Below are 56,442 nucleotides of genomic sequence, written 5' to 3' on the forward strand. Positions count from 1 at the left end.
CAATCTCAGCCGACCAGATTTCCGGCGCATTGGCGAGGCGCTTCACAGCAGCGCTATAGCTGCCCTTGTTATACAAGGCAATGCCGTCACTCAAGGCCGCAGGTGGCGCCGGCGGCTCAGGCGCCACCACTGTTGCAACCGCCGCTGCCGCACCTGGCGTCGCCGCCGGCGCTGCGCTTTTCTGCGCCGTATCCATGTTGTCGCAACCGGCCAGCACCAGCAGCGCGGCCATCATGGCGACGCTGCCGATACGGTAAAAAGGTGTATTCAAAGATATGGTCATTCAACGCTCTTGACGAAATTGTTAGTGAGAAGAAAAATCGTAGTCGATACTACGCGATTTTTTCTGATTGACGTCAATTTCAAAGACACGGTCAGGGAAACTGGGGTTAACCAGCTTGATCTGGTGCTTGCCTTCCGCCAGGACCAGTTTCTTCAATGGCGGACTGGCGCCCTTCAGGTTGCCATCGACCACGACATTACCCCAGGGCTTGATCGTCAGCGTCACTACGCCGGTGGTTTCAAGCGCTTTCACCTCGACCGGCTTCACTTCGGCAGGCCCTGCCTCCGCCGTTTTCATCTCCGTACCTTTCGCCTCTGCCGGCTTGGCCGGCACATCGGCCAGGCCCTTTCCTTGCAATTCCGCCAGCCGGGCGCGGGCCGCTTCCGCGTGCTTGCTGCCCGGATATTTCTGCAGGAAAGCGGTAACCTGCTGCGGCGTGACGTTTTTCAGCTCCTTCAAGGTTTCCCAGCTGATGGTTTCTTCGTCGAGGACTTGCTCCCCGGCCGCCGCGCTGCTCGGCGCCGGCTTCGGTACGGCAGTTGCCGGCAGCGCCAGCGTGCGGGACGCAACCAGAGGCGCCTCAGGCATCTGCGGGTGCGCCGGCTTAAGCCACCAATAGGCGCCGGCCACCACCACGCAAACCGCACCGGCAATCCATAAGGACGGCGCGCGCAACGGCCGTTCCATCACGTTGACGGCTGGCTTCACCGCATGGCCATCTGCCATGTACTTGCCGGGGACAACGTCCGAGACGATTTTCGCTTTGCGTTTGCCGGGGCCGGATATGGCGGGCGGCAAGGCGTCATTGTCGGGCATCGGCATCGGCACCGACAGTTCCAGGTCGAGCAGCTTGCGGAATTCCTCGATCGATTGCGGCCGCTCGTCCGGCTTGACCGCCAGCCCCTTGTCGATCGCCGCCAGGAACTCCTTGCTGAAACCGGCGTGCTGGCCGCTTTGCAGAATTTCGATCGGGTCCTTGATCATGCGCGCCACGGAAGTCGGCGGCGCGATCTTGACGATGGCGAAATAGATCACCGCCGACAGCGAATAGATATCGGTCCATGGCCCTTGCTTCATCATGGCGTCATCGGCGTACTGCTCGATCGGCGCATAGCCCGGCTTCAGGATCACCGTCAGCGAATGCGTCATGTCGCCGATAATCTGGCGCGCCGCGCCGAAATCCAGCAGCACCGCTTCACCGCTTTTCTGGATCATGATGTTGTCTGGCGAAATATCGCGATGCAGGATCTGCACCCGGTACATGGCTGCCAGCGCTTCCAGCATCGGCTTCAGCATGCTTTTCAGCCAGGCTTCTGTAATCTGCGCTGGCGAGTTCTGCACCACGCTCTTGAGCGTGCGGCCTTCGTAGTAACGCATCGCCATGTAAGCGGTATTGTTCTGTTCCCAGAAACGGTACACCTTGATCAGCGCCGGATGGTCGAACTGCGCCAGCAGGCGCGCTTCCTTGATGAAGCTCTTGAGGCCGATGGTAAAGGTTTCGCGATGACGCTGCGAGCGCACGATCACTTTCTTGTCCGGTCCGCGCCCGGCGAATGCCCCCGGCATGTATTCCTTGATGGCGACCATGCGCCGCAGCGAGCGGTCAAAGGCAAAGTAGACAATCCCGAAGCCGCCTTCACCGATCACGCCGATGATTTCAAAGTCGGCCAGGCGCGTGCCTTTCGGCAGGCAGTTCTCTGCAGCCGTTGCCGATGGTTCTTGCGGGTCAACCGATTTGGCGTTTTGCATGTTCAGTTGGATGCGACGTTAGTCATATTATTCGGCGTGTTACCACACGTCTCTATTTGCTAGTTACCGCTTGCGGCTTGTGGATCGCTGACGTAAATCGTGAACGCCGTGCAGTTATCCAGCGGTACGCTGGAAGCTCGGCCATTCTGTTCTACAACCGCGTGCATGATGGTGAGCCAGTCCTGGGCAGAACCGGCCTGGGTCGCCGCCCGCACCATTTCCGCTTCGCTGATCCACTCCCAGAAACCATCGGTGCAGATCAGGAAGGCATCGCCGTCTTGTATCTGGACCGCATGCCGGGTGACTTCCGCCGGCGCGCTGCCTTCCACGCCGGCAGCCGCGCTCAGGATGCTGCGGCGCGGATGGCGGCGCAGCTGTTCAGGCGAGCAATGGCCGGCATCGACGAATTGCTGGATCAGGCTGTGATCCTTGGTGTAGCTCAGCAGCCGGCCGTGGCGGAACTGGTAGATCCGGGTGTCGCCCATGTGCGCCCACAGGGCGCAGCGGTTCTTTTGGTCGATCAGCAGCGTCGCCACTGTCGCACTCATGTCTTTCAGACGCGGAATCTGCGCCTGCCGCCGGTACAGTTGCGCGACGGCGTGATCGACATAGGATTGCAGCGCGCGCGGTCCGAAGGAGGCTTCTTCGACAAACATTTCCATGATCGAATGCACCACCACATTCGAAGCAATTTCGCCACCGTATTCGCCGCCGACGCCGTCGGAAACGATGATGCAGGTGAGGTCGTCCTGCTGCGCGCTACCCCAGGAATCCTGGTTGACTTGCCGCCCGCCCGCATGACTCAGCTGCGCCAGGCTCAACACCACCGGTACCGCAGTGTCGCTGAGCAGCGACGATTCAGGCATGCTGAATGACTTTCTTCATTTTCTCGATTTTTCGTTCATAGGCTTGTAAAAACGACTTGCCGAACAAGGTCTGGAAATCGTCCTGCGCCGATTCCACGATGATGCGCTGATAGCGCACGACATAGGCGTCCCATAGCTTGGCTTTGCGCGTTCCCGGCAACAGCGCATCCAGCACGCCGCCTTTTTTCGAGCGCTTCTCCATGACTTCCGGATTGAAGCGTTGCAATACCTCGTTCATGCTGGCGCGCACGCCGGCCACCACGCCGAGCTGATGCACATGCAAATCTTCGTAAGCATCCTGCATGGCTTCGGTGGCGCTCATGAAACCCGGCATTTTCTTGCGCAGCATCTGGATCAGCACGGTCTGGCTGTCCGGGAAAAATTTCAGCGGATTGTTGTTCCTCACCACCACCTTGGTGACATCGGCATGGGCTTCGCGCTTTACCAGCGCCCGCGACGCATTCAAATCGATCGTGCCCTGCACGGCAATCGCCAGCAACTTGCCGACTGTTTCCATAAATTCCGGCGTCAGATTCGGCGCCAGTGTGTCAGGAGGCAGGCCGGCGCCTTTCATGAATGCCTGCACCAGCGCATCGCTGGATGCGGCCGGCTCTGTATGCGGCTGGCTGTCATCGGCTTGATTCGACGCGGAAAGCGCATGGCTGGCCGGCGCCTGGTTAGCCAGGTTTGCCGAGCGCGCTACCGCAGCCGCAGCAGCGGGGGAAGTCGGCAACGCCGCATTGGCGGTGGCCGCCAGCTCCAGGTTCAGCTGCGCCAGCGCCGCCATACGCGTCTCGGATACGCTAAGCAATGGCTTGCCGGCATTGACTCGGCGCACCGGATTGGTCGAGCTCATGTCGAGATTATCTTTCATTAAATTGAGCTGGGCTTCAGCACGCAGCAAGTACAGTCCAATCTGCAATTCATCGCCGATCTGCAAATCGTATTCACATTCGGCATCGATCTCGCGGCCGTTCAGCAAGATCGGATTGGCGCGGCTGAGGTTGGTGATGGTCTGGCGGATGCCATCGCTTTTGATTTCGGCCTGCGTGCGCGACACCAGATTGCGCGGATCCGCCAGCACGAAGTAATTCTCGTCGCTGCGGCCCAGGGTTTTCGGCTCACGGCCGAACACCGCCGACAACGGCAACTCGGGGGCGACGTTGTTGTAAGAAATAACACTAATTTTGATCATCGATATGTTCCAGGCTTGATTTTGCTGACACAGTGCAAACACGCGGAATTTTGCGCAAATGTTGTGTGTCCATCGTTGTTTGCTTGGCAGCAAGTTCCATGCCCAAGAAATGCGGCGGAAAATCGACCTGAGAAGCCCGAAAAACCTGGTAATTGACGGGATTCCCACCTGCAAAACTGCCCTCTCTTGTCAACCTTGGTGACGTTTTGTGTCAGCTGTTAGTCCGTTGTAAAAAAGGTTTCGCGTTTGGCGGCATGCAAACCGTAGCGGAAACGGCAGCGCCGAATCCGACCCGGCGTTACCGTATCCTGTCGCCGGCCGGCAATCCGGCATTGAGCAGTCTCTCCGCCACGCGGCTGACGACCGGTGGCAGTTAAGCCTTCGGCGCGCGCAACATGGTCTTGATGCCACGGATCGCCTGTCGGATACGGGCTTCGTTTTCAATCAAGGCAAAGCGTACATACTCGTCGCCGTACTCACCGAAACCGATGCCAGGCGAGACGCACACCTTGGCTTTTTCCAGCAACTGCTTGGCAAACTCCAGCGATCCCAGATGCCGGTACGGCTCCGGTATGCGCGCCCAGATGTACATCGAAGCCTTGGGAATATCGACCATCCATCCGGCTTCGTGCAAGCCCTTGGCCAGCACATCGCGCCGGCTCTGGTACTTGGCGCAAATATCCTTGACGCATTGCTGGTCGCCTTCCAGCGCCGCGATCGCCGCCACCTGCACCGGCGTGAAACTGCCGTAGTCGTGATAGCTCTTGATGCGCGCCAGCGCCGCCACCAGCTCCTTGTTGCCGACCATGAAACCGATGCGCCAGCCAGCCATGTTGTAGCTCTTCGACAGCGTGAAAAACTCCACTGCGACATCACGCGCGCCAGGTACTTGCATGATCGACGGCGCTTGCCAGCCGTCGAAAACGATGTCGGCATACGCCAGATCGTGCACCACCAGAATGTTGTGCTCTTTCGCCAGCTTGACCACGCGCTCGAAAAATTCCAGCTCGACGCATTGCGCGGTCGGGTTGGAGGGGAAACCCAGCACCATCATTTTCGGCTTCGGATAACTTTCGCGTATCGCCCGTTCCAGCTCGGCGAAGAAATCGACGCCCGGGCTCATCCGCACCGAGCGGATATCGGCGCCGGCAATCACCGCGCCGTAGATGTGGATCGGGTAGCTCGGGTTCGGCACCAGCACCGTATCGCCGCGGTCCAGGGTCGCCAGCATCAGGTGCGCCAGGCCTTCCTTGGAACCGATGGTGACGATTGCCTCGGTATCCGGATTAAACTCGACGTCGTAGCGTTTCTTGTACCAGTGAGCGATCGCGCGCCGCAACCTGGGAATCCCCTTGGAAGCCGAATAGCCGTGGGTGTCAGGACGTTGCGACACCTCGATCAGTTTTTCGACAATGTGCGGCGGCGTGGCGCCGTCCGGATTGCCCATCGACATATCGACGATATCTTCGCCACGGCGGCGCGCCGCCATCTTCAGTTCGGCGGTGATGTTAAAAACGTAGGGGGGCAGACGTTCGATGCGCGCAAATTTGCGCGGAGTTTGGGATTCAGACATGTTTTCTTTCACGTTAGCGCCCGGAACCGTCCGAGCGACGTTGGAACTTTGTGTGCCCTAAGGCATGCTCCGGAAATGATTCTATTGGACATCCGGCGACTACGCAATACCGTAATACTGAATCTGTGAAAAACTAACACGACCCCGGTTGATCCGGGCGGCAAGCCATTTGCCGCGCGACAAAAAGATCAAACGCCTTGAGCAAGGGCCGATATTTTTCCTGGTCATTTTCCAACAACATCAATGCATGGCAAGTCGCCTCCAGCGTAGAAAGCTGGCCCGGCACATGGGCCTTGCGGATCAGATATTGCGAGGCCGGCATGTCTCGCAACGCCAGCCGCGGCAGTTGCTGCAACAGCGGATTGAGGTACAGCATTTTCCGGCTTTTGCGCCAGGTGCCATCCAGGACAACCAGGCGCAATCCTGCGAGCTGACGCAGCAACGCAGCGTCCAGGACCGGTAACGTCGACAGCTTGAGACCCTCATCTTCAGGACTGTCCGGATAAAGCAGGACCGATAATTTTCCGCCCTGCGCGAGCCGCTGCCGCAACAGCGGTTCGGCAAACACCTCACCGACCATCACCTCGCTATGCGGCAGACTCAGATTGAGCAGGCGCACGCTGCCTTTTGCCTGATGCACTTCCAGCGGGTGCTGCAGGATCAGCACTTCCACCGCATGCGGCGTAGGCGTAATGAAGCCGCAGATGCAGGTCCGCTGCGGGCGTTGGCATCTGGGACAAATGAGGCGTTTGATAGAATCGGTCATGGCGTGAAAAAACGGTTCCAGCCGTCATTCTAACCACCGCTTGCCATTCGCGAATCACTTCCCTCAACACATGAGATTTGCGGAAACCATCTCTAGCAAGAAATTCGGCCGTAGATACGCCTGATAGCAAACGGTGAACTCGCTGCGTCTGCGTTGGCGCTAGGGTTTCGGCTTTACAGCTTTAATTCGCGCCGATGCTTTTTTAGGAGCCACATCGACCGGCACAATAACCGACGCCGCCGGCGTCATGTTTTCCTGCAAATCGCACACCTCGTCATGCAGCCAGCAACGCAAGGCTTGCAGCGGCGCCCAGTTGCGCAGGGCGGGCGGGTACACCAGGAAGTAAGAAGCGTAATCGGCATGCGGCGCCAGCCGCTGTTCAGACAGCTGCACCAGGAGGCCGTCACGCAAGGCGTCGGCCACCATGAATTCACGCCCTAGCGCAATGCCCAAGCCTTGTTCGGCCGCTTGCAGCATCAGGCCGGCGTCGTTGAAGGTGGCGACCGGATTGCTGCGCAACGCCAGTCCGGCTTCGCTGAACCACTGGTCCCAGGATTCTGCACTGCCCAGCAGCGGCTCGTCCGCCAACGCAGCAGCGCTGCCGCCTTGCAAGCGACGCGCCGTCCCGGGAGACGCCACCACCACCAGCGGACTGTCGATCAGGCGTTCGTCGCTCAAGCCTGGCCAACCGCCTTTGCCTTGGCGCAGGGCCGCGTGAAAACCGTCGCGCTGCAAATCCATCACGTGTTGCGAAGAATGCAGTTCCAGCGCGATATCGGGATGACGCTCGCGCCAGCGCTGCATGCGCGGCAACAGCCAGCGTTGCAGAAAAGAGGGCATCACGGTCAGCCGCAAGCGCTGCGAGGTGCCAATCGCAGTGGCGGCGGCGGCCTGCACCCCGGCATCGAGCTGGGCCAGCGCCGACTCGACGCTACACAGGAAGGCGTGGCCAGCTTCGTTAAGGACGATGCGGCGGCCGCGCCGCTCGAACAGCGCGAAACCAAGCTGCTGTTCCAGCACGCCGATCTGCTGGCTGACGGCGCTGTGGGTCAGGTGCATTTCGACGGCGGTGGCGCGCAGATTCTGTAGCCGGGCGGCGCTGCGGAAGACTGGCAGGGTATGGAGTGGGAGTCGGCTCATGGTGGTAAGCATAGCTGACCAAGATGGTTAGAACAAGTCGTTTCCCTAAGTACGTTTGGTTGGCTATTCTTACCAGTATCGAAATTGCTTTTGGAAAACCCGTCAATTCACCTGTGAGCCTGCCATGAACTGCGCATCGACATCTTGCCAAACTGCCACTGCATTACCTGGTCCGTCCCTCGTCGCACTGACGCGCTCGCAGCGAGTGTCGGGCCCGCGGTTACACAACCTGCTGCCAACCCTGTCGTCATTCTTGCGGCTGCTTGCCGGCTGGTGCGCCCAGCGGCTGGAAACGCCGGCCGCCCGGCCACTGACCAGCCTGCATGAACTTAGCGATCATGTGCTGCGCGATATCGGTTATCTCGATTCAATGCCGCTACGCGAAGATACACGCCGGACTAACGACTATTGAGCGCGGCAAATCCGCGTGCTCCCTGCATGCCGCCGGTATGTACCGCAAGCACACGTTCTTCCTCGTTGAATACATGCGCTTGCTGCAGCTTTCTGAGTGCGTGGAATAACTTGCCGGTGTAGACCGGTTCTATGGGCACATCCAGTTGTTGCGTGAAATCGCGGCAGAATTGCAGCAATTCGGGCGGCGCCTTGCCGTAGCCGCCGTGATGGGCATCGGTAATCAGCTGGTAATTCCGGTAGTCGGGATAACCGGCTTGCTGCAATAGATCCGCAATCTCCTGCTGCAGATACTCGGCATTTTTCAGCACGGCGACGCCGATCACACGGCTGCGGCCACGCAAACCCGCCAATATTCCGGCAAGCGTGGCGCCGGTTCCGCAGGCGACCATGATGACTTCGGGAATGGATTGCAGCGCAGTTTCGATTTCATCCACCAGCTCCGCCACGCCACGCAACGCCGCCGGCGAACTGCCGCCTTCCGGCAGCCAGACCTGGCTGCCATCCGCGCCATCGACATGCTGCCGCCAGGCTTGCGCATCCTCACGCAACTGGCGATAGTCCTCGCGCGATACGAACCGGATCTGCATGCCCAGACGGCGGCAATCATCCAGCGTGGCGCTGCTCACGCCGGATGCGCCGCGCACCAGTCCGGTGCTCTGCCAGCCGTTCATGGCGGCGACGTTAGCCAGCGCATGCAAATGGTTCGACCAGGGGCCGCCCATGGTCACCAGGCTTGGATGTTGTTCTTGCAGCGCCAGCAGCGGATATTTGAGCTTGCGGAATTTATTCCCCGAGACCTCGCCATGTAGCAGATCGTCGCGCTTCACCCACACCTTGCGGCCGAGGAAAGCTGTGCTTTCAATGAGCTGGCAGGGCGAGGGCAAGGGTGAATTGGGGAATTGCATCCGGCAAGACAAGCCGGTCAGATGCGTTCGACGCTGCGCGCCACATCGGCGATGATTTCGTAGGAATGCAGGCGCGCCTTGTGCTCGAACACATCGGAGACAATCATCAATTCATCGGCGCCGGTCAGCAGCAGGAAGCGTTCGATTCCCTCACGCACGGTCTCGGGCGAACCGATGATCGAGTGCGCCAGCATGTGCGAAGCCTGGGCCTTTTCCAGCGGCGACCAGTAGGTTTCGATATCGTCGATGGGCGGCTTGCTGAGGCCGCGCACGCCGCGGTGCATGTCGGTAAACGACATTTGCTGGGTGGTGGCCAGGCGGCGCGCTTCGGCGTCGGTATCGGCGGCGATGATGTTGACCCCGACCATGGCATGCGACTTGGACTCCTGTTTGGAAGGCTTGAAGCGCGCGCGATACATCTGCAGCGCCATTTCCAGCGAATTCGGCGCGAAATGCGAAGCGAAGGCATACGGCAAGCCAAGCTCGGCCGCCAGTTGCGCGCCGAAAGTGCTCGATCCCAGTATCCACAACGGTACATTGGTGCCGTGGCCGGGCACGGCGACGATGCGCTGGCCGGTCTCGGCCGGCGCCAGGAAAGCCTGCAGTTCCAGCACGTCTTGCGGAAACGATTCGGCGCTGGCCGGATCGCGCCGCAACGCGCGGGTGGTGACCTGGTCGGTGCCGGGCGCACGGCCCAGGCCTAGATCGATGCGTCCCGGGAACAGCGAAGCCAGCGTGCCGAACTGCTCGGCAATCACCAGCGGCGAATGATTGGGCAGCATGACGCCACCGGCGCCGACGCGGATGCTGCTGGTGCCGGCCGCCACATGGCAGATCGCCACGGCGGTGGCGGCGCTGGCGATACCGCGCATATTGTGATGCTCGGCCATCCAGAAGCGGCGATAGTTCCAGCCTTCGGCATGCAGCGCCAGATCGCGTGCATGATCGAGGGCGACGCGGGCATCGCTGCCTTCCCGGATGCGGACCAGGTCCAGAATAGAAATTGGGATCACAGGTACTTCCTTGTTCGACTGTTTGTGCGGCTTTCGAGTATAGCCGCAGCGCTTCAAGCTTGCTGGCGACGAGCCCTTTTGACGGCTGCGGATTCCCTTGGAGTAAACTTGATGGTCTAATAGCGCCATTCCCGCAGAGGCCGCGCCTATAGCAGCTTTAATGGCAACTTTAATGGCAACTTTGCGCAGCACGCCCGACAGGGCCAACCAACCACTAATCGCCATGAAAATCTTATACCTCGACTATAACGGCGTTTTGCACGACTCCCAGGTCATCCGCAATCGCAAGCGCGGCTTGTACATCGCCACGCCGGACCGCGACTTCTTCGAATGGATGCCGATCCTGGAAGAATTGCTGGCGCCGCATCCCGACATCAAGATCGTCTTGTCCACCAGCTGGGTGCGGGCACTCGGCTTCGACGACACGCGGCAAGAGCTCAGCGAGACCTTGCGCGAACGCGTGATCGGCTCGACTTTCCATCATCCCAAGCTGACGCCGGCGGAATTCGACACCATGCCGCGCGGCATGCAGGTCTGGCGCGATGTCGAACGGCGCAAGCCGACCAGCTGGCTGGCGCTGGACGACGATGCGTTCGGCTGGCCGGCCGCCTGCCGCGACCATCTGGTCGAAACCAAGGGCAATCTGGGACTGACCGAACCGGCAGTGCAAGATACCTTGCGCAAGATGCTGGCCGCGCTGTGACACTAATGTGGTTTCGGCCGGACTGAACGCGGCCGCTCCACTGACAGAAAGAGGGAATGCCGATGCCGCGCAATGTGCACTTGTTGATCATCGATCCGCAAAATGATTTTTGCGATTTGCCGGACGACTATCTGCCCGGCGGCGCGGGGGCAGCGAGGCCGTCGTTAGCCGTGTCCGGGGCCCATGCCGACATGCTGCGTGTGGCGGAAATCATCAAGGTCGGCGGCGACGTCATCGGCAATATCAGCGTCACGCTCGATTCCCACCATCGGCTCGATATCGCCCATCCGGGTTTTTGGCTCGGTGCGGCGAACGCCGAAGTGACTCCCTTTACGCAGATCTCTGCCGCAGATGTGCGCGCCGGCAGGTATCTGCCGCGGATCCCGCAGGCGCTGCCAAGGGTGCTGGATTATCTCGACCAGCTGGAAGCCGCGGGCCGTTACCAGCTCATGGTGTGGCCGGTGCATTGCGAGATCGGCTCCTGGGGTCAGAACGTGCATGCCGATGTCAGGCATGCCTATAACCGCTGGGAAGAAAGCACGCTGCGCAGCGTCAACCTGATCAGCAAGGGCGCCAATCCCTGGACCGAACACTATTCCGCAGTGCAGGCGGAAGTACCGGACCCGGACGATGCGGCCACCATGTCCAATCGCGATTTTCTCGACAACCTGGCGCGGGCGGATTGCATCTATATCGCCGGCGAAGCTTCCAGCCATTGCGTCAAGGCCACCACGGAACATATCGCCGCGGATTTCGGCGCCGCAAACATGGCAAAGCTGGTGTTGATTACCGATTGCATGAGCCCGGTGAGCGGCTTTGAACGGCAAGCCGGGGATTTCATCGCCGCCATGCTGGCGATGGGCGCGCGCAGCGCCAGCGCGAGGCAGGTCATGGCGGAACTGAAGCGCGGCAATTAATCGACGCCACATAAAATAATAGCCCCTTGAAGTTATTCAAGGGGCTGGCACTCAGTCGAGCTGAATGACGACTGTTACATTATTTCTTCTTCTTGTTCACTGCATCTTTGAATGCTTTACCAGCTGTGAATTTCACAGTCTTGGCTGCAGCGATCTTGATTGCTTCGCCGGTACGCGGGTTGCGACCGACGCGAGCGGCACGCTTACCGGAAGAGAACGAACCAAATCCAATCAATTGAACAGTACTGCCTTTGGTAACAGCCTTGATCACGTTGTCCACGACAGACTCCAACGCGCGCTGTGCAGCGGCCTTCGAGATTTCGCAGTCGGTAGCAATGGCGTCGATCAATTCGGTTTTGTTCATTTCGTTAAATCCTCAAAAAAAGTGGTGAGTTGCAAATTCTAGCACCGTATTTGCTTGGAATCGGCGATGTAGACTACCGCAATCGCGGGTTTCAGACAAATTGCTTTTAAAATCCCGTTTGCAGCGGGGTGTATCTTTAGCATAAAAAATCGGTTTTGCGACAAAAAAAGGGAGTTCTCATGCTGAAAATTTTGGGAAAAGCGTCATCCATCAATGTCCGCAAAGTGTTATGGGCGTGTGCTGAGCTGGGTCTGCCGTTCGATCGGGAGGACTGGGGCAGCGGCTTTCGCGCCACCGATACGGCTGCATATCTGGCCTTGAATCCGAACGCTATGGTGCCGGTGATCCGGGACGGCGATTTCGTTTTATGGGAATCCAACGCTATCATCCGCTACCTGGCCGCGACCTACGGCGACGGCCGGTTGCTGCCGGCGACGCCGCGCGAGCGGGCCAGGATCGAGCAATGGATGGACTGGCAGGCGACCGAGCTGAACAATTCCTGGCGCTACGCCTTTGTGGCGCTGGTGCGGAAAAATCCCGAGTATAACGATGCCGCCGCGCTGGCGGCATCGGTGGCCGGCTGGACCAGGCACATCGGCATTCTTGAGCGGCAGCTGGAGACTACAAAGGCCTATGTAGCCGGCGACAGCTTCTCGCTGGCCGACATCCCGCTCGGCCTGTCGGTCAACCGCTGGCTGATGACGCCGCTGCAGCACGCGGAATATCCTGCCGTCGCCGCCTATTTCGAAAGGCTCAGCCAGCGCCCTGGATTTCTGCAGCATGGCCGCAACGGCCTGCCGTGACGCTCGTATCGATACTTGTATGTCGATGCTTATATCGAGGTTTATATTGAATTAATGTCGACAGTTTCCAGCACCTGCCTCGGACCGCCATGGCGCGCCAGCTTGATCATCGCCCGGCCGATTTGCTCGGTGCTGGTAACGTACTTGGGGAAGACCCGCTTCAGCAATGGCAGCAGGGGCCAGGCCAGCGAATAGAACAGGCGGTAGGAACGGGTCTTGGAGACCACGCCATGCATCGGCTGAATGACACCCGGGCGGAACATGAACGCCGCCCTGACCGGCAACCGCAGCAAGGCATTCTCGGTACGTCCCTTGACCCTGGCCCACATGCTGCTGCCGTGTTCGCTGGAATCGGTGCCCGCGCCGGATACGTAAGTCAGGGTCATGGCCGGATTGCACGCCGCCAGCGTCTTCGCGATCGCCAGCGTGAGGTTGTAAGTCAGCTTGCTATAACGCGCTTCCGACATGCCGGCCGAGGAAACGCCGAGACAGAAAAAGCAAGCGTCGTATCCTTGCAAGGCGTCGGCATGGCTAGCCAGCACGGCCAGATCGGGCAAGATGATTTCGCTTAACTTCGCGTGCACATTTGCAATCGGCGCCCGGCCGATCACCAGCACTTTTTCGATGCCCGCATCGAGCAGGCACTCGCGCAGTACGCCTTGGCCAACCATACCGCTGGCGCCAAACAGTATGACTTTCATTGTGTATTCCGATCTCGATAGCCGGGTATCCGGAGATTATTACACTGCACAGTGTAGTTTCTATTTTTGAAAAAGTATACTGTATGGTGTAAAATTAAACACTCCCTCATTCAGAAACACCACTCAGAAACAACATCATGGCCACAGTGCAACGCCTCACCGACCGCAAACGCGAGGCCATCATCCAGGCGGCAATCGCCGAATTCCGCAGCAACGGCTTCGAGATCACCAGCATGGACAAGATCGCCGCCCGGGCCGAAGTCTCCAAGCGCACGGTCTACAACCACTTCCCCGGCAAGGAAGAATTGTTCGCCGAAATCCTGACCCAGCTATGGGAATCCAGCGCCGATCAGATGGCGCTCAGCTATCGCGCCGACCGGCCGCTGCGCGAACAGCTGTACGAGCTGATGCAATCCAAGATGCGCATGCTGAGCGATAACAATTTTCTCAATCTGGCGCGGGTAGCGATTGCCGCCGCCATCCACTCGCCGGCGCGCACCCAAGACATGATCACCCGGATAAGCCAGCGGGAAGAAGGCGTCAATATCTGGATCAGCGCAGCCCAGGCTGACGGCAGGCTGAAAGCCGTCGATCCGGCTTTCGCGGCGCATCAGCTACAGAGCTTGTTGAAAACCTTTGCGTTCTGGCCGCAAGTCACGATGGACCAGCAGCCGCTGCCGGAGGCGATGCAGCAGCAGGTGCTGGATTCGGCGGTGGATATGTTTTTGGGGTATTACCAGGTTGCCGCAAAACACTAAGGGCAGGAGAGGATCGCAGCCTGGCTGAGATGCCAGGCCGCAGGGCGGTTTTATCAGAAATGCCGCTTGATCACTTCACCAAATGCATCCGCCGCCGAGTTGCCTTTGAGCATCAGTTCGGTGATTTCCGCAGAATGTTCGCCGATGCCGTCCGGCATGATCTGACGGTTGCTTCTGAAATATTCATAGCGCGCGGCGTCGATCAGATCCTTGGCTTTCGCTGCCACCGAACCACCGCGCGGGCTGCCGCTGCCGGCGCTACGCGTGCTGCTGCTGCGCGTGCCGCTGGTGGAGCGGAAACCGCCGGCGGCGATCGCTGCCTTGATCTGTTCCAGGGAAAATACCGGCGTGCTGTTGACGCCGACAAATTCGTCTTCCTTCGGGTGCAGCAAATGATTGTTGCCGTCGAAGGCCATCTTCTTTTCGGAACTGTTGGTGAGCTGATAATACGGTCGCGGGCCCGGGCTGGTCAGTCCGAACTGTACGCGGTCGCCGTACACTTCCATCTTGCCCATGACATCTTTCAGATAGTCGGTTGTCAGGGAATCCATCTTGCCGGTCCAGCGCTTGGTTCTTGTCGTGTTCAAAATGCGTTACTTCCAATATTGATGGCCGCATCCGCCTGTCGCCTCCGGGGAGATGCTTGCGGTTGCAACCGATTGTGAATCAGGTTCAAGATGCATTATCCCCCGACATGAATTCCCGGGAACCAATCGCAGCAAAATATATTATTGCTTGCAGATCACTTTTTAATGCAAGCCATGCCTGCCAGCGTGCTGTGCACCGCCTCATCCCAGCCGGTGTGGGGCTCAGCGCCCAACAGTTTGAGCAAGCGCCGGTTATCCATCCGCAAAGGCTGACGCCACAAGTAACCGACCTCGCGCAACTCACGCATCACAGGTAAGAAAGGCGCGGCCAACGGCAGCAGCCACCAAGGGAAACTCTTCACTTTCAACGCCGCCTGTCCCGTGACGCGGCCGATGGCAGCCACCATTTGCGTGCCGTCGGCGTCCCAGTGACCGTTCATGTGAAAGCTGTCGAATGCGGCGAGGGCCTCTTCGCGTTCGATCAGTTGCACCATGGTTTCGGCCACGTCCGGCAGATAAGCCCACTGATGGCCGATGCCGCGCTTGCCCGGATAAGTGACCGCGGTCACCGGCTGGCCCGGCTTCAGCATGCCTTGCGAAAACCAGGAATTGGCCATGTGCGGCCCGAAGAAATCGCCGGCGCGCACCACCAGCGTGCGCACGCCGCTCTGCGCCGCAGTGCGCAGCCGTTGTTCAAGCCGGACCCGGATCGCGCCTTTGCGGGTACTCGGATTTTGCGGCGAAGTCTCTTGCAAATCGGGAAAGGCGTCGGCGCCGTAGTTATACACAGTGCCGGGCAACACGATGCGGGCGCCGGAAATCCGTGCCGCTGCAATGCTGTTTTCTATCATCGGCATGACCAGTTCGGCCCAGTTGCGGTAGCCCGGCGGATTGACCGCATGGACGATGATCGCGGCGCCATCGGCGGCGGCGATCACGTCCGCCTCCTGCATGGCGTCGCCCTGGCGCCAGGCGATGCCACTGTTGCGCCCGCTGGCGCGTTCGGCGGCGACCATCTGGTCGGCGCGCCGGTGCAGGGCGCGCACTTGCCAGCCGCGCTGCAGCAGTTTTTGCGCCATGGCGTTGCCGATGCCGCCGGTGGCGCCGAGGACCAGGGCTATTTTTTTTTGATGCTGCGATTGATGCTGCGATTGATGCTGTGATTGATGCTGTATTTGTTGTTCCACGGTGAATCTCCTTGAAAAAGAATGTAGGAGTCCAGAGTAACAGCGCCGACATTAGTTTAAAATTGGCTATCTCAACATAGCTACTATACATATTTGTATGACTATACAAGAGCCCGGATGGGATCTGTACCGCGCTTTCCTGGCCGTGCTGGAGGAAGGCTCTTTATCCGGTGGCGCCCGCAGCCTGGGGCTGACTCAGCCCACCATCGGCCGCCAGATAGAAGCGCTGGAGCAAGCACTGGGCGTGAAATTGTTCACCCGTTCGCAAACCGGACTGACGCCGACCGATACCGCGCTGGCCTTGCGTCCGTTTGCCGAAAACCTGCGGATCACCGCCAATGCGCTGCGGCGCGCATCGACCGCCGCCAGCCATCGCGGCACGGTGCGCATCACGGCCTCCGACGTGGTCGGCGCCGAAATCCTGCCGCCGATCCTGACCGCCTTGCGCGAAGCCCATCCGGACATCATCGTCGAACTGGTGTTGTCGAACCGCAGCCAGGACCTGTTGCAGCGCGACGCCGACATCGCGGTGCGCATGGTGCAACCCAGCCAGGCGGCTCTGATCGCGCGCAAGGTCGGCGTCATTCCGCTCGGCCTGTTTGCCCACCGCCGCTACCTGGAGCAGGCCGGCAGGCCGGCCGGCGTCGCCGATCTCAAACAACATGCGCTGATCGGCTTCGACCAGGAAACCAGTTACATCCGCAACATGCAAAAGCACGGCCTGCCGCTGTCGCGCGACATGTTTTCGCTACGCACCGACAACCAGCTGGCGCAACTGGCGGCGATCCGCGCCGGCTACGGCATCGGCATGTGCCAGACGCCGCTGGCGATGCATAGCCCCGATTTGCAGCCGGTGCTGGCCCGCGTCGTCAAGAGCGAACTGCCAACCTGGATCGTGATGCATGAGGATTTGCGTTCCAGCGCGCGCTGCCGGATTGCCTTTGATGCGCTGGTTGCCGGGGTTTCCAGTTATATTGCTTCAACTAATCCAGCCATCGCACAATTGTCATGACACTTCGCATCAGTCCGCTGCTACAGGACGCGCTACCCGAACTGCAGGACCTGTGGGATTTCCAATCGCGCCCATACAGCGGCAGCCCGCTGTCACATGATTTGGTGGCGCTCGCTCGCGCGCATGGACAGAATGTCGCCATCGCCTGGCGCGGTGAGCGGCCTGTGGGATGCGTGGGCTGGGTTACCCTGGGCATCGCCGAGGACGGCTGCGGCTACGGTTCGCCGCTCGTCGCTGCCGATCTGGAAGCGGCATCCGCATTGATAGACATTGTCAGCGAAAGAGTGCGCGCAGCCGGTGCGCAGCGGCTGCGGATCAGCTTGCGCGCGGGCGAAACAGCCAAGCGCGACGGCTTGCGCCAGGCCGGATTCCAACCCTTGTTTGAATTCGTCAATTTTTCGCGGGGCTTGCCGTTCAGCGCCGCGCCAGCGTTGCCCGACGGGTTGCGGCGGATTCGCCTCGACGATATCGACTGGGGCGAACTGCACCGCTGCTTTGCCGAATCGTTTTCAGGCGTGCCGAACTCGCCGATTCCCGATATGGAAAACATGCGTGAAGAATGGGTTGCGGCGGATCAGGATGCCAGCGTGGTGCTGGCGGACGACAGCGGCCGATACCAGGCTTTCATACTGATTGACGGCCGCACCGTCGAAGCCGTCGGCGTGCGCGACCAATGGCGCAGCAAAGGACTGGCCGAAACACTGTATCAGTTGGCGGCGCATGCGCTGGCGTCAAAACAAGTCATCGAAATGCGCGCGCTGGTCGCCGCTACCAACGCCGCATCCATGCGCCTGCATCTAAAGCTCGGCTTTACAGAGTATGCACCCCGGTGGATCGTGCATGAGCTCCGCTTGGAATGAGCGGAAGGGAGAGGTTGTTGTCAGGGAGGACAGGGAAAGACAAGCAGGGTCATGCGGGAAACCGAGAGACTGGCGTCAGGCTACAGCGGCAGAAATTCAGAATGACCGCGCCGCACAACGCCCGAGACATGTGCGGCGCATAGCGTCAGGAAAGCACAGCGGTGGCGGCTTCCGCCGTTTGCGGTTTGCCGCTTTCCGGCGTGATGGCCGAACGCAGCATCGCCGATGCCGCATCGAGCCGGCATGGCTTGCCAAACAGGCGGGCGGAAATCAAGCCGCTTTGCAGCGCGCCCAATATGGTCATGGCATAGACCGGAGGCGTGGCCGGCAGCTTCACGCCTTTTTCAGCCACGGCGCGTTCCAGGCGCTGGGTGATCCAGGCTTCATGCATGCTGTAAAAAGTCTGCAAGGCGGTCAATACGTTTTGCGGCAGGCTGGTGGCTTCGGCGGCCAGCATGCCGCACAGGCAGACGCGGCCGGTGCCGAGATTCTTGCGCCACAGCGCCAGGTATTTTTCGACCTGCTCCTTAAGCGGGCCATTGATATCCATCTCGCGCATCAGGTCGCCGATATTGGTCGCGTAGGCTTGCACCGCAGCCAGCGCCAGGTCTTCCTTGGTCGGAAAATAGTAATGGATGCTGGAGGTCTTGACGCCGACCAGCTCGGCCAGGTCGCGATAGCTGAAACCGTTGTAGCCGCGCGTGCCCAGCAGGACCAGCGTGTGCTCCAGCAGTTGTTCACGCACGGGAGAGACGGTTTTCATGATTTTGTTACCTATAAAGAGATAGGGACACCGGCATACGGTGAACTAATTTCAGACGGCGCCGGAGGCTGTCATCCCCAAACCCCGCCATGCTACGTCTTTTATCCCCAAGCCGGCAAGAAACAATTGGCTCAGGCGTGGAAGTTAAAAAATAAGTCAAAATCACAAAGACGCTACGCTCATATATTATCTACTGAAAGGTAGACAATCAAGAACATTCTGCATTTTGTCGCGTATCAGATAATTATTTTAAATTATAAGCAAATAATGTTTGACTACCTATCAGTAGATAACTATTATTGATCTCACAGTAGTTGCAGACACGTTGATTCAAGCCGCATACGACCCAGATTTTCTCCTTGGCAATATCAGGACTGGATCACGCAACGTGCCCGGGCTAAGGGATGGAAGTGGGAGTGCAGAAGGCGTCGTGCAGTCAAGACGCTTTTTATTTCCACCATCTGTCTATCTATCGATAGATTTAATCCATTCAAGCCCAGCACCGACGGTGGAGCAGAAATCGCCTCCGTCAGTACATGCGATGGTTGACCGCTGTATTTGACACTTTGTTATCAACTCGAAAATTAAGAAAGAACTATCATGAAAACCAATCTGATCGCCGCTCTGGCACTGACAGCAATTGTTTCCGCTCCTGTATTTGCAGCCGATAACGTCACTCCGCTCACACGCGCCCAAGTCCAGTCCGAACTGGCGAGGGCACGTGCTGCTGGTGAACTCGATTTCGCCGGTTCGAACTATCCGACTTTCCTGCCGGCCCGCGCACAAAGCAACGTGCCAAGCAAGACCCGTGCTGAAGTACAAGCAGACCTGGCAAAAGCCCGCGCTGCCGGAGAACTCGATTTCGCCGGTTCGCAATATCCGGTTTTCGTCGCCACCACCGGATCCACCAAGACTCGTGCTGAAGTCAAGGCAGAACTGGCGCAAGCACGTGCATCCGGCCAGCTGGTTTTCTCCAACGGCCAATATCCGCTTGAAGCATATTCCGGCAACTAATCGTTCGCATCCCGTTCCCGCCAGCACGGGGGATTGGCTGCAAATGACAAAACCCGCGCCTCGTGACGAGTGCGCGGGTTTTTATTTTCTGCTTCAGGTAAACAACAGGAATCTCAGTTGAGCTTCCTGAAGAAATCGGATAACTGAGAAAGGTCCGAGAAGGCGACATTGAAGCGAAACCAGGCGTACTCCGGTGGCGATACGTGGAAAAATTCTCCGGGTGCCAGCCAGATACCTTGCGCCAGCGCCTGATCGGCGATTTCCTTGGCGCTCAACGCGCCATGCGGCATCCTCGCCCAGTAAAACATGCCGCCCCGCAGCGGCCCGAAGGACTGCAAGCCAACATCTTCCAGCCGGGCGCTGACTTGCGCTTGCGCGGTCAGCAGCGTGCCGGCCAGGCGCTCGACGTGGCGCCGGTGATGGCCCTCGGTCAAGGCGTTGTAGACCAGGCGTTCGGTGATTTCAGAGTTGGTCAGCGTCAGGACCATTTTCGTGCGCGCAAACTCCTTCGCAAGATCGCTCTGGCAGACGATGAAACCGAGCCGCAGCGACGGCGCAATGGTTTTGGAGAAGCCGCTGACATAGATCACGCGCCGCAAGCCATCCAACGCCGCCAGCATCGGATCGGTGGCTTGCGCCAGTTCGCGGTAAAGATCGTCTTCCACCACCCAGAAGCCATGGCGTTCGGCGGCTTGCAGCACGCGCATCGCGCAGGCCGGGGTGTAGGTGGTGCCGGTGGGGTTTTGCAGGACCGGATTGGTGAAGAAAATCTTCGGCTTGTGCTGCCGCGCCAGCTGTTCCAGCGCTTCCAGGTCGACGCCGCTCACCGTGCGCGGTACGCCGACTACATTGATGGCGGCCAACCGCAGCATGGCAATCAGGTTGCAGTAGCCAGGCTCTTCGATAAATACCGTATCGCCCGGTTTGACCAGGGTGCGCATGATCAGGTCCAGCGCTTGCGTTACGCCGTGGGTAGTGACGACCTGGTCCGGTGCGATATCGAGCGACCAGTTGGCGAAAGACTTGGCGATGGTTTGCCGCAACGGTCCGTAGCCGAACGGGTGGCCATAGCCGACTTGCTGCGCCCCGGGCGAACGGATGATGCGCCGCTCCGCCGCATGCAAACCCTCGCCGTCCAGCATGCTGCTCGGTAGCCAGCCGCAGCCGGCCTTGATCGGCACCCGTTCATCGGCAAACACTTCAGAAAACAGCCAGGCCGAATCGATCACCGGATTGGGCCGGATCGCCGGCATGCCGCTGGTCTCGGCGACGTCGCGCTTGGCGATGAAAAAACCGGAACCGCGCCGGGCGTGCAGCATGCCGCCGGCCACCAGCCGTTCATAGGCTTCGACGATGGTCGAGTTGCTGACGCCTTGCTCCAGCGCGAACTGGCGGATCGATGGCAGCCGTTCACCGGGCCGTAATCTGCCGCTATCGATCAGCCGGCTCAATGCGGCGACCACCTGCGCCACCAGGCCAAGCTCGGATTGACGTTCCAGCGGCAAGGGTAACGGCAGGGTCTTTGGCGTAGCTGTCATGACGTCCTCAAGTGTGTTCAGTACAGATTGTTATTCATAACAATACACTTTTAGCATTTTGTATGAAGTGTATCTATTAATACGGATTGTAACTGCAATAATCGGCAACATCATCAACCACCGCGACCAAGCCTACCGTGAACCCACGTCAATCGGACCAAGACCTGTCGGCATTCTGGATGCCATTCACCGCCAACCGCCAGTTCAAGGAGGCGCCGCGCATGTTCGTCTCAGCCAAGGGCATGTATTACCAGACCGACGATGGCCGCCAGATACTGGACGGCACCGCCGGCTTGTGGTGCGTGAACGCGGGCCATTGCCGCGACGAGATTACCGCCGCCGTGACGCGCCAGATCGGCAGCATGGATTACGCGCCCTCGTTCCAGATGGGCCATCCGCTGGCGTTCGAGGCGGCGCGCAAAGTAGCGGCGTTGATGCCGGAAGGCCTGGACCGGATTTTCTTCGCCAATTCCGGTTCGGAAGCGGTCGACAGCGCACTCAAGATTGCGCTGGCTTATCACCGCGCGCGCGGTGAAGGCCAGCGCACCCGCTTCATCGGCCGCGAGCGCGGCTATCACGGCGTCGGCTTCGGCGGCATCTCGGTGGGTGGCATCCTCAATAACCGCAAGGCCTTCTCCGGCAACCTGATGCCGAACGTCGATCATTTACCGCACACCCTGAACATTGCCGAGGCCGCCTTCAGCAACGGCCAGCCGACCTGGGGCGCGCATCTGGCGGATGAACTGGAACGGCTGGTGACCTTGCACGACGCCTCCACCATCGCCGCCGTCATCGTCGAACCGCTGGCCGGTTCCACCGGCGTACTGGTGCCGCCGGTCGGCTACCTGGAACGCTTGCGCGCGCTATGCAGCAAGCACGGCATCCTGCTGATTTTCGATGAGGTGATCACCGGCTTCGGCCGCTTGGGCGCGGCCACTGCCGCCGAATATTTCAAGGTAACGCCGGACCTGATCACGCTCGCCAAGGGCATCAACAATGCCGCGATTCCGATGGGCGCGGTAGCGGTCAAGCGCGAGATCCACGATACGGTGGTGCAAGCCACGGCCGTGGGCGGCATCGAACTGATGCACGGCTACACTTACTCTGCCCATCCGTTAGCTGCCGCCGCGGCCATCGCCGCCATCGACCTGTACCAGAGCGAGCGCCTGTTCGAACGGGCCCGCGAACTGACGCCGCTGTTTGGCAAAGCAGCGCACAGCGTGGCCGGCGCGCCGCACGTCAAGGACATCCGCAATCTCGGCCTAGTCGCCGGCATCGAACTGGAACCGCGGCCGCAGGCGCCAGGCGCGCGCGCTTACGAGGTGTTCCGCAAGTGCTATGAAAAGGGTGTAATGGTGCGCTATACCGGCGACATCCTGGCCTTCTCGCCGCCGCTGATCGTGCAACCTGCGGAAATCGAGCGCATGTTCAGCACGGTGCGCGAGGTGCTGAACGAAATCAGCTAAACGAGCAAATAAGCGAGCCGCCGCAAACTAACTCCGGTCCGGCTTAAGCAGCGGACCGGCAGCAGTATCTTCCACCAGAAAGCCCTGTTCCTTGATCGCCAGACGCAAGCGATCCGCTTCCTGCCATTGCTTCAGTTCGCGCGCCGTCTGGCGCCGCCGGGCCATGTCCGCAACTTCCTCCGGTATCCGGTAACTGCCGGGACGCCAGTTATCCAGATCCAGCCCCAGCAATTCATCCATCGCGCGCAAGGTGGCTTTGCCGGCCGCCGCGCTGCTGTCGCTGCGCACCAGCTCCCACGCCAGCGCCAGCGCGCGCGGAAAATTAAGGTCGTTATTGATCTCGCCGCGGAAGCGGCTCATCCATGCTGCATCGACCGTTCCGCCGTCGGGCCAGCGATGGTAAGCCTCGCGCAAGCGCTGCAAACCGGTCGCCGCCGCCTGCAAGCCATCCCAGCTGAATTCCAGCTGGCTGCGATAGTGCGCCATCAGGCACAGGTAGCGGTACGCCAGCGGATCGATGCCTTGGTCAAGCAACGACTGCAAACGCAGGAAATCACCACCGGATTTGGACATTTTCTCGCTGCCGGTTTGCAGGAAATAACCATGCATCCAGAAGTTCGCCAGCCGGGTGCCGTGGCAGGCCTGGGTCTGGGCGATCTCGTTACTGTGATGGACCGCGATGTGGTCTTCGCCGCCGCAATGGATATCGAACCAGGCGCCGAGATGGGCGGCCGACATTGCCGAGCACTCGATGTGCCAACCGGGGAAGCCGCGGCCCCACGGGCTGTCCCATTCCATCTGGCGTTGCGTATCCGGCGGGCTGAATTTCCAGAGGGCGAAATCGGTGCTGCAGCGCTTGTCGCCGACGGCCACGCGTGCGCCGGCCTGCAAGGCATTGCGGTCGAGCCGCGCCATGTAGCCATAGTCATCCTGCTTGCTGGTATCGAAGTAGATGCCGTCGGCGGTGGCGTAGGTATAGCCTTTCTGTTCCAGCGTCTGGATAAAGCCGATCTGTTCGGGCAGGTAGTCGGTGGCGCGGCACCAGATGGCCGGCTCCAGCAAATTGAGCGCGCGAAAATCCGCCATGAAGGCGGCGCTATAGAATTCGGCGATATCCCAGGCGCTCTTGCCGCTGCGGCGGCTGCCTTTTTCCATTTTGTCTTCGCCGTCGTCGGCGTCCGACACCAGATGACCGACATCGGTGATGTTGACCACGTGCTGCACCTGGTAGCCGTTGAACTGCAGCGCGCGCCGCAGCAGGTCCTCGAATATATAGGTGCGCAAGTTGCCGATGTGGGCGTAATCGTAGACAGTCGGGCCGCAGCAGTACAAGCCTGCATGGCCAGGAGTAATGCTTGCGAAACGCCGGACGCGACGTTCCCAGCTATCGTATAGGTGGAGTTCCATGTCTCTCTTTTAAAAATTATGCCGACAATTAATGTGGCGGTGTGCGGACCACGCTGCTTGTATTTAAGCTTAATGTTCCAGCTTGATATTTCAGGCTTGTTGCATAGACGACGTGCGACAACAACGTGCGCAGACGAGAGAGAGGGGGCAAGTGATGGATTGCTTGAGCATCGCTTATACTAACTTGCGGCGCTTTGCATGGTCAAGCCTCAGGGCGGCGTCGATGACATCAACACTCCGGAGCAGATAATGGACGAACAACGCATCAAGCAACGCAAGCTGGGATCGGCCGGCCTGACGGTTTCGGCAATGGGCCTGGGCTGCATGGGAATGAGCACCGCCTACGGCGCCGCCGATGAAAGCGAATCCATCGCCACCTTGCATCAGGCACTCGACCTCGGCATCAATTTCTTCGACACCGCCGAGCAGTACGGTCCCTATACCAACGAAGCGCTGCTGGGACGGGTCTTCAAGGGACGCCGCCATGAAGTGGTGCTGGCGACCAAATTCGGCTTCAAGATAGAAGACGGCGTCACCACCGGCATCACCAGCGAACCGGGCCATATCCGGCGCGCAGTGGAAGCCTCATTGCGCCGCCTCGATACCGACTACATCGATTTGCTGTACCAGCACCGGGTCGACCCGGCGGTGCCGATCGAGGAAGTGGTGGGCGTCATGGCCGAGCTGGTGCGCGAAGGAAAAGTGCGCTACCTGGGGCTGTCGGAAGCCGGCGTCGCGAATATCCGCAAAGCGCACGCTGTGCATCCGATCAGCGCGCTGCAAAGCGAATACTCGCTGTGGGAACGTAACCTTGAAGCCGATATCTTGCCGGTCTTGCGCGAGCTCGGTATCGGCCTGGTGCCGTTCAGTCCGCTCGGCCGCGGCTTCCTGAGCGGCACGGCGCAACGCGCGGAAACCTATCCCGCCAGCGATTTCCGCCATCTCGATCCTCGTCTGCAGGGCGAGAATTTCGACGCCAACATGCGGGCGGCAAAAGTCGTCGCCGACATCGCCGCCGCCAAGGGCGCCACTGCCGGCCAGGTGGCGCTGGCCTGGGTGCTGCAGCAGGGCGACGACATCGTGCCGATCCCCGGCACCAAGCGCCGCGCTTACCTGGAACGGAATGTCGGCGCGGTCGACGTTACGCTGACTGCCGCGGAAACAGAGTTGCTGGAAAGCTCGCTGCAAAAAGTGGCCGGCGAGCGTTATAGCAAGGAACGCATGGCCTGGGTGGATCGTTAAGGTCTATCGACGTTTGATTTTACGGGCAAGCCATTGCGTTGCATGTATTACCCGCAGCCGCGCCGGACTTGAGATTGGTCTGCGCGGCATTGCCATTGTTGGCGTTGAGCTGATTGCCGCTGAAGCTGGATTGGCCATGCGCAGCAAGCCCGAGCAACTGATTGCCGCGCATGATGCTGCGATTGACCTTGAGATCGACGCCAAAGATGCCGTCGCCGCCATTGCTCTCGGCAACGCTGTTGCTGATCGCGCCGCCGAAAAAGACCGCGCCGCCGCGGCCATTGCGGGATAGCACGACGTGGTCGAGATTAACCGAATTGGTCTCCAGGTAGATGCCGTAGTTTCCCATGCCCTGGACGATGCCGTTCCTGACAGTGACATGATTGCGATTTACCGCATGGATGCCATTGCCGACGCCAAGCGGCCAGCACGGCGCCGGCAATTTCTGGCAGCGCGTCGCCCCTTGGATGGCATAGCCATGCAGGTCGATAGTGACATTATCGGCGTTGATTTCAATCGCCGTGGTATTGACGTCGGTGACTTTGAGATTGCCGGATAACTGGTAATGTCCCGGTGCATCGATCACCACCATAAAGCCCGGCTTATCGGCTCGGACAGGGTCAATCGCAATGACCCGGTCCGCCGCCACGCTCAACGATTGCCAAGAGATAGAGAGCAGGGTGATCGCCAGCAGTTGCGGCAAGCTGCGCTTATGCATGAGAGTCTCCCATCTTATTCACTCAACGCCTCTGAATCCCGGGTGAAGATCGATAATTTCAAAGGCCGCACCGCCCCCATCCAGATAGCGTGGTCACGGTGATCTGCCAGGTCGTCACCGGTCAGCGGATGGATGAACACTACCAGTCCATCCCGGTGCAGCGCCAGCCAGGGAATCATTTCACTGAATACCGCCGGCTCGAACGCCAGCTGGCAACTCCAGTCAGGATGCGGGCCCACCGGCTTCTGGTGGGCGCGGCCCATGGCCAGGGTAAACCGGCGCGCTGCTTCCTCGCACAAGGCCACCGCTTGCGGCATGGTCGCGGCGTCGTAATAGATGTGGGCGTGGTAGCCGGCGATGCGCGGCTGAGGCGATACGGTCATGCGGAAAACTCCAGATAGGTAATGCAAGAATGATGGGGCAACGGGTCGGCGCAGCCGATTTCCTGCCATGTCAGCCTTCAAGAATACCCCTTTTCCGCAGCCGGAGGAATCGCATGGCAAATGCGGTGGAAAGCACCGCAGAAAGTGCGGATCAAGTGCTTGTCTTTTTGAGCATTGTCATGCTGGCAAACCCCCGATAAAAACCCCGCGGCGGCGGCTATCTGGCGCACAATCTGTCTGGAAAAATCATGCTGGCTCTGTACGGTGACGCGCCGAGAGCCCGTTTTAGCTTGTATATGCTGCTGCTATCGGCTTTGCCTACATAGTGTGCAACCAACTATTCGAATGAAACCAATGAGTGCAGATGCAATAGCGGCAGTCACCGCAGAACAGAATCCGGCGCAGGCAGAGCAGCCGACGCCGCACATGGAGCCCGAAGCGCCCATGACCGGTCCGCTGGCGCCGTTTTCTCCTAACAGTTCAACCAATGTGCGCAGCGTGTGTCTGCGGATCCTGACAGTGCTGGCCTTGGTGTTCGCTCTGCAATGGGGGCAAAAATTCCTGATCCCGCTGGTGTTCGGGATCTTCATCGCTTATACCTTGAATCCGTTGGTGGTCTGGCTGGAACGCATCCGCATTCCGCGCCTGTTCGGTACCTGCCTGGTGATGGCGACCCTGTTGCTGGGCCTGGGCCAGGTCGGTTACTCCTTGCGCGGCGAGTTCCAATCCATCATGGAGCGCTTGCCAGCCGCCGCTCATCAATTATCACGCGCCATCGTCGTCGCCAGGAACCAGGGCGGACAAGCCAGCACAATCCAGAAAATGCAGGCCGCGGCCAACGAGATCGAAAACGCCGCGGGCCAGGCTGCCGGCGCCAAGCCGGACGCCAAACGACAGGCGCCGGCAGTCGTCTCGCCGCCTTCCTTCCAGTTGAGCGAATGGATCTGGACCGGCTCGATGGGCGCCATGATTTTCATCGGCCAGGCGGTCATGGTGACCTTCCTGGTGTTTTTCCTTTTGCTATCCGGCGACAAGTTCAAACGCAAGCTGGTGAAACTGACCGGGCCGTCGCTGTCGAATAAAAAAATCGCCGTCAACATTCTGCTTGAAATCAATACCTCGATCCAGAGCTACATGTTCATGCTGCTGGTGACGAACGCCTTGCTGGCGGTACTGATGTGGATCGTGTTCCGCTGGATCGGACTGGAGAATGCGGGCGCCTGGGCGCTGGCGGGCGGCTTCTTACACATCATCCCGTATTTCGGTCCGCTGCTGATCGCGGTGGCAACCGGCATCACCGCCTTCATGCAGTTCAATTCGTTCTACATGATGCTGCTGGTAGCCGCCTCGACGCTGGCCATCGCCACCTTGATCGGCACCTTCGTCACCACCTGGATGACCGGCCGCATCGCCAAGATGAATGCAGCGGCGGTGTTCATCGTGCTGCTGTTCTGGGGCTGGCTGTGGGGTATCTGGGGTTTGCTGCTGGGGATACCGATCATCGTGATCGTCAAGGTCATCGCCAAACGGGTCGATGGCATGCATGCGGTGGCGGAACTGCTGAGCGATTAGCAGCCGAAACCCTAAGGACAAAAAAATACGGCATCCGAAGATGCCGTATCGATTTCAAGACTGCTTGCTACCAGATTGATTACAGCGTGATCTTGGCGATCTTGGCGCCTTGTAGCGAGACGCCGGCCATCAGGCCGCCATTGGTGGTAACGAAACCAATGATCGGTTGCTGCGCGGTGTTGGTGTCGATGTTGCCGTTGGCGCCGATATTGGCCAGCGCCACCGTAGCATCCGCGCCGACTGTCCAGCCATTGCTGTTGCGGAATTTATCCAAAGCGTCCTGTGTCATGAATAACAGCACGATGGCTTTCGATTGCGCGCCGGCCTGGAAGCCGACTGAACCTGCGGTGGTGCTGTAATAGCCTTCATTACGGCCGCCGACGCGCAATGCGCCCTTGCCGTATTCAGCGCCAATCACAAAACTGGCTTGCAGCACTGCAGGGAATACCAGGACGCCCTTGGCGCGCGCCACCAGCTCGCGTGAAGCAGGTGCGGTCTGATACAGTTTGGACAATGTAGCGTCTACGCCAGCATTGATGTCGGAGCGGCTGGTTTGGGAACTTGCGTCCTTGCCCGGCATGGTGGTGGTGCAACCGGCGAAGGTGACGCTCGCCAGTGCGACGGCAATGGCTGCAAGGCTTTTAACAGGGAACAATGATTTTTTTTGCATTTTTTTCTCCAACGAAAATGTGGATGACAAGCAGGATAACAATCGGACAACGTTGTAAATTATATATCGCAACTCAAACTGCGTGTATGAAATGGCAATATTGAATAATCGTCAATCCCTCCAGTTCCGGACGATATCCTGATCGGATCAGGCATCCTTGCTTCGGCATCCATGAGTGACAACCACCGGCCAAATTGGCAACCGCGTCGCAGTAGTCGAGATGCGGCCGCATCTTTATCCGCAATCGTGGCTTTACTGTAGGCGCGTTGCAAATTCGTATCTGTACGGTAGCGCACATTCATGCAACGCTTCTTCAGCATATATCTTTTGTAAGCCTGCAACCGGCCGCGTCAAGCCTTATGATCGAGTCCAGTCTCCAAACCTTATCTTCACATTTTGTCGGCAAGTTTTATCATCCAACCTTGATCACACCCGAGGACGCCGTAATGAACCAGCATAGCCATCCCTCAAAATCCGCACTGTATCTGGACGACCTTACAGTCGGCGAACGCTTCATCAGCGGCGAACACGCGATGGACGAACAGCAGATCCTGGCATTTGCGCAGCAGTTCGATCCGCAACCGTTCCACCTGAGCGACGCCGCCGCCAAGGACACCTTGTTTGGCGGGCTGGCCGCCAGCGGCTGGCATACCGCGGCCATCACCATGCGCCTGCTGGTGACCAGCGGCGTGCTGCTGCAAGGCGGCATCATCGGTTCGGGCGGCGAACTGAGCTGGCCGATGCCGACCCGCGCCAGCGATGTCCTGCATGTTGAGAGCGAGGTGCTGGAGATTACGCCGTCGCGCTCGCGTCCCGATCGTGGCATGGTGAAACTGCGCAGCGAGACCCGCAACCAGCATGGCGACATCGTCCAGCTGTTCATCGCCAAACTGGTGGTGTCGCGCAAGACGCCATAGCGCGCGCCGATTTACAATAGGCTTTTTGGGCGTCGCCAAGATGATAACTATTCGTGAAATCGACCATCTGGTATTGCGCGTGACCGATCTCGACAAGATGCTGCATTTTTATTGCGATGTGCTCGGCTGCAGCGTGGAGCGACGACAGGAGAGCATCGGCCTGGTGCAACTGCGGGCCGGCAATTCGCTGCTCGACCTGGTGCCGGTCGACGGCAAGCTCGGCAGCGCCGGCGGCGCGGCGCCGGGGAAAGAAGGGCGCAATCTCGACCACTTCTGCTTTCGGGTCGAACCCTTCGATGAAATCGCGATCCGCACCCATCTGCTGGCGCACCAGATCGACGCCGGCCCGCTGGCCTCCAGGAACGGCGCCGAAGGAGAAGGACCGTCCATCTATATCACCGACCCCGAAGGCACCGTGGTTGAACTGAAGGGGCCGCCGGATGTCCGCTAAGAACCCTTCACTGCAAACCACCGCCATATGCCTGTATTTCAACCTGTATTTCAACCTGTATCTCAATTGAGCTTGCTTGCCTTTACCCTGCTGGCCGTCGCCATTTGCGCGGTCTGGCTGCGTCCTGTCCGCATCAATGACTGGCTGGCCGCGCCGCCGTGGCTCGGATTTTTCATCGCTGCGGCGGGTTGCGGCCTTGCCGCCGGCGTGCTTAATCTGTTGGCGGCAGCGGCGCTCGGGATTTTTTGCGTCATTGCCTATTTTGCCTCCAAGGCAGAAGAGAAATCCCTTTCCCGCCGCTTGCTGACCATCGCCGCCGCCATCATGGCGCTGGCGATGGCTTTGCATCGCCTTCCGGGCTTCAATAACCCGGTCATCATCGCCAACCTGAAGCTGTCTGCCGACGCCATCCCGTTCACCCAGTATGCCAACTTCGATAAAGGCACAGCCGGCCTGGTTCTGCTGGCCTTCCTGTGCCAGCGGGCCAGCTCCTTCACTGCATGGCGCGACTCGCTGAAAAAAACCTGGTTGGTGGGAATTGTGACGGTGATCGCGGTGCTCGGCGTCGCCACCTTGATCGGCTATGTCAAACCGGATTTCAAGCTGAGCCAGGCCACCGTACTATTCCTGGTCACCAATCTGTTTTTCACCGTGGTCGCGGAAGAGGCATTTTTCCGCGGCTTGCTGCAAGACCGCCTAGCCTCGTCGCTGGCGCGTTTTCGCTATGGCCATCTGCTGGCGCTGCTCTGCTCCGCACTTTTGTTTGGCGCGGCGCATGCAGCCGGCGGCGGCACTTATGTGTTACTGGCGACGATCACCGGCCTCGGTTACGCCTATGCCTATTACGTCACGCAGCGCGTCGAAGCGCCGATCATCATCCACTTTGCGGTCAATGCGGTGCACTTTATCGGCTTCACCTATCCTCACTTGAATTGAGGCAGGCAAGATCATTGATCTCCTGCCGCCTTGTTATTTTGCTTGAGCAGCACCCACGCCATCGCTCCCAGCGCCAGGGCGGCTGCCAGCAACACTCCCCAAAGTATCAGCGTGCGGGTCGGCATGCCATCGCGGCTGGCATTCGCCTGCACCACCGCCGCAGCACCATCGATGGTCGCCAGCGGCAAGCTGTTTTCCTGCGCCGCCCGATAGGCCGGCAGCAAGCTTTGCATCGGCAGATAGGGGCTGGCGGCATTGGCAAGGCCCGCAGCCAGGGTGAATGGCGGCAGGCCGTTGACCAGCACCACTAGCTGAGCGGGTTCGAATTCGAGAGCGATGTCAGGCAACGCGCTGAAACCGGGGGTTTTCTGGTCGGCCTCGATCTTGATCTCGCGGAATGCCGTTGGCGGCAATTCGATCGCCGCGCTGTCCTGTACTTTGCCGGCGCTCTGCAAGTGATAAACCACGCTGGCGGCCAGCACGGTCCATGGCTGGCCGGGATCGTTGCGGCCCAGCACTCGCACCGGTATCAGCACATTGTTCCCCACCGGACTGATTTTGAGCGCTGCCACCGGCGTCGCAAAGGGCAGCGAAAAGCGCAACTCATGCGGATTGATCAGCACCGGCCTGTCCAACGCGGCGCTAACTCGCGGCGTATTGCTGACGCCGCGCGCAGTGGTCAGGGTGGCGCTGCGCATGACCACCGGCGCGGCATGGCCGGCGGCGTCGGTCCAGGTCACGCGCAGGTATTGATCCTTGAGATCGGCGGCCGGCAACTCTATGTGATCGGCGCCCAAGTGGTCTGCCGTGGCTTCAGCGCGATAGAGAACTGTTTCCGCCAGCGGCCGCCAGTCTTTCAGGTCCTTGCTCGCTTGCAGCGTAAAGGTAACAGGCTGCGCGTCCGGCAAATCCACATCCAGCACTATTCCCACTGCCGGGTCGACGATGGCGCGGGTATCCAGCAATGCCCCCAGAATTTGCTTGGACCGGGCGCCGCCATCGCTAGCGCCGCTGTCGATTTGCACTACGCGCTTGCCTTGCTGTTCTTCGATCCGTAGCGACGAGCCGGAGATATCCTTCACATCCGGCGTTCCTACGATCGGCGACGACGGCAGCACGATCTTGTGATTTTCGGTTTGCCGCAAACTGGCGCTATCCGACATGGCCATCGACAAGGACTGGCCTTGCTCATTGAAAATCCGCAAATCGCTCATGCCGCCGGTTTGCAGGCTCGCCAGCACCTGCGCCGGCAGCACCAAGCGCTGCAACGGCGCACCGTTATTGAAGCGCACCGGCAGCTGCAGCGCGTAGGATTGCAAGATATTCGGATCGCTTGCCGGCCACGCCGCGAGCGGCGCCGCCAGCATGCAGGCAAACGCAGCAACAACAGCACCACGCAACCGGCTCACACCAGGAAAATGTCTCATGCTTGGGTTTTCTCCACAGGATCAGGATTCGCCGCCACGGCTTTCGGCGGCAAAGGGGCAAAATAGCCGACCACCAGCATCAGGATGCCGACGGCGATAAAGGTAATGATGCGCTCGGCGCCGCCCGCATTCGACAAATCGACCAGCAGCAGTTTCACCACCACCAGCACCAGCAAGCCGGCGCCGGTCAGCCACAAGCCGCGCTGCGCGCGGCGATGCGCCAGCAGCATCAGGCTCAGCGCCAGCAAGGTCCACAAGATGGCGAACCCGGTTTGCACCACAAAACTGTCGAACAAGGCCGAGGCGTCCCAGCTGATCCCGAAGAAGTGGTGGACGATGCGCAGCCAGACCGTGTTGATGGCCACGAAAACCAGCGCCGCCAGCACCAGCAAAGTCTGCTTGCGCGGCACCCAGCCGGCGGCCACCGGCAATGGTTGCGCCGCCGTCACCGCGCGGCGCCAGAACAGCAGGGCGCCCAAGGCCAGCGCCAGCGTCAGGTCGGTAGGATTGAGCAAGGGAATATACGGCAGCGGCTCGGTATGTCCGGACGAGAACAAAGCCATTGCCAAGGCGCCGGCAAACACGATCAGCGCGAGCGGCAACGCCGCGTGCCAGTAATAGGCGACGGCGTGCGGATTGCGCGGCCACTTGAAACTCGACAGCGTGGTCAGCCGGTTAGCCTTGCCGGCCCATACCGACAACAGCAGCAATACGGCGATGGCGCTGATCAGCAGCACGACGCTGGCCCATGATGTTTGCCACAAGCGGGCGCGGTCGATCCCGAACCACAGGCAGTCCGCCAGCAACAGCGTGAGCAGCCACACGCTGCCGACGTGCACGGCGCGGTTAAACCGGAACGTAGCGGTACCGGCGGTAGCCTCGACATCGTTCTTGTAGAGCATCCGGAAGTGCAAGCCGAGCGCCAGCAGCCATATGGCCCAGGCCGGCGTATAGAGTACGCGTTCATCCGACCATTCCTGCGCGATGAACACCAGCGCCAGCGGCAACAGGGTAAGGCGACTCGGCCACGTGGCGATCGACCAACCGGTTTTGCGACCCAGCAGGGATGACAGCCAGGCACTGGCTACTAATGCGACCATCGTCAGCATTTGCTGGGTGCCGCTGGCAAACACCGGCAGCGCCGCCAAGCCGGTCTCGCCAGCCGGCACGCTGCGCCAGGCTTCCAGGATCCAGGCCAGGCACCAGAACAGGAACCCGTACAGGTAGACCGGCTGACCCAGCAACGCTTCAGCTTTGACATAGGCCTTGGCCCAGGCCGAATCGCTATGCGGCAGCGCACCGCGCAACCACCAGGCGATGGCCACAGCCGGCAAGCCGATAAACATGGCGCCGATGAACATCGGATTGGCCAAAGGCCAGGCCGACACGTTGTCGTCGATCCCGGCCAGGAAGGCGCAGCCTGCCACCACTTGCAGCAGCAAGCCAAAGGCGCGCGGCATCCAGCGCGCCTGCCGCATGCCCACCCAGAACGCGCCGGCGCCCTCCAGCGCCCACACCGCCGAAGTCCAGCGCGTATCCAGCGCCAGCGGCACCGCCAAGGTCACAAAGCCGACGCCGATGACCAGCATGGACTCGATCATCAGGCGATAATTCTGGCGGCCACGCCGCATCAGCACGCTTGCCAGCACCAGGTACAAGGCGGCGAAACCCAGCGCCGAAAACGCCATGCCGAACTTGAACTGGCTGACCAGCCCCGCTTGCAAGCCGAAGCCGATCAGCGCCGTGCCGAACATCAGGGTGCTGTCGACCGCGTTGCCCAGCTTGGTTGGCGTATTGCGCGCGTACAGGATCGCAGCCGTCACATAGATCAGCACGAAGACGATCAGGAACAGCTGCGAACTCAGGTATAACGCCGGATCGTACTTCAACACGCCCCAGGTGGTAGCGACGCCGAAAGTGGCGATAAAGCCGACCATATTCAGGACCCGCCACGAGCGTTTGTAGGCGATAAACAGGATCGCCAGGTTCAGCACGGTGTAATAACTGAACAAACCCACACTGCTGCCGCCACCGGTGGAAAGCAGCAACGGCACCGCAAAACCGCCGGCAAAAGCCGCCACCGCCAGACCGCGCGAATCCTGCAGCAGCGCCAGCGCACAGCTCAGCGCACACACCACGATCATCAGGCCGAAAGCAGGCAAGGGAGTAATCAGGCCGAATACCCGGAAAGCAGCGAACACCGTCAGGTAGATCACCGCCACGCCGCCGCCTTGCAGCGCCAGCGCAAACGCCGGCTTGGCCTGGCGCTTGCCGAAACCCACCGCCAGCAACGCGATGCCGGCAACGGCCACCACCGCCAGCCGCAATTCCACCGGAAACAAACCAGCGGACGCCGCATAACTGGCCAGGAAGGACAAGCCGATGAACAGGATCACCAGGCCGACGCGGACGATGGTATTGCCGCCGAGGAGCCAGTCTTTTGCCGCACCGATGGCCAACTCGACGGCGTTGGGCTTGGCAGGAATGATTTCACGCTTGACCGCTGGTGCGGCCGATTGTGCAGCCGGCTGGGGTGCCAGGGCCGCCTGTGGTCTGGCCGCAGCACCTGGAACCGGCGGCGAGATGGGCGCGGCCGACGGCACGATAGTACGCGCCAGCTCGGCAGCCATCGCGGCTTTATCGAGCGGTTTGGTGTTCGTCGCGGTGGCCGTTCCGTTCACGCCAGCCTGCGCCTTGAACCACTCCTGCATCTGTTTGCGCAGCTTTTCATTGCCGGCTGCAATTTCTCCACGAATGGCAAACTGCAAGCCCCAGCCAGCCACCAAGCCGAGCGCGCCGCCGGCAAATATGCCGAAATCCCCAAAACCCGAGTTCGGCCATAGCCAACCCAGGGCAGCACCACAAAGAATTCCCCACAAAATCATAGTGTTAGCTCGCTGGTTGTAATTGGCTCTGGTATTGTCTGCCAAGTAACTAGCCGATGCAATGGCCGTGAGCGCCACAAAAACAAAAGTGGCGATTCGCGCTACGCAACGCTGTAGCCAGCGCTACTTTTGGCAAAGCTGTTTGTCCGGATCGGCACGCTGCGCTAAGCTAGTGATTTTTTGCGCGCGCCATGCCAGACACCTGCGATTACAATCAAGAACATCCAATTGATCCCGATGTACGCATCCAGATCAACGCCACCCTCGCGCAAGTTGAAGCGGAACACGCCGTCAAGATCCTGTTTGCCTGTGAATCCGGCAGCCGCGGTTGGGGCTTCGCCTCGCCCGACAGCGATTACGATGTGCGGTTCATCTATGTGCACCAGCCAGACTGGTATCTGACCGTGTTTCCCGGACGGGACGTGATTGAACTGCCGATCAGCGACGTCTATGACGTCAGCGGCTGGGATCTGCGCAAGGCGCTCGGCCTGCTGCGCAACGGTAACGCCACCCTGGTGGAATGGCTGTCATCGCCGGTGATCTACCGCGCCGATCCGGCATTCCTGAGCGCGATTCGCGCGGCGGCAGAACAAGTCAGCCGGCCGGAGCGCTCTTTCCATCATTACCTGCATATGGCCAAGAAAAACTATCGTGAGCATTTGCAGGGCGAGGTAGTGCGCCTGAAGAAATACCTGTATGTGCTGCGGCCGTTGCTGGCCTGTCTCTGGATAGAGCAACAGCGCGGCACGGTGCCGATGCGCTTCCAGGACCTGGTCGACACCATCATTACCGACGCCGCGCTCAAGAATGCGATTGCAGAACTGCTGGCCGTCAAACGCAAGGCGATGGAATCCGAACATGCGCCGGCCATGCCGCTGATTAACCAGTTCATCGAACAGCATCTGCAGCGCTTCAGCCACGATGCGCCGCCGGTCGAATCGGAACAGCAGGATTTCGCCGTGCTGGACCGGCTGCTGCGCGATACGGTGCTGGCGGCGCTTATTTCCCCGCTGCGGTTTCCCAGCTCAAGCCGAACTTCGCCAGATACTTTTTGAGCCGGTCCGCATCGTTGGGCTTTTCCTTGGCGCTGCGCGATGCGGCGAACAGCTTGCGGCCGGCATCCGACATGGATTTCGAGCGACGGCAGATGGCGATTACCGCCTTCAGCTGCACGGCGTCGAACAAATCCAGTTGCGCTATCTGCGCACGCTCCAGCACCTCTTCCAGCTCAACTTCGCCCTGCTCCGGCGGTGGCGATGCGTAGTGATGCCATAGCCGTTTCAAGCGCCGTATTTCATCCGCAGCGATAGCGTCGGTAATGCGGCCGGCATCCGCCAGCGTCGCCATGCGCGTCACCGATGCCGACAGATCCCTGAAATTCCCCATCCACAAGGCATCCGCCGACATGGCGAAACGCATGTACAGATCGCGCGCCTCCTTGTTGAGCCTGATCATCTGGCCATTTTCAGCACCGAACTGGGCCAGCAGGTAATCGATATTCGGTTCGACGTCTTCAGAGCGATCTACCAGTCCCGGCAATTCATAGGTCCACAAATTGATGCGCGCATACAGGTCTTCGCGGAAGCGGCCCGCCATCACCTCGCGCGACAGATCGCGATTGGTGCCGGCGATCAGCTGGAAATCGCTTTGCACCTCATGATCGCCGCCGACCGGCAGGAAACGCTTTTCCTCGACGGCTTTCAGCAGCATCGCCTGCTCGTCCAGCCCGAGTTCGCCGATTTCATCCAGGAACAGCAATCCTTTATGCGCCGTGCGCAGCAAGCCGGGACGATCCGATGCGGCGCCGGTGAACGCGCCCTTGATATGGCCGAACAAGGTCGAGCCGGCGCCATCTCCATGCAGCGTGGCGCAGTTCAGTTCGACGAACTTGCCATCCAATTGATGGCGCGCCTTCTTCAGCTCGAACACGCGCCGCGCCAGAAACGATTTACCAGCGCCGGTCGGCCCCATCAACAGCATCGGCGCCTTGGATTTGATGGCGACTCTTTCGATTTCATCGATCATCGTATTGAAGCCCGGATTGCGGGTAGCAATGCCGGATTTCAGGAAGGCCACGCCTTCTTCCTGTTCGCGCGAAAAACGCTGTGCGATCTGGTCGTATCTGGAGAGATCGAGGTCGATCAGGGTGTAGCTGCCGGGATCGCCTACGGTGTGCCGGCGCGGCGGCGACGATTGCAGCAAGCGCCCCGGGAAATAGTGCGCCTCGGTCATCAGGAACATGCAGATTTGCACCACGTGGGAACCGGTGGTGATGTGGATCCAGTATTCCTCGTTGTCGGTATCGAAGGGATAGCTCCGGGCAAAGTCGAATACGCTGCCGTAGACGTCTTCAAAATCCCACGGATCGACGATCGGCAACTGACGCGGAACCACCTTGGTTTCCGGCGAAACCGAGGCGATATCGCGCTTTACCTGATGCGCCAGGCTTTCATAGTTGCCGCTATATAGCAGCTCAAGACGCTCGACCACCATCTCGTCGTGCTGGGTCAGCGCCACCGTCGGCCGCCACTTCTCCCAGCGGCCGCTGCCCGCGCCTTTATCGAGCTGGGTGCCGAGGAAGCCGATAACGACGGTCCGTTTCTTTTTCATATACTGGATAAATTCTTATCTAAATAGATAATTTATCACAATATTTAAATACCACAAAAACTCTTTCTTCAACCTTGAATTTCAACAAAATGTTTTTTAAATCAATAACTTAACAAGCATCTTATCCATCGTATCCGCAACTGGCACGGTCGTTGCAATAAAGAAGACATGGAAGACGCAGACGTCAAGGTCTGCGCGATGAATAAAAGAGAAAATGAAAATGGCGAATACCCAATTGTTCCAAAGCTTGAAAGGCAAATTCCTGCCGCAAGCGAATGCAATCAATGCCGCAGGCGCCGCAGCTTATGCGACGTCGCCGCGCCACCAGCTGGCGCAATACGCCGCCACCGGCTGCCTGAACGCGACGTTTTACGCCAGCGCCGAAGCGCAGCTGGAAACGGTATTGGTGCTGTGCGAAGACATCGATCCGCACTTCATTGCCCAGACCGCCGTGTATTGCCGCGAACGCGGCTACATGAAAGACATGCCGGCGTTGTTGACGGCGATATTGGCAACCAAGGAAACGCCCGCGTTGTCGCGGACTTTCAAACGCGTGATCAACAACGGCAAGATGCTGCGCAACGTTGTACAGATCCTGCGTTCCGGCGCAGTCGGCCGTAAATCCTTGGGTAGCCGGCCGAAGAAGCTGGTGCAAGCGTGGTTGAACAACGCATCGGAAAAGGAATTGTTGTCCGCTGCGGTAGGCAACGCGCCGTCGCTGGCCGATGTGGTGAAGATGGTACATCCGAAGCCGGCAGACGCCTGGCGCGAAGCATTCTTCGCCTGGTTGATCGGCAAAGCCTATGACGCTGCGGCATTGCCGCCTCTGGTGAAAGCGTTCGAAGCCTACAAGGCCGACCGCTCGCAACCGTTGCCGGATGTGCCGTTCCAGATGCTGACCGCGCTGGAATTGACCAACGTGGCGTGGGCGCAGATTGCGCGCCGGGCCGGGTGGCAGATGTTGCGCATGAACCTGAATACATTTGCGCGCCATGGCGTGTATGCGTTGCCGGACATGACAGCGCTGATTGCCAATAAATTACGCGATGCGGAGGCGATTGCGAAAGCCAGGGTGTTTCCGTATCAGTTGATGGCCGCCTATGGTGCGGCGAATGAAGAGGTACCAGTGGGAATTATTGAAGCATTGCAGGACGCGATGGAAATTGCGCTGAACAATGTGCCGGAAATTGCCGGAAAAGTGGTGGTGTGTCCTGACGTATCGGGTTCCATGCAGTCGCCTGCCACCGGATATCGGGGGACTGCGACATCGGCGATCCGCTGTATCGATGTGGCGGCGCTGGTAGCGGCGGCGATGCTGCGCAAGAACCCAGGAACCGTGGTGTTGCCGTTTGAAGTCGACGTGGTTTCCTGCAAATTGAATCCGCGCGATTCAGTGATGAGCAATGCCAGCAAGCTGGCGGCCATCCGTGGCGGCGGCACCAATTGCAGCGCACCGCTGGCGCGCTTGAACAAGGACAAAACCAAGGCCGACCTGGTGATTTTTGTCTCGGACAACGAATCCTGGGTGGATGCAGCAAGGCGCGGTGCGACGGCGACCATGCGTGAATGGGAAATCTTCAAGCAGCGCAGCCCGCACGCCAGGCTGGTGTGCATCGACGTCACGCCTTACGGCACGACGCAGGCGGCGGAACGGGCGGACATCCTGAACATCGGCGGTTTTTCGGACGATGTATTCCGGATGATCGCCGATTTCGCAGCCGGCCAGTTGAGCGCAGCGCATTGGGTGGGGGAAATTGAATCCATCACAATTTGATAGTTTTGCCAGCCCTCCCATATAAGGGAGGGCATGAATAAAGGAGCTCATCATGAGCTGGATCATCAGTATCAGCAGCACAGGTTTTGAGCAAAGTATGCATGCCGGTGTGACGACATCCGATAAATGCCTCGTCATATCAAGCACTGGTCATACTGTCGCTCAATGGCGGGTGTCCCCGAATGCGGACAAGACTACATCCAGAATAGCCGGTGCGAATCCGGCCTGCCAGGCTGAACAGGTTTGGCAGAATGTCTTGTCGACTCTTGTCGGGATTTAAGCGACCGCGCAGTATAAAGTTTAGGTAAATGAGTTTAGGCGAATGCAGGTGAAACTACATCATAAACTGGGGTGTTGCGGGTTCGAGTCCCGCCTGCGGCAGATGATCGTCGCAGTAGCTCAACTGGTAGAGCGCCGTGCGGGCAACCGCACACTGTTTCACCAACCCTTGTCGCCGTATATTTTTGATGAATGCCGATGAAATTACATGGATAGAGCGCCGAAGCTTGCTTCGGAGGTCCCCGGTTCAAGCCCCGGGTCGGTGCAAGCCGATAGCTCAGTAAACTATTTCATCATCACTTGTCATCCCCCTTATTTTTAAAAGAAGAAGAGCATGAAACACGAAGAATACGATGTAATGAATATTGAAGGCGGAAGCCACGTCAAGATGTGGACCAAGGGCGTTCCGGTGGAAGCCGAGGCGCGCAAGCAGTTGGCCAATACCGCCAAGATGCCGTTTATCTACAAGCACCTGGCCGTGATGCCGGACGTCCACGTCGGTAAAGGTTCGACCATTGGTAGCGTGATTCCTACGCTGGGGGCGGTGATCCCGGCGGCGGTAGGTGTGGATATCGGTTGCGGAATGATGGCTGCCAAGACCACCTTGAATGCGCGCGATCTGCCGGATAACCTCGGTCCCTTGCGTAGCGCCATCGAAAAAGCGATTCCGCACGGGATGTCGCCGAAGACGCGCGGTTTCAAGGGGCGAGATCAAGGTTCCTGGGAAACCCCGCCGACGCCGGTGGATGCCGCCTGGGCGCAGTTGAAGGATGAATTCGACGTGGTTTGCCTGAAAACGCCGAAGCTGAAGAACACCAATAACTACCGGCATCTGGGTACCTTGGGGTCGGGTAACCACTTCATTGAAGTGTGCCTGGATGAAAGCAACGCCGTCTGGTTCATGCTGCACTCCGGTTCACGCGGCGTGGGTAACGCCATCGGCTCGCATTTCATCGAACTGGCCAAACTGGATATGCGGACCCATTTCATCAACCTGCCGGACCAGGACCTTGCGTACTTGCCGGAAGGCACGCAGCATTATGACGATTATGTCGAAGCGGTAAGCTGGGCGCAGAAATTTGCGCGCATGAACCGGGAAGTAATGATGCAGAACCTGATTACCGCAGTCCGGTCGGTGATTACCAAACCGTTCGAGACGCACGTGGAAGCGGTGAATTGCCACCATAACTATGTGCAGAAGGAACATCACTTCGGCAAGGATGTGCTGGTAACCCGTAAAGGCGCGGTATCGGCGCGGGCCGGCGAGTTGGGAATCATTCCGGGTTCGATGGGAGCAAAGAGCTTCATCGTGCGCGGTAAAGGCAACCCGGAAAGCTTCAACAGCTGCAGCCACGGCGCCGGCCGGACCATGAGCCGGACCGAGGCCAAGAAGCGTTTCACGCTGGACGACCAGATCAAGGCGACGCAAGGCGTGGAATGTCGTAAGGACGCCGATGTGATCGACGAGATCCCGATGGCCTACAAGGATATCGATGCCGTGATGGAAGCGCAGCGCGCCTTGGTGGAAGTGGTGCATACCTTGAAGCAGGTAGTGTGCGTGAAGGGATAAGCAACGCCTTCTATGAAAAATGTCATGGTTCCAGCTGCGGCCGGAGCCATGATGAATACAACGGAAAAACAAAGAATTGAAGAACATGATTGAACTAGATGGAGCAACAGGGGAAGGTGGCGGTCAGGTTTTGCGTACCGCGTTGACGCTGTCGATGATTACCGGACAGCCATTCCGGATTGCAAATATCCGGGCCAACCGGCCCAAGCCCGGCTTGATGCGGCAGCACTTGGTGGCCGTGCAAGCCGCGGCCGAAATCAGCAATGCCGACATCGGTTCGGCAGCGGTCGGCGCGCAATCGCTGCAATTCATTCCCGGAAAAATAATCGGCGGCGCCTATCGATTCGCCATCGGCACCGCCGGCAGTTGCACCCTGGTGCTGCAGACCTTGCTGCCGGCCTTGCTATACGCCGATGCGCCATCCGTGGTCAGCATCAGCGGCGGCACCCATAACTCGATGGCGCCACCAGCCCATTTTCTGCAGCGCGCATACGGCCGCGTGATGGCGGAGATGGGCGCGACGCTGGAGATCGAACTGAAACGCTACGGTTTTTATCCGGCTGGTGGCGGCGAAATTGAAGCGAAAGTATCGCCATGCAAACGGTTGCAGCCGCTCGAACTGATGAGCCGCGGTGAGCGCGTGTCGGGTTATGCCGAAAGTTTCATCGCGGGCGTGCCGGCTGACGTAGCCAAGCGCGAACTGGCGGGTGTCAAGGCCGCCATGGGTTGGGATGATGCGCAATTGATGATTCGCGGCTTGCCGCACGACCAGGGACCCGGCAACGCCTTGCTGATCACACTGGAAAACCAGCATGTGACGGAAGTATTTTGTGCGTTTGGCGAGAAAATGGTGACTTCAGAGATTGTTGCAAAGAAAGCAATTACACAAGTACGGCAGTATATTGCCTCCGGCGCGGCCGTCGGCGAACACCTGGCCGACCAGATCATGCTGCCGTTTGCATTGGCTGGAAGCGGCCGTTTCACCACCGATCGCGTATCGCAGCACGCGCTCACCAACGCCGAAGTCATCGCACGCTTTCTGCCGGTGTCGATCGCGTTTGAAAATCAGGGCTTGTTCAGCAGCTGCGTAATTGAAACAAAATGAAGCCGGAATCACAGAAGCGGAGGGCGCGATCCCTCCGCGAGACCCGGAAATGCTTACAACCTGGCCCTTTCAAATCGGGCTGATGCGCCCAATATAGATTTCAACGGTGGTTTTAGCTTAACCGGCAAAGCACGCGTCTGTGGCACGCGAGGATATCGGATCATTCCCGATAAACCACCCCATCGGCATCGTCCGTTTCCGCTCTTAATGCAACATGCGAAGGACAGCTATCCGAAATACGAAAATGCTGGTTATAATCAGCAGCAAAGGTGATGAAAATGACCTCCCATATCCTGACTCTCGATATCGCGGGAAACCCGTTCGACTGGATTTCGCCGCAAGATGCTGTGCTCTATTATGCGAGCGGGAAGGTGGCTTGGGAACTCGGGGACGGTGACATCGTTTTCCGCGGCGGTTATTCCCGCGCCGGCATCCAGTCGCGCATCGCCGTCAAACCTATCATCGCCATCGCCGGCAGCGCCATCATGGCGCGCATGCTGCATCTGGAACTGCCGCTAGGCCACCATAACGATCTGCTGTTCCGCCGCGACCGCTATACCTGCGCCTATTGCGGCGGCCGCTTCCCTCACAATGAATTGTCGCGCGACCACGTGCTGGCGCGTTCGCGCGGCGGCCGGGATACGTGGATGAATTGCGTGACGGCGTGCAAGGACTGCAACCAGGAAAAAGGCAGCAAGGTGCTGGAAAGTTTCCGGCCGCTGCTGTACATCCCGTATGTGCCTTGCCGCGCAGAACACTATCTGCTGAGCGGCCGCAATGTCCTGGCCGACCAGCACGACTACCTGGCGGCGCGGCTGCCCAAGCACAGCCGCATGCGTGAATTGAACTGACGCGGAATCCAATTCTCGACACTTGGCTTCGTGCAAAAAACAACGGAATGGCGCCGCACGGCGGTGAATTGTTTGACACGCCGATTTCATCGGGTGCAGAATCGCAACTCAGTATTTTCGACTAACGCATTTTTACAGGAAAGGAACGGCCATGCCACGTACGGCTATCGACAATTCAAACAACAGATAGCCCCGCGCATGACTGCTCGGGGTCTACGGCGATTTTGCCGACCCGAGCCGGTCGTTCCAACCATGAACCCCGGTGAGGAAACTCGCCGGGGTTTTTGCTTTTTACGGACGCGGTTATGCGATCCGCAACGAGAACTCCGGCATGACAGAGAAACGTTATGCCCATCAAACAGAGTTTGCACAAGGGCCTGGTGCCCGTGCACATATTTACCGACGATATCGATCACAGCGCGCTGCAGCAGCTGCTTAACATCGCCAACCTGCCAATCGTGTATCCGCACGTGGCGGCCATGCCGGACGTCCACGCCGGCATAGGCGCTACTGTTGGCAGCGTGATCCCGACCCGCGCCGCCATCATTCCGGCGGCGGTCGGCGTCGATATCGGCTGCGGCATGAATGCGGTCCGCACCACGCTGACCGCCAGCCAGCTGCCGGACAATCTGGCGCGCCTGCGCAGCGCCATTGAAGCGGCGATTCCGGTCGGCTTCGAGCAGCATGAGTGGAACAAGGTACGCGGTTCGGCCCACGCCCGCGTCGGCCGCCCGCTGAACGACCGCCTGGACCGGATCGTCGCCAAGCACAAAGGCATCATGAAGATGCAGCACAAGTTTGCCCAGACCTGGATTTGCCAGATCGGCACGCTGGGCGGCGGCAATCACTTCATCGAGATCTGCCTGGATGAAGAACAGCGGGTCTGGATCATGCTGCATTCCGGCTCGCGCGGCATTGGCAATGTAATCGGACGCTACTTCATTTCCGCCGCCAAGAAAGACATGGCGCGCAACCATGTCAATTTGCCGGACAAGGATCTTTCGTACTTCAGCGAGGGATCTATCCTGTTCGACGATTACGTCGATGCCGTCGACTGGGCGCAAGATTATGCCCTGGTCAATCGCCGGGAAATGATGCGGCGCGCAGTTGAGGTGCTGACGCAGCAACTGCCGCCGTTCAAGCTGGATGGAGAGGCGATCAACTGCCATCACAACTATGTATCGCGCGAAATGCACGGCAATGAAAACCTGTACATCACCCGCAAAGGAGCGATCTCCGCACGCGAAGGCGAACTCGGCATCATTCCCGGCAGCATGGGCGCCAAGAGCTATATCGTGCGCGGAAAAGGCAATCCGGAATCGTTCTGCTCTTGCTCACACGGAGCAGGACGACGCATGAGCCGAAGCGAAGCCAAGCGCCGCTTCAACCATTTTGATCTGGCTGACCAGACGCAGGGAATCGAGTGCCGCAAGGACGGCGGCGTGGTCGATGAAATTCCGGCCGCCTACAAAGATATCGACCAGGTAATGGCGCACCAGACCGATCTGGTCGAGGTGGTGCATACGCTGCGCCAGGTTATTTGTGTGAAAGGGTGAACATGAAAATCACGATTAAACTGCCGAAACCGCGCAACCCGCTTGTGGCGGCCGCCAGAACCAGGAAAGCTGGATCGCACGAGGGCTGCAACCCGGCGCGCCGGGAGCGGCGGGTTGAAAAACAGAAGCTGAATCAAGCACTATCCGGGCGCAAGAACAATGGAGATTACGATGCGTGAAGACATGTTCAAGGTAATTGTCGAACGTCCGCGCTGCCCCCACAGCAACAGCTACAAAGGCGACGCCCGACCGTTTCGCAACAGCGAAGAACGGCCGGCCCGGATCGGCATGAAAGACGGCTACGGCTATCGCAAGTATCTCAACGAAAACCTGGCGCCCTTGAAACGCTTCCTGGAACAACAGGTCAATCGTCCCTGGAACAAGGTATACAGCGAAATCCGTTCGGCCATCGACGCCCGTAGCACAGTCAAGCAACATATCCTGCAACATCTGGATAATTTTGTGGCGATCCAGACGCGCTGGGAGGCGAGCGGAACAAGCGGCCGTGTCTTGCTTCGCCGTAGCAGCTGGTCCGGGCGCTACGTCGAACTGGCGGAATCCCAGGCCGAAATGTTTGTTCATCCCTTGACCGGTATCCTGTTGCGCAACCGCTTCCATGTCAGTTTTGCAAAAGACAAAGACCGGAAGCGCGTGATGATGGAACATGAGAAAAGCAGGATACGACGGATTATTTCCGATCGCGTGCAATTGCATCTGGCGGAACAGGTCTGGTATGAAGTTACGCTGGACACTTTGCCACCCGCGTACGCCGTGCTGCGAGAAATCGATGGCGTAGTCAAAAGAAGCATGGTGTGCGACAAGCGCTGGGACACCCTCAGAAAAACATGGGTTACGCTGGAACGCAAAGCCCGCATACCGGACGCTGGAAGCAGCCAGGATTATTACGGCAGCGAGACATTGTATGCCCTGAAAAAGCGCCAGCTCAATTCAAGGGAGATTCGGGATTATCAGCTGAATACTCCGCAACAAAGACAAAAGGCTCGCAAGGGCCTTTTGCTATTTCTGGGTAAGGCATTTCAGCCGACGCTTATCGGCGCCGCCAAAGACAAGGCCAGCACTCTCGCGACGTGCAAGGCTTCGGTATCGGCGCCATCGTGGATCTGATGTCGGCAGCTGGTTCCGTCCGCCACCACGATGCTGTCTTTTCCAGCCTTGCGCACTGCGGGCAAGAGCGCCAGCTCAGCCATGGCCATCGATGCTTCGTAATGCTCAGCTTCATAACCGAAGCTGCCGGCCATGCCGCAGCATGAGGACTCTACCGTTGACAGCTCGACTTGCGGGATCCATTGCAAGACCGTTTGCACCGGCCGCAAGGCATCAAAGGCTTTTTGATGGCAATGGCCATGCAGCAGGACATTGTTGCCTGGCAACGGTTTCAGGTCCAACTGAAGGTGGCCGCTGTTTTTCTCGTTCACGAGAAATTCTTCGAACAGAAAAACCGACTTGGCGAGTTTTTGCGCCTCTTCGCCGTAGCCGTAGTTGAGAAATTCGTCGCGCAAGGTCAGCAGACAGGAAGGTTCCAGCCCGACGATGGGAATGCCGCGCTCGACAAATGGCATCAAACTGTCCAGTGTCCTGCGCGCTTCGGCCTTGGCTTGCTCAACCAGGCCTGCGGACAGATAGGTGCGGCCGCAGCACAGAGGCTTACCGCCGGCGACCGTATTGAAATGGACTTTATAACCTGCGGCTTCCAGCACTTGCTGTGCGGCGCGGGCGTTTTCCGGTTCCATGTAGTTGTTGAAGGTGTCGACGAACAGCAGTACTTCGCGCCCGCTTGTTGCAGTCGGCGTGGCACTGCTCAGGAAGGCGGTTTTGAATTTTGGAAAAGACCGTTGCGGCGCAAGGCCGAGACGCTTCTTTATCCAGTTCGACAATACCGGAATATTTTCGGCGATTGCCATCAAGCCGCCTGCGTTGCTGGCGTAGGGCGCATATTTCGGCATGAAGGCGATCAGCCGGTCGCGCAAACTGAGACCGTGCTTGCCGGCCCATGCCGCGCGCGCCTCGATCTTGATTTTCGCCATGTCGACGCCGGTCGGGCAATCGCGCTTGCAGCCTTTGCAGGAGACGCACAGGTCCAGTACTTCCTTGACTTCTTCGCTGGCCAGGCCCTCGCTGCCTAGCTGGCCGGAGAGCGCCAGGCGCAGGGTATTGGCGCGGCCGCGCGTCACATGCTTTTCGTCTTTGGTGATGCGATAGCTGGGGCACATGGTGCCGGCGTCGAATTTGCGGCAATGGCCGTTGTTGTTGCACATTTCAACCAGCTTGGCCAGGCCGCCAGTGCGGTCATCGCCGGAACCGGGGGCGCTTTCTTCACCGCTCAGCGGATTGCGTTTGACGTTCCAGGATGACCAGTCCAACTCGGGCTGGTGCGGCAGTTCCTTGTAACCCGGCGCAAAGCGAAAATTGGATGCGTCATCCATCTTGGGCGGCCGTACGATCTTGTCGGGATTGAAGCGATTGTGCGGATCGAACAATGCCTTGATTTCACTAAAGGCGGCATTGATCTTCGGACCGTATTGCCATGCGACCCATTCGCCGCGGCAGAGGCCGTCGCCGTGTTCGCCGGAGTAGGCGCCCTTGTATTTTCGCACCAAGGCCGAAGCGGCTTCGGCGATTTCACGCATGTCCTTGGCGCCGCCGCGACGCATGTCGAGTATCGGCCGCACATGCAAGGTACCGACGCTGGCGTGGGCGTACCAGGTGCCTTCGGTGCCATACTTGTGGAACACCTCGGTCAGCTGGCTGGTGTATTCCGCCAGATGTTCCAGCGGTACTGCGCAATCCTCGATGAAGGAGACCGGCTTGCCGTCGCCCTTCATGCTCATCATGATGTTGAGGCCGGCCTTGCGCACGTCCCACAAGGCTTTCTGGTCGGCGGCGCCAGTCATTTGCACGACCGATCCGGGCAAGCGCAGGTCGGCCATCAATTCATCCAGGCTGGCCAGCTTCTGCAGCAGGGCGTCATGATTCTCGCCGGAGAATTCGACCAGCAGGATCGCTTGTGGCTGTCCGCTCAAGGCCTTTTCGATGACCGGCCTGAAGGCCGGATTGCTCATCGCCAAATCGATCATGGTGCGGTCCACCAGTTCGACCGCGGTCGGACCGAGCTTGACGATATGCTGGGTCAGGTCCATCGCCTGGTAGAAGGTAGGGAAGTTCACCACGCCCAGCACCTTGTGCGCCGGCAGCGGCGCCAACGCCAGGGTGATCTGGCGGCTGTAGGCCAGCGTGCCTTCCGAGCCGATCAGGATGTGCGCCAGGTTGGCCACGCCGTCATCGGTATAGGCGCGCGGATTCTGGCAATCGAAGATATCGATGTTATAACCACCCACGCGCCGTAGCACCTTGGGTACGCGCTCGGCAATCTCGCCCCGCTCGCGCGCGGCGATGCGTTGCAAACCGGCGACGATATCGCCAATGCGGCCGCCAGTCTCCATCCGCTCCAGGCGGCCAAAGCAGCCCTGCGTACCATCCGCAAGCACGGCGTCGATGGCGACTACGTTGTGCACCATATTGCCGTATTCGATGGAGCGTGAACCGCAGGAATTGTTGCCGGCCATGCCGCCTATCGTGCACTGTGCGGCAGTAGAAACATCCACCCGAAACCACAAGCCGTGCGGCTTGAGCCAGGCGTTGAGATGATCGAGAACCATGCCCGGTTCAACTGTCACGGTGCGCGCCGCAGCGTCGAAATCGATCACCTGGTTGAGCCACTTGCTATTGTCGATCACCAGCGCTTCACCTACGGTTTGCCCGCACTGGCTGGTGCCGGCGCCTCTAGCCAGAATCGGCACATGGTTGCTGCGGGCGATCTCCAGCGCCAGCAGCAGATCCGCCTGGTCGCTCGGTACCACCACGCCGAGCGGCATGATCTGGTAGATCGAGGCGTCGGTGGCGTATCTGCCGCGGTCGGCCGCAGTGAACAAGACTTCGCCCCGCAGTTCATGCCGCAATTGAGCGGCAAACGGCGTGGCCAGCGAGGCGCTGCGGGGAACCAGGTGTATGGGCTTGACCAGCATGGATGGATTCCTGTGGATGAAAGATAAAAGGTGCAGCGCTGGTTACACGCCAGCCTCGGCTGTGCTAAGTGGAGTTCCCGGCGGGTGCAGCTCGAATTTGCTGTCGGGCTGCATGCGGAAAGCCAGGAACACGCCGAAGCCCATCAGGATCATGCTGCCGACGAACGGCAATTCCCAATTGCCGAAGCGGTCGATCAGGTAGCCGGACAATACCGGCGAAATAATGGCGGCCAGCGCCGAACCGGTATTCATCATGCCGCTGGCGGTGCCGGAATACTGCGGCGCGATATCCATCGGAATGGCCCACATCGGTCCTATGGTCATCTCCGCGAAAAAGAAACCGGCGCTGAGGGACAGTATCGAGATGTAGACATTGTGGGTAAACATCAGCGGCAACAACGACAGCAAGGTCAGCAGCATGCAGACCGATACCATCTGGCTGCGCGCGCGTTTCAGGTTGCCGGTACGCTTCAGGATCTTGTCGCTGACGATGCCGCCCAAGGTATCGCCGATCACCCCGGCGAAGAACACGCTGGACGCGAACAGCGCCGATTTTTTGATATCCAGGTCGTAGCTATGCAGGAAATACTGCGGAATCCAGCTCAGGAACAACCACAGGGTCCAGCCGTAGCAGAAATACACGATGGTGACCGGCAGCATGCGCTTGAACAGCGGACCCCATGGAATTTTTGGCGTGTTCTTCTTGGCTTGCGGCAGGATCGCCAGTTCTTCCGCTGTAATGCGCGGATGCTTTTCCGGATGTTCGGTAAATACGAAGGCCCAGACCAGCACCCAAATCAGGCTGAACACGCCAAAAATGTAAAACGATTCACGCCAGCCGTGCACCGCCATGATGAACACCACCAACGCCGGCGCCACCGCATTGCCGATGCGGGCGAACGCATGGGTGATGCCCTGGGCGAAGCCGCGGTTTTCCTTGGCTACCCAGCGTGACATGGCGGTGGTGGCGGCAGGGAAGGTGGCGCCTTCGCCCAGGCCGAGCAGCAAGCGCGCCATCAGCAGGGAAAACAGACCGCCGGCGAAACCCGTCAGGATGGTGGCGATGCCCCACAAGATGCCGCAGTAGATCAAGGTCCGTTTGGCGCCGAACTTGTCGCTGATCCAGCCGCCGATAATCTGGAACACCAGATAAGGATAGGCGAAGGCCGAGAACACCAGGCCAATTTCGGTTTTAGAGAGATTGAATTCCTTGGCGAAGCCGGCTGCGGCGGTGCTGACATTGACTCTGTCCAGATAGGTAATGAAATACATCAGGCATAACATGATCAGCACGACGGTGGTCGCGCGCAAACGCAGGTGCTTCATGGTTGTCTCCATTATGTAGGGGCGGCAAGCACTGAAGGAGGCTCATGCATCCCCGGCCTGTCCTCTGCGGAACGATGCCGAGCCGATCTGCCACTCGCGGTAGCAGATCCAGCCATTCTTGTTGTTTACCTCAACTCATGCGGCTTTCAATACCGGCTTGCTCTGGTCCGCACCGAGCTGGTCCATTGCCGCGACGACGCCGCTTGCGGCCAGCGGCACGCCCGCCAGTTTCAAACCCATTTCGCAACCGGCCAGGGTCGCCATCAAGGTCAGGTCGTTGGCTTCGCCCAGATGGCCGATACGGAACATACCGCCTTTCATTTTTCCGAGGCCGGTGCCGAGCGACATGTTGAAATGTTCGTAGATGGTCTTGCGGATCGCATCGGCGTCGATACCGGGCGGCGTCATGACGCCGGTCAGCACCGGCGAATAGAGGGCAGGATCGGCGCACTGTATTTCCAGTCCCCAGGCGCGCACTGCCGCGCGGCAGGCGCCCGCCAGGCGCTGGTGGCGGGCGAATACGCTATCCAAGCCTTCGCCCAGGATCATATCCAGCGCTTCCGACAAGCCGTACAGCAGGTTGGTGCTGGGGGTGTAAGGCCAGTAACCGGTGGCGTTCATGTCGATGATTTCGGTCCAGCCCCAGAATGCACGCGGCAGTTTCGCCGTCTTGCCGGCTTCGATCGCCTTCTTCGAGACCGCGTTGAAGCTGATCCCGGGCGGCAGCATCAAGCCCTTTTGCGAACCGGAGACGGTAACATCGACACCCCATTCGTCATGGCGGTAATCGGCCGACGCCAGTCCGGAAATCGTATCGACGATCAGCAAGGCCGGATGGCCGGCGGCGTCGATCGCTTTGCGCACCGCGGCGATATCGGAGGTGACACCGGTGGAAGTTTCGTTATGCACCACGCACACAGCTTTGATCTGGTGTTCGCTGTCCTTGCGCAAGCGCTCTTCGATGCGCTCCGCCTGTACCCCGTGGCGCCAGCCTTCGATGCCAGGCAAGCCGAGAAACTCCGGTTTCAAGCCCAGCGCTTCCGCCATTTTTTTCCACAACGTGGCGAAATGGCCGGTCTCGTACATCAGCACCGTATCGCCCGCGCTCAGGGTATTGGTCAGCGCCGCTTCCCAGGCGCCGGTGCCGGACGCCGGGTAGATCACCACCGGCTGCGCGGTCTTGAAAATCTTCTTGATGCCGGCCAGCACCTGCAAACCGAGGGCGCCGAATTCCGGGCCGCGATGGTCGATGGTGGGATAGCTCATGGCCCGCAGGATGCGGTCCGGCACCGGGCTCGGTCCCGGGATTTGCAGGAAATGACGGCCGGCCGGATGAAAATCTAAGGTCAACATTGATACCTCCCTTTGAACAAATTGTATTTTGCATTCAAAATACTTTAGCAGCCGATATGCCCGCCGTAAAGAAGTTTTTTGCGATTACTTGACTTCAGTCATCGGCTTTTAGCATCGTAAAAGGCCTAAAAATGCAAAAATATGCCTGTTTATAGGCGATTTATGCATCTTTACATTCAGGTTTACATACCCGGGGACAAAGCTTCTTAGGCGCCATATTTGATGTTAAAATAGCGACGAACGTGTGAAAAAGGATTTTGAATGCAAAATGCAATAATTGGCGAAGAAACAAAAGCCGCGCCGCTGGTGCCGAAACTGGAACGTCAGCGTTTGCATGACACGGTGGTCGACCACTTGCGTAACCTGATCGTTGAAGCGGTGTTAACTCCGGGAACCAAGCTCAATGAGCGGGAGTTATGCGAAACCCTGGGCATTTCGCGCACGCCGTTGCGCGAAGCGCTGAAGGTGCTGGCGGCCGAAGGCCTGATCGAAATTTCCCCGAACCGCGGCGCGTCGGTGTCGAAGATGTCGGAAACGGAAATCTGGGAAACCTTCGAATTGATGAGCGGCCTGGAAGCCATGTCGGGCGAGCTGGCTTGCGACCGCATCACGCCGGTGGAGCTGGCGGAAATCAAGGCCCTGCACTATGCGATGCTGGCCTGCAAGGCGCAAAACGACCTGCCCGGCTACTACAGCCGCAACCAGGCGATCCACGACAAGATCAATGACGCCGCGCGTAATTCAGTGCTGCGCCAGACCTACCTGACCCTGAACCGGCGTCTGCAAGCGCTGCGCTTCAAATCGAATTTCCAGCCGCACAAATGGGATAGCGCGGCGCATGACCATGACGAGATGGTGAAAGCGCTGGAAGCGCGCGACGGTAAACGTCTGGCGGCGGTACTGCGCCAGCATTTGCTGGACAAACGCGATGCGGTATTGAGTGCGGCAGCGTTGCCGGTTGGAAGCAAACCCGAAGCGCAGGCTTGATTGATTAATTGAATCAAGCAGTGAGATAAGTTTCCACGCGCTCGGTCACGACCCTGGCTGTGGATGATTTCTGCCGCTGCGCCGTCTTCCGCTCGATCAATGCCAGCCGGCTGTCAACGCATTTATCGCAAGCAGCGCTTCCGAAAGCATAACTATTTACCATGGCCGCCGCACCGAATCCTGGTAGTGCGTCAGGATGAAATGCGCGACCGTATCCGAATGACAGGCTTTCACCAACTGCGCCACCCATGGCTGTGCGCGGTCAGCTTCGCGCACAGCCAGTACGCCTTGCCACGGCGAACGGGCATCTTCGATGCCGAGGCTGTCGCGCGCCGGGTACAAGCCTGCGCGGGCGGCATCGTTGCTATCGATTACCGCGAACGCCACTTTATCCAGCGCCGCATACAAACGCTCGCGCGGCAACTGCCTGATCTTCAGACCCAGGCGATTGCTGGTGATGTCCGCCAGCTTGGCGTGCAGGCCGGCGCGGTCGGCAAAGGTCAGCAAGGTGAAGTTTTGCAGCAGGACCAAGGCGCGCGCAGCACCCGCGGCATCGGCTGGTATCGCAATGCTTGCGCCGCGCTGCAACTGCGTCAGATTGCTGAGTTGGCGCGAATAGATCGCCATCGGAAGCGTTACGGTGCTGCCGGCATTCGCCAATGCATAGCGCTGGCGATTCGCCGCAAAGCTCGGGCCATCTTCGAAACTGGCGGCGTCGATCTTGTGCTGCGCGAGTGCTTCGTCTATGCGTGTCTTGTCATCGAATACGACGATGTTCAGCTTCAGATCCTGCGCTACCGCGACATTTTTCACCTGTTCAAGGATTTCGGCATATACGCCAGGCGTGACGCCAATCCTGATTATGTCTTCTGCAACAGCGGGTTGTAGCGTGATGATCAGCAAACCCGCAACTAACGCTGCAGCAAAACTCAGCTGTCGCGCAAGACGGTGCGAAAGCCTATATGTGATGCCGGCAGGTCCGCTTCCTGCTGCTCGCGTGACGAGGCCCGGTAGCGCACGCAATAGTCCTGCGCGCAAAGAAACGAACCGCCCTTGATCACCGTCAGCCTGTCGTGTTTGCGTCCGACCGGCGCGATTGCCGCGGTATCGCCATTGCTGTGCGGCTGATGCGGGCCGTTGTAGATGTCTTTGGTCCATTCCCATGCGTTGCCAACCATATCGTAAAGTTTGAAGTCGTTGGCCGCATAGCAGCCGACCGGGGACAGGCCGATGTGGCCGTCTTCATTGGTATTCAGGAGAGGGAATACGCCTTGCCAGTAATTCGCGGTCGGCTTGCCGCGTGCGTCGCGCGGCGCGGTATCCAACTCGGCGCCGTCGTGTCCGGCCTTGCCTGCATATTCCCATTCGGCTTCACTCGGCAAATCGCGCCCCAGCCAGCGTGCGTAGGCCAGCGCGTCGGCTTGCGTCACCAGCGTTACCGGCTGGTTGAGTATGCCGTTAAGATTACTGCCCGGGCCGGCCGGATGCCACCATGAAGCGCCATCGAGCCAGGTCCACCAGGCCAGCGGACGGGCGTTCAGCTCTTCCAGCGTCGGCTTGTGAAACACCGCGCCGCCGCCTTGTTTCTCGGCGTCGGTGACATAGCCGGTGGCCGCGACGAAGGCGGAAAACTGGGCATTGGTGACATCGGTCTGGTCGATCCAGAAGCCGCGTACTTTGGTTTTGCCATCGCCCGCCGGACGCTCATCCTCATAACCGGCCTGGCTGCCGAGGATGAATTCACCACCGCGCAGATGCACCATGCCGGCTTGCGCATCGCTGCGCCAATGCAGCGGCAAGCCGGAATACGCCTCGCACTGCTGCTCGTTGCCAAGTGCGGCCAGCACGCGCGAGCGATTCTGTTCATCGAATGCGCTGCCGCCGGTGGCCGCCAGCGAGACTGTGAAAGCCGCCGCCGCCAGGCCGGCAGCGATGCCGGCGCCGCCTATCAACCAGGTTCTGATCCGCATCGCCCGCTCAATAGTAGCCGCGCGGGCGCAACGGTTCGACGCCGCCGACGCCACCCATGTAGCTATTCCATTGCTGGATCAGGTTGCTGATGATGGATGGATTCTGCGTCGATACATCATTGTTCTCACCGCGATCGGTGGCGACATTGAACAGTTCCCAGTGACCGTCCAGCGGACCGTTAGGCGGTTCCGTCCACAACGCTTTCCACTGGCCGTCGCTGCTGCGCAGATAGCCGCGGCCGTAGGCTTCATCGCCAAACGGCGCGCCATGCACCGCAGCCGTGGTTGCACCGCTCAGCAAAGGCAGCAAGGACTGGCCGGTAATCGGATAGACATAGCGGTTGTTATAAACCACCTTGCCCTTGTTCTGGTCGACTCCGGTGAGGCTGTTGAGCAACGCCGGCGCAGGTGTCGCCGGCGGCATGATCTGAGCGACGGCAAGGAAGGTCGCGGTGTTGTCGGTGACGTGAGTGAACGGCCGCAAGGTCGGCAATTGTGCGGACTGGCCCGGCAGGTGCACGATCAACGGCGTCGATACGCCGCCCTCGGTGGCGTATCCCTTGGTCAGGCGGAACGGCGTGGCGCTGACTTCAGCCCAGCGCAAGCCGTATTGCAGGCGTTGCGCGTTCTGCAGGCCATTGTCGCTGCCGAGCGCTGCGTATATCGAATTAGCGGCATTGGCGGTATCGGTTGCGGTCGGGTCGGCGCCGGAGTCGATCGGCCAGCCTTCCGCGCCGTTATCCGACTGGAACATGATGAAGGTGTTGTCGTAGGCGCCGATGTCCTTTAGATGCTGGACCAGCAAACCGATGTTGTGGTCGAGGTTTTCCACCATCCCGGCGTAGATTTCCATGTAACGCGCCTGCGATTTCTTTTCTGCCGGCGACAAGCTGCTCCAGGTCTTGTCGACCACGCCTGGACCGTAGTCCGAATAACCTTGCGCGGTGTGCACCGCGCTGATGTATTTTGCATTAGCCGTGCCGTTGTTAACGGTGGCCGGCGACTGCGCCAGCTTTTCCGGCACGCCGGCAAACGGCGTGAAGTCCGCCGGGATGATGCCCAGCGTTTTCTGGCGGGCGATGCGCGCATTGCGCACCGCGTCGTAGCCCTGGTCATACTTGCTGGCATAATTGTGCAGATACGGCTCCGGCACTTGCAGCGGCCAGTGCGGCGAGGTGAACGCCGCGTAGGCAAAGAACGGCTTGCCGTCGGCCTTGTTGGAATCGATGTAGGAGATCAGGCGCTGGGTATAGAAATCCGTTGAATAGAATATTGCCGGACTGCCGCCCGCGCCGCCTGGTTGTCCCGGCTGGCCGGGCTGCACATACTTGCCGTCTTCCGTATAGTTCTTCGATCCCGCCGGTTCATGCGCAAAGTGATTGGTGGCGGCGCCGCCCAGCAAGGCGTAGCTGTGCTCGAAGCCCCATTGATCCGGCGTCTGACCACCGCCGGTCGGGCTGCCGGGAATGCCGGAACCGATGTGCCATTTGCCGGCCATGTAGGTGTGATAGCCGCCTTCCTTCAGCAATTGCGCCACCGACAGCGCGCGATCATTCAGATAACCTTCATAGCCCGGCAAACCCTTGCGTTCATCGGTCGGCACGCCCATGGTGCCTTCTCCGACCAGATGGTGGTCGGTGCCCGAAATCAGCATCGAGCGCGTGATCGCGCAGACGGTGCCGGTGTGGTGGTTGGTCAGGATGCGGCCGCTCTGCACCAGCGCATCGAGGTTGGGGGTATTGATTTCTCCGCCGAATGCATGGATGTCGGAGTAGCCGAGGTCATCAGCCATGATGTAGAGAATGTTGGGACGCTTCTGCGCCACAGATACGC

51 protein-coding genes and 2 pseudogenes (1 of these 53 only partly in view) are annotated in these 56,442 nt (G+C 59.4%); 25 read left to right on the top strand and 28 right to left on the bottom strand.

Going from position 1 to position 56,442, the window contains the following annotated elements:
* The 4 genes and pseudogenes from ABI171_RS03425 to tagH all read right to left on the bottom strand — a co-directional run.
* Positions 1-283: pseudogene (locus ABI171_RS03425) on the bottom strand (hypothetical protein); the annotation flags it as partial.
* A 21-nt stretch (positions 284-304) separates the two neighbouring features.
* Positions 305-2,032, bottom strand: a complete 1,728-nt coding sequence (locus ABI171_RS03430; protein ID WP_348091209.1) for a serine/threonine-protein kinase — start codon at positions 2,030-2,032, stop codon at positions 305-307.
* A gap of 59 nt (positions 2,033-2,091) precedes the next feature.
* A complete protein-coding gene (locus ABI171_RS03435) occupies positions 2,092-2,898 on the bottom strand; it encodes a protein phosphatase 2C domain-containing protein (RefSeq protein WP_348091210.1) in 807 nt (268 codons plus the stop codon).
* Positions 2,891-4,093 (bottom strand): type VI secretion system-associated FHA domain protein TagH, encoded by a 1,203-nt coding sequence (tagH, locus tag ABI171_RS03440; protein ID WP_348091211.1) that lies wholly within the window; start codon positions 4,091-4,093, stop codon positions 2,891-2,893. The genes ABI171_RS03435 and tagH overlap by 8 nt, the downstream gene beginning before the upstream one ends.
* A gap of 242 nt (positions 4,094-4,335) precedes the next feature.
* Between tagH and ABI171_RS03445 the strand changes: the two are divergent.
* Positions 4,336-4,470 (top strand): annotated as a pseudogene (locus ABI171_RS03445) (addiction module antidote protein); the annotation flags it as partial.
* On the opposite strand, the gene alaC reads toward ABI171_RS03445, so the two are convergent.
* From alaC to ABI171_RS03460, 3 genes are all read right to left on the bottom strand, one after another.
* Positions 4,467-5,666, bottom strand: a complete 1,200-nt coding sequence (alaC, locus tag ABI171_RS03450) for an alanine transaminase (protein WP_348091212.1) — start codon at positions 5,664-5,666, stop codon at positions 4,467-4,469. The pseudogene ABI171_RS03445 and the gene alaC overlap by 4 nt on opposite strands.
* 133 nt (positions 5,667-5,799) lie before the next feature.
* Positions 5,800-6,432: a tRNA-uridine aminocarboxypropyltransferase gene (locus ABI171_RS03455; RefSeq protein WP_348091213.1), complete on the bottom strand. Its 633-nt coding sequence runs from the start codon at positions 6,430-6,432 to the stop codon at positions 5,800-5,802.
* A 159-nt stretch (positions 6,433-6,591) separates the two neighbouring features.
* Positions 6,592-7,584 carry a LysR substrate-binding domain-containing protein gene (locus ABI171_RS03460; RefSeq protein WP_348091214.1) on the bottom strand — a complete coding sequence of 331 codons (993 nt, stop codon included), beginning with the start codon at positions 7,582-7,584 and terminating at the stop codon, positions 6,592-6,594.
* A gap of 112 nt (positions 7,585-7,696) precedes the next feature.
* Between ABI171_RS03460 and ABI171_RS03465 the strand changes: the two genes are divergently transcribed.
* Complete coding sequence (locus ABI171_RS03465; RefSeq protein ID WP_348091215.1) at positions 7,697-7,984, top strand: hypothetical protein; 288 nt, start codon at positions 7,697-7,699, stop codon at positions 7,982-7,984.
* On the opposite strand, the gene ABI171_RS03470 is transcribed toward ABI171_RS03465, so the two are convergent.
* Together ABI171_RS03470 and ABI171_RS03475 are read right to left on the bottom strand one after the other, a co-directional pair.
* Positions 7,971-8,891, bottom strand: a complete 921-nt coding sequence (locus ABI171_RS03470; RefSeq protein ID WP_348091216.1) for a pyridoxal-phosphate dependent enzyme — start codon at positions 8,889-8,891, stop codon at positions 7,971-7,973. The genes ABI171_RS03465 and ABI171_RS03470 overlap by 14 nt on opposite strands.
* Before the next feature lie 17 nt (positions 8,892-8,908).
* A complete protein-coding gene (locus tag ABI171_RS03475) occupies positions 8,909-9,904 on the bottom strand; it encodes an LLM class flavin-dependent oxidoreductase (protein ID WP_348091217.1) in 996 nt (331 codons plus the stop codon).
* Between the two features lie 223 nt (positions 9,905-10,127).
* Here ABI171_RS03475 and ABI171_RS03480 point away from each other — a divergent pair, with 223 nt between their 5' ends.
* Together ABI171_RS03480 and ABI171_RS03485 are read left to right on the top strand one after the other, a co-directional pair.
* Positions 10,128-10,607 (top strand): HAD domain-containing protein, encoded by a 480-nt coding sequence (locus ABI171_RS03480; protein ID WP_348091218.1) that lies wholly within the window; start codon positions 10,128-10,130, stop codon positions 10,605-10,607.
* A gap of 62 nt (positions 10,608-10,669) precedes the next feature.
* The gene (locus ABI171_RS03485; protein WP_348091219.1) at positions 10,670-11,524 is read left to right on the top strand and encodes a cysteine hydrolase; all 855 of its coding nucleotides are present in this window, start codon (positions 10,670-10,672) and stop codon (positions 11,522-11,524) included.
* A 79-nt stretch (positions 11,525-11,603) separates the two neighbouring features.
* Here ABI171_RS03485 and ABI171_RS03490 read toward each other — a convergent pair whose 3' ends face one another.
* Positions 11,604-11,888 (bottom strand): HU family DNA-binding protein, encoded by a 285-nt coding sequence (locus ABI171_RS03490; RefSeq protein WP_061935477.1) that lies wholly within the window; start codon positions 11,886-11,888, stop codon positions 11,604-11,606.
* Between the two features lie 179 nt (positions 11,889-12,067).
* On the opposite strand from ABI171_RS03490, the gene ABI171_RS03495 reads away from it, so the two are divergent.
* Complete coding sequence (locus tag ABI171_RS03495; RefSeq protein ID WP_348091220.1) at positions 12,068-12,691, top strand: glutathione S-transferase family protein; 624 nt, start codon at positions 12,068-12,070, stop codon at positions 12,689-12,691.
* A 41-nt stretch (positions 12,692-12,732) separates the two neighbouring features.
* Here the strand turns inward: ABI171_RS03495 and ABI171_RS03500 are convergent, their stop codons facing one another.
* Complete coding sequence (locus ABI171_RS03500) at positions 12,733-13,392, bottom strand: epimerase (RefSeq protein WP_348091221.1); 660 nt, start codon at positions 13,390-13,392, stop codon at positions 12,733-12,735.
* Positions 13,393-13,529: 137 nt separating this feature from the next.
* On the opposite strand from ABI171_RS03500, the gene ABI171_RS03505 reads away from it, so the two are divergent.
* Entirely contained in the window at positions 13,530-14,150 is a 621-nt protein-coding gene (locus ABI171_RS03505; RefSeq protein WP_348091222.1) for a TetR/AcrR family transcriptional regulator, read from the top strand.
* Positions 14,151-14,203: 53 nt separating this feature from the next.
* On the opposite strand, the gene ABI171_RS03510 is transcribed toward ABI171_RS03505, so the two are convergent.
* The gene (locus ABI171_RS03510; protein ID WP_348091223.1) at positions 14,204-14,737 is read right to left on the bottom strand and encodes a hypothetical protein; all 534 of its coding nucleotides are present in this window, start codon (positions 14,735-14,737) and stop codon (positions 14,204-14,206) included.
* A gap of 155 nt (positions 14,738-14,892) precedes the next feature.
* Entirely contained in the window at positions 14,893-15,912 is a 1,020-nt protein-coding gene (locus tag ABI171_RS03515) for an SDR family NAD(P)-dependent oxidoreductase (protein WP_348091271.1), read from the bottom strand.
* 109 nt (positions 15,913-16,021) lie between these two features.
* Here ABI171_RS03515 and ABI171_RS03520 point away from each other — a divergent pair, with 109 nt between their 5' ends.
* Both ABI171_RS03520 and ABI171_RS03525 read left to right on the top strand, forming a co-directional pair.
* Positions 16,022-16,936: a LysR family transcriptional regulator gene (locus ABI171_RS03520; RefSeq protein ID WP_348091224.1), complete on the top strand. Its 915-nt coding sequence runs from the start codon at positions 16,022-16,024 to the stop codon at positions 16,934-16,936.
* The gene (locus ABI171_RS03525; protein WP_348091225.1) at positions 16,933-17,796 is read left to right on the top strand and encodes a GNAT family N-acetyltransferase; all 864 of its coding nucleotides are present in this window, start codon (positions 16,933-16,935) and stop codon (positions 17,794-17,796) included. The genes ABI171_RS03520 and ABI171_RS03525 overlap by 4 nt, the downstream gene beginning before the upstream one ends.
* 145 nt (positions 17,797-17,941) lie before the next feature.
* Here ABI171_RS03525 and ABI171_RS03530 read toward each other — a convergent pair whose 3' ends face one another.
* Positions 17,942-18,559 (bottom strand): TetR/AcrR family transcriptional regulator, encoded by a 618-nt coding sequence (locus tag ABI171_RS03530; protein ID WP_348091226.1) that lies wholly within the window; start codon positions 18,557-18,559, stop codon positions 17,942-17,944.
* Between the two features lie 600 nt (positions 18,560-19,159).
* On the opposite strand from ABI171_RS03530, the gene ABI171_RS03535 reads away from it, so the two are divergent.
* Positions 19,160-19,573, top strand: coding sequence for a DUF4148 domain-containing protein (locus ABI171_RS03535; RefSeq protein ID WP_348091227.1), 414 nt, complete (start codon positions 19,160-19,162; stop codon positions 19,571-19,573).
* Between the two features lie 113 nt (positions 19,574-19,686).
* Here ABI171_RS03535 and ABI171_RS03540 read toward each other — a convergent pair whose 3' ends face one another.
* The gene (locus ABI171_RS03540; RefSeq protein WP_348091228.1) at positions 19,687-21,111 is read right to left on the bottom strand and encodes a PLP-dependent aminotransferase family protein; all 1,425 of its coding nucleotides are present in this window, start codon (positions 21,109-21,111) and stop codon (positions 19,687-19,689) included.
* A gap of 179 nt (positions 21,112-21,290) precedes the next feature.
* Here ABI171_RS03540 and ABI171_RS03545 point away from each other — a divergent pair, with 179 nt between their 5' ends.
* Positions 21,291-22,577, top strand: a complete 1,287-nt coding sequence (locus tag ABI171_RS03545; protein ID WP_348091272.1) for an aspartate aminotransferase family protein — start codon at positions 21,291-21,293, stop codon at positions 22,575-22,577.
* 27 nt (positions 22,578-22,604) lie between these two features.
* Here ABI171_RS03545 and cysS read toward each other — a convergent pair whose 3' ends face one another.
* The gene (cysS, locus tag ABI171_RS03550) at positions 22,605-23,984 is read right to left on the bottom strand and encodes a cysteine--tRNA ligase (protein WP_348091229.1); all 1,380 of its coding nucleotides are present in this window, start codon (positions 23,982-23,984) and stop codon (positions 22,605-22,607) included.
* A 249-nt stretch (positions 23,985-24,233) separates the two neighbouring features.
* On the opposite strand from cysS, the gene ABI171_RS03555 reads away from it, so the two are divergent.
* Positions 24,234-25,226, top strand: a complete 993-nt coding sequence (locus tag ABI171_RS03555; RefSeq protein ID WP_348091273.1) for an aldo/keto reductase — start codon at positions 24,234-24,236, stop codon at positions 25,224-25,226.
* Positions 25,227-25,245: 19 nt separating this feature from the next.
* On the opposite strand, the gene ABI171_RS03560 is transcribed toward ABI171_RS03555, so the two are convergent.
* Together ABI171_RS03560 and ABI171_RS03565 are read right to left on the bottom strand one after the other, a co-directional pair.
* Positions 25,246-25,944: a right-handed parallel beta-helix repeat-containing protein gene (locus ABI171_RS03560; RefSeq protein ID WP_348091230.1), complete on the bottom strand. Its 699-nt coding sequence runs from the start codon at positions 25,942-25,944 to the stop codon at positions 25,246-25,248.
* A 14-nt stretch (positions 25,945-25,958) separates the two neighbouring features.
* Positions 25,959-26,327 carry a DOPA 4,5-dioxygenase family protein gene (locus tag ABI171_RS03565; protein ID WP_348091231.1) on the bottom strand — a complete coding sequence of 123 codons (369 nt, stop codon included), beginning with the start codon at positions 26,325-26,327 and terminating at the stop codon, positions 25,959-25,961.
* A 354-nt stretch (positions 26,328-26,681) separates the two neighbouring features.
* Between ABI171_RS03565 and ABI171_RS03570 the strand changes: the two genes are divergently transcribed.
* A complete protein-coding gene (locus tag ABI171_RS03570) occupies positions 26,682-27,899 on the top strand; it encodes an AI-2E family transporter (protein ID WP_348091232.1) in 1,218 nt (405 codons plus the stop codon).
* Positions 27,900-27,978: 79 nt separating this feature from the next.
* Here ABI171_RS03570 and ABI171_RS03575 read toward each other — a convergent pair whose 3' ends face one another.
* Positions 27,979-28,569, bottom strand: coding sequence for a YSC84-related protein (locus tag ABI171_RS03575; RefSeq protein ID WP_348091233.1), 591 nt, complete (start codon positions 28,567-28,569; stop codon positions 27,979-27,981).
* Between the two features lie 446 nt (positions 28,570-29,015).
* On the opposite strand from ABI171_RS03575, the gene ABI171_RS03580 reads away from it, so the two are divergent.
* The 3 genes from ABI171_RS03580 to ABI171_RS03590 all read left to right on the top strand — a co-directional run bounded on the left by ABI171_RS03580 (position 29,016) and on the right by ABI171_RS03590 (position 30,873).
* Positions 29,016-29,486: a MaoC family dehydratase gene (locus ABI171_RS03580; protein ID WP_348091234.1), complete on the top strand. Its 471-nt coding sequence runs from the start codon at positions 29,016-29,018 to the stop codon at positions 29,484-29,486.
* A gap of 40 nt (positions 29,487-29,526) precedes the next feature.
* Entirely contained in the window at positions 29,527-29,937 is a 411-nt protein-coding gene (locus tag ABI171_RS03585; protein WP_348091235.1) for a VOC family protein, read from the top strand.
* A gap of 66 nt (positions 29,938-30,003) precedes the next feature.
* Positions 30,004-30,873: a CPBP family intramembrane glutamic endopeptidase gene (locus ABI171_RS03590; RefSeq protein WP_348091236.1), complete on the top strand. Its 870-nt coding sequence runs from the start codon at positions 30,004-30,006 to the stop codon at positions 30,871-30,873.
* Between the two features lie 11 nt (positions 30,874-30,884).
* On the opposite strand, the gene ABI171_RS03595 is transcribed toward ABI171_RS03590, so the two are convergent.
* Together ABI171_RS03595 and ABI171_RS03600 are read right to left on the bottom strand one after the other, a co-directional pair.
* Positions 30,885-32,300, bottom strand: coding sequence for a DUF3999 domain-containing protein (locus tag ABI171_RS03595; protein ID WP_348091237.1), 1,416 nt, complete (start codon positions 32,298-32,300; stop codon positions 30,885-30,887).
* Positions 32,297-35,185, bottom strand: coding sequence for a DUF2339 domain-containing protein (locus ABI171_RS03600; protein ID WP_348091238.1), 2,889 nt, complete (start codon positions 35,183-35,185; stop codon positions 32,297-32,299). The genes ABI171_RS03595 and ABI171_RS03600 overlap by 4 nt, the downstream gene beginning before the upstream one ends.
* Before the next feature lie 191 nt (positions 35,186-35,376).
* On the opposite strand from ABI171_RS03600, the gene ABI171_RS03605 reads away from it, so the two are divergent.
* Positions 35,377-36,240, top strand: a complete 864-nt coding sequence (locus tag ABI171_RS03605; protein ID WP_348091239.1) for a nucleotidyltransferase domain-containing protein — start codon at positions 35,377-35,379, stop codon at positions 36,238-36,240.
* On the opposite strand, the gene rtcR is transcribed toward ABI171_RS03605, so the two are convergent.
* Positions 36,185-37,795, bottom strand: a complete 1,611-nt coding sequence (rtcR, locus tag ABI171_RS03610; RefSeq protein WP_348091240.1) for an RNA repair transcriptional activator RtcR — start codon at positions 37,793-37,795, stop codon at positions 36,185-36,187. The genes ABI171_RS03605 and rtcR overlap by 56 nt on opposite strands.
* Positions 37,796-38,015: 220 nt before the next feature.
* Here rtcR and ABI171_RS03615 point away from each other — a divergent pair, with 220 nt between their 5' ends.
* The 8 genes from ABI171_RS03615 (at position 38,016) to ABI171_RS03650 (ending at position 46,055) form a co-directional block, all read left to right on the top strand.
* Positions 38,016-39,569, top strand: a complete 1,554-nt coding sequence (locus ABI171_RS03615) for an RNA-binding protein (protein ID WP_348091241.1) — start codon at positions 38,016-38,018, stop codon at positions 39,567-39,569.
* Positions 39,570-39,621: 52 nt separating this feature from the next.
* Entirely contained in the window at positions 39,622-39,849 is a 228-nt protein-coding gene (locus ABI171_RS03620) for a hypothetical protein (protein WP_348091242.1), read from the top strand.
* Between the two features lie 333 nt (positions 39,850-40,182).
* A complete protein-coding gene (locus ABI171_RS03625; RefSeq protein WP_348091243.1) occupies positions 40,183-41,418 on the top strand; it encodes an RtcB family protein in 1,236 nt (411 codons plus the stop codon).
* Positions 41,419-41,503: 85 nt separating this feature from the next.
* Positions 41,504-42,523 (top strand): RNA 3'-terminal phosphate cyclase, encoded by a 1,020-nt coding sequence (rtcA, locus tag ABI171_RS03630; RefSeq protein ID WP_348091244.1) that lies wholly within the window; start codon positions 41,504-41,506, stop codon positions 42,521-42,523.
* A gap of 278 nt (positions 42,524-42,801) precedes the next feature.
* Positions 42,802-43,374: an HNH endonuclease gene (locus ABI171_RS03635; protein ID WP_348091245.1), complete on the top strand. Its 573-nt coding sequence runs from the start codon at positions 42,802-42,804 to the stop codon at positions 43,372-43,374.
* 347 nt (positions 43,375-43,721) lie between these two features.
* On the top strand, positions 43,722-44,930 hold the full coding sequence (locus ABI171_RS03640) for an RtcB family protein (protein WP_348091246.1): 1,209 nt from the start codon (positions 43,722-43,724) through the stop codon (positions 44,928-44,930).
* Between the two features lie 2 nt (positions 44,931-44,932).
* Positions 44,933-45,109, top strand: a complete 177-nt coding sequence (locus ABI171_RS03645; RefSeq protein ID WP_348091247.1) for a hypothetical protein — start codon at positions 44,933-44,935, stop codon at positions 45,107-45,109.
* Positions 45,102-46,055: a hypothetical protein gene (locus ABI171_RS03650; RefSeq protein ID WP_348091248.1), complete on the top strand. Its 954-nt coding sequence runs from the start codon at positions 45,102-45,104 to the stop codon at positions 46,053-46,055. The genes ABI171_RS03645 and ABI171_RS03650 overlap by 8 nt, the downstream gene beginning before the upstream one ends.
* Here the strand turns inward: ABI171_RS03650 and ABI171_RS03655 are convergent.
* The 3 genes from ABI171_RS03655 to ABI171_RS03665 all read right to left on the bottom strand — a co-directional run bounded on the left by ABI171_RS03655 (position 45,968) and on the right by ABI171_RS03665 (position 51,652).
* Complete coding sequence (locus ABI171_RS03655; protein WP_348091249.1) at positions 45,968-48,973, bottom strand: FAD-linked oxidase C-terminal domain-containing protein; 3,006 nt, start codon at positions 48,971-48,973, stop codon at positions 45,968-45,970. The two genes, ABI171_RS03650 and ABI171_RS03655, sit on opposite strands and share 88 nt — an antisense overlap.
* A gap of 42 nt (positions 48,974-49,015) precedes the next feature.
* Entirely contained in the window at positions 49,016-50,299 is a 1,284-nt protein-coding gene (locus tag ABI171_RS03660) for an MFS transporter (RefSeq protein WP_348091250.1), read from the bottom strand.
* Positions 50,300-50,434: 135 nt separating this feature from the next.
* Complete coding sequence (locus ABI171_RS03665) at positions 50,435-51,652, bottom strand: aminotransferase class V-fold PLP-dependent enzyme (RefSeq protein WP_348091251.1); 1,218 nt, start codon at positions 51,650-51,652, stop codon at positions 50,435-50,437.
* A 261-nt stretch (positions 51,653-51,913) separates the two neighbouring features.
* On the opposite strand from ABI171_RS03665, the gene ABI171_RS03670 reads away from it, so the two are divergent.
* Positions 51,914-52,639 carry a GntR family transcriptional regulator gene (locus ABI171_RS03670; protein WP_348091252.1) on the top strand — a complete coding sequence of 242 codons (726 nt, stop codon included), beginning with the start codon at positions 51,914-51,916 and terminating at the stop codon, positions 52,637-52,639.
* A gap of 156 nt (positions 52,640-52,795) precedes the next feature.
* On the opposite strand, the gene ABI171_RS03675 is transcribed toward ABI171_RS03670, so the two are convergent.
* The 3 genes in view from ABI171_RS03675 to ABI171_RS03685 are tightly spaced (at most 26 nt apart) and all read right to left on the bottom strand, a layout consistent with a single transcriptional unit that may run on beyond the window.
* A complete protein-coding gene (locus ABI171_RS03675) occupies positions 52,796-53,542 on the bottom strand; it encodes a MetQ/NlpA family ABC transporter substrate-binding protein (RefSeq protein WP_348091253.1) in 747 nt (248 codons plus the stop codon).
* A 26-nt stretch (positions 53,543-53,568) separates the two neighbouring features.
* Positions 53,569-54,609, bottom strand: coding sequence for a formylglycine-generating enzyme family protein (locus ABI171_RS03680; RefSeq protein ID WP_348091254.1), 1,041 nt, complete (start codon positions 54,607-54,609; stop codon positions 53,569-53,571).
* A 7-nt stretch (positions 54,610-54,616) separates the two neighbouring features.
* Positions 54,617-56,442: the 3' portion of an arylsulfatase gene (locus ABI171_RS03685; RefSeq protein ID WP_348091255.1), read on the bottom strand. 124 nt of this gene lie beyond the right edge of the window; 1,826 of the gene's 1,950 nt are visible here — the last part of the coding sequence; its start codon lies off the right edge, out of view; the stop codon is at positions 54,617-54,619.

Origin of the sequence: Collimonas sp., from assembly GCF_039923675.1 — a bacterium.
Classification (GTDB): Bacteria; Pseudomonadota; Gammaproteobacteria; order Burkholderiales; family Burkholderiaceae_D; genus Collimonas.

What these genes read in the sequence shown, in the direction of transcription:
- ABI171_RS03430 (WP_348091209.1), bottom strand. Translation starts at nt 2,032, where the DNA reads ATGCAAAACGCCAAATCGGTTGACCCGCAAGAACCATCGGCAACGGCT.
- ABI171_RS03435 (WP_348091210.1), bottom strand. Translation starts at nt 2,898, where the DNA reads ATGCCTGAATCGTCGCTGCTCAGCGACACTGCGGTACCGGTGGTGTTG.
- tagH (WP_348091211.1), bottom strand. Translation starts at nt 4,093, where the DNA reads ATGATCAAAATTAGTGTTATTTCTTACAACAACGTCGCCCCCGAGTTG.
- alaC (WP_348091212.1), bottom strand. Translation starts at nt 5,666, where the DNA reads ATGTCTGAATCCCAAACTCCGCGCAAATTTGCGCGCATCGAACGTCTG.
- ABI171_RS03455 (WP_348091213.1), bottom strand. Translation starts at nt 6,432, where the DNA reads ATGACCGATTCTATCAAACGCCTCATTTGTCCCAGATGCCAACGCCCG.
- ABI171_RS03460 (WP_348091214.1), bottom strand. Translation starts at nt 7,584, where the DNA reads ATGCTTACCACCATGAGCCGACTCCCACTCCATACCCTGCCAGTCTTC.
- ABI171_RS03465 (WP_348091215.1), top strand. Translation starts at nt 7,697, where the DNA reads ATGAACTGCGCATCGACATCTTGCCAAACTGCCACTGCATTACCTGGT.
- ABI171_RS03470 (WP_348091216.1), bottom strand. Translation starts at nt 8,891, where the DNA reads ATGCAATTCCCCAATTCACCCTTGCCCTCGCCCTGCCAGCTCATTGAA.
- ABI171_RS03480 (WP_348091218.1), top strand. Translation starts at nt 10,128, where the DNA reads ATGAAAATCTTATACCTCGACTATAACGGCGTTTTGCACGACTCCCAG.
- ABI171_RS03485 (WP_348091219.1), top strand. Translation starts at nt 10,670, where the DNA reads ATGCCGCGCAATGTGCACTTGTTGATCATCGATCCGCAAAATGATTTT.
- ABI171_RS03490 (WP_061935477.1), bottom strand. Translation starts at nt 11,888, where the DNA reads ATGAACAAAACCGAATTGATCGACGCCATTGCTACCGACTGCGAAATC.
- ABI171_RS03495 (WP_348091220.1), top strand. Translation starts at nt 12,068, where the DNA reads ATGCTGAAAATTTTGGGAAAAGCGTCATCCATCAATGTCCGCAAAGTG.
- ABI171_RS03500 (WP_348091221.1), bottom strand. Translation starts at nt 13,392, where the DNA reads ATGAAAGTCATACTGTTTGGCGCCAGCGGTATGGTTGGCCAAGGCGTA.
- ABI171_RS03505 (WP_348091222.1), top strand. Translation starts at nt 13,530, where the DNA reads ATGGCCACAGTGCAACGCCTCACCGACCGCAAACGCGAGGCCATCATC.
- ABI171_RS03520 (WP_348091224.1), top strand. Translation starts at nt 16,022, where the DNA reads ATGACTATACAAGAGCCCGGATGGGATCTGTACCGCGCTTTCCTGGCC.
- ABI171_RS03525 (WP_348091225.1), top strand. Translation starts at nt 16,933, where the DNA reads ATGACACTTCGCATCAGTCCGCTGCTACAGGACGCGCTACCCGAACTG.
- ABI171_RS03530 (WP_348091226.1), bottom strand. Translation starts at nt 18,559, where the DNA reads ATGAAAACCGTCTCTCCCGTGCGTGAACAACTGCTGGAGCACACGCTG.
- ABI171_RS03535 (WP_348091227.1), top strand. Translation starts at nt 19,160, where the DNA reads ATGAAAACCAATCTGATCGCCGCTCTGGCACTGACAGCAATTGTTTCC.
- ABI171_RS03540 (WP_348091228.1), bottom strand. Translation starts at nt 21,111, where the DNA reads ATGACAGCTACGCCAAAGACCCTGCCGTTACCCTTGCCGCTGGAACGT.
- ABI171_RS03545 (WP_348091272.1), top strand. Translation starts at nt 21,291, where the DNA reads ATGCCATTCACCGCCAACCGCCAGTTCAAGGAGGCGCCGCGCATGTTC.
- cysS (WP_348091229.1), bottom strand. Translation starts at nt 23,984, where the DNA reads ATGGAACTCCACCTATACGATAGCTGGGAACGTCGCGTCCGGCGTTTC.
- ABI171_RS03555 (WP_348091273.1), top strand. Translation starts at nt 24,234, where the DNA reads ATGGACGAACAACGCATCAAGCAACGCAAGCTGGGATCGGCCGGCCTG.
- ABI171_RS03560 (WP_348091230.1), bottom strand. Translation starts at nt 25,944, where the DNA reads ATGCATAAGCGCAGCTTGCCGCAACTGCTGGCGATCACCCTGCTCTCT.
- ABI171_RS03565 (WP_348091231.1), bottom strand. Translation starts at nt 26,327, where the DNA reads ATGACCGTATCGCCTCAGCCGCGCATCGCCGGCTACCACGCCCACATC.
- ABI171_RS03570 (WP_348091232.1), top strand. Translation starts at nt 26,682, where the DNA reads ATGAGTGCAGATGCAATAGCGGCAGTCACCGCAGAACAGAATCCGGCG.
- ABI171_RS03575 (WP_348091233.1), bottom strand. Translation starts at nt 28,569, where the DNA reads ATGCAAAAAAAATCATTGTTCCCTGTTAAAAGCCTTGCAGCCATTGCC.
- ABI171_RS03580 (WP_348091234.1), top strand. Translation starts at nt 29,016, where the DNA reads ATGAACCAGCATAGCCATCCCTCAAAATCCGCACTGTATCTGGACGAC.
- ABI171_RS03585 (WP_348091235.1), top strand. Translation starts at nt 29,527, where the DNA reads ATGATAACTATTCGTGAAATCGACCATCTGGTATTGCGCGTGACCGAT.
- ABI171_RS03595 (WP_348091237.1), bottom strand. Translation starts at nt 32,300, where the DNA reads ATGAGACATTTTCCTGGTGTGAGCCGGTTGCGTGGTGCTGTTGTTGCT.
- ABI171_RS03600 (WP_348091238.1), bottom strand. Translation starts at nt 35,185, where the DNA reads ATGATTTTGTGGGGAATTCTTTGTGGTGCTGCCCTGGGTTGGCTATGG.
- ABI171_RS03605 (WP_348091239.1), top strand. Translation starts at nt 35,377, where the DNA reads ATGCCAGACACCTGCGATTACAATCAAGAACATCCAATTGATCCCGAT.
- rtcR (WP_348091240.1), bottom strand. Translation starts at nt 37,795, where the DNA reads ATGAAAAAGAAACGGACCGTCGTTATCGGCTTCCTCGGCACCCAGCTC.
- ABI171_RS03615 (WP_348091241.1), top strand. Translation starts at nt 38,016, where the DNA reads ATGGCGAATACCCAATTGTTCCAAAGCTTGAAAGGCAAATTCCTGCCG.
- ABI171_RS03620 (WP_348091242.1), top strand. Translation starts at nt 39,622, where the DNA reads ATGAGCTGGATCATCAGTATCAGCAGCACAGGTTTTGAGCAAAGTATG.
- ABI171_RS03625 (WP_348091243.1), top strand. Translation starts at nt 40,183, where the DNA reads ATGAAACACGAAGAATACGATGTAATGAATATTGAAGGCGGAAGCCAC.
- rtcA (WP_348091244.1), top strand. Translation starts at nt 41,504, where the DNA reads ATGATTGAACTAGATGGAGCAACAGGGGAAGGTGGCGGTCAGGTTTTG.
- ABI171_RS03635 (WP_348091245.1), top strand. Translation starts at nt 42,802, where the DNA reads ATGACCTCCCATATCCTGACTCTCGATATCGCGGGAAACCCGTTCGAC.
- ABI171_RS03640 (WP_348091246.1), top strand. Translation starts at nt 43,722, where the DNA reads ATGCCCATCAAACAGAGTTTGCACAAGGGCCTGGTGCCCGTGCACATA.
- ABI171_RS03645 (WP_348091247.1), top strand. Translation starts at nt 44,933, where the DNA reads ATGAAAATCACGATTAAACTGCCGAAACCGCGCAACCCGCTTGTGGCG.
- ABI171_RS03650 (WP_348091248.1), top strand. Translation starts at nt 45,102, where the DNA reads ATGCGTGAAGACATGTTCAAGGTAATTGTCGAACGTCCGCGCTGCCCC.
- ABI171_RS03655 (WP_348091249.1), bottom strand. Translation starts at nt 48,973, where the DNA reads ATGCTGGTCAAGCCCATACACCTGGTTCCCCGCAGCGCCTCGCTGGCC.
- ABI171_RS03660 (WP_348091250.1), bottom strand. Translation starts at nt 50,299, where the DNA reads ATGAAGCACCTGCGTTTGCGCGCGACCACCGTCGTGCTGATCATGTTA.
- ABI171_RS03665 (WP_348091251.1), bottom strand. Translation starts at nt 51,652, where the DNA reads ATGTTGACCTTAGATTTTCATCCGGCCGGCCGTCATTTCCTGCAAATC.
- ABI171_RS03670 (WP_348091252.1), top strand. Translation starts at nt 51,914, where the DNA reads ATGCAAAATGCAATAATTGGCGAAGAAACAAAAGCCGCGCCGCTGGTG.
- ABI171_RS03680 (WP_348091254.1), bottom strand. Translation starts at nt 54,609, where the DNA reads ATGCGGATCAGAACCTGGTTGATAGGCGGCGCCGGCATCGCTGCCGGC.